This is a genomic window from Stenotrophomonas sp. Sm6012, assembly GCF_030985895.1.
GTDB classification, from domain to species: domain Bacteria; phylum Pseudomonadota; class Gammaproteobacteria; order Xanthomonadales; family Xanthomonadaceae; genus Stenotrophomonas; species Stenotrophomonas forensis.
This window is the reverse complement of record NZ_JAPTFX010000013.1, coordinates 1-50858: the sequence shown is the minus strand read 5'-3', so window position 1 is coordinate 50858 and position 50858 is coordinate 1. Positions and strand designations below refer to the sequence as shown.

The window sequence follows — 50858 nt, the reverse complement described above, 5'->3', positions numbered from 1 at the left end:
GGCCGGCAACGTCAGGTGGTGGCGGGGTTCGTGCGATTGCCGGCCAGCGGCCGGCACTACCGGGTATATCCGGTGTTCATGGGGATGCCGGCCAGCGGCCGGCACTACCGGGTGTGTCCGGGGTACATGGGGATGCCGGCCAGCGGCCGGTACTACCCGTGCCGGTGCCGCGCGTTCCACAGATGCGTTGCGGCCAGCAGCAGGCTGCCGGTGACGGTCAGGGGTGTCTCCCAGCTGTGCGAGGGCAGCGCCAGCGCACCGGCCAGCAGCAGGCCCAGCCCCATGCCAGCGGTGGCCCAGGCCAGCAGCGGCAGCGGCCGACGGCGCTCCGCCCGCCACAGCGCATAGCCGGTCAGCGGCAGGGCGATGGCCACGAACAGCAGGTGCACCCATTCTGCTTCGGCCCAGGCGCCGAACAGCGGCAGCGCGGCCGCGAGCAGGGGCAGTGCCAGGCAGTGCAGCAGGCACAAGCTGGACAGGGCGACCGCGCCGGCATCCAGCAGGGCAGCGGAGGGCGACTTCATCGGGGGAGGTTCCTTGCTTGACAAGTGTTATACAGTAACATTTCCGTTCCGCAGCCAACCCGCTCCGACATGAACACTGTTTCCCGCGCCGACCGTCGCCTTCCGGTCACCGTGCTGTCCGGCTTCCTCGGGGCCGGCAAGACCACCCTGCTCAACCAGATCCTGCGCAACCGCGAGGGCCTGCGCGTGGCGGTCATCGTCAACGACATGAGCGAGGTCAACATCGATGCGCAGCTGGTGCGCGAGGGTGGCGCCGAACTGCGCCGCACCGAAGAGACGCTGGTGGAATTCAGCAACGGCTGCATCTGCTGCACGCTGCGCGATGACCTGCTGCAGGAAGTGCGGCGCCTGGCCGATGCCGGCCGCTACGACTACCTGCTGATCGAATCAACGGGCATCGGCGAGCCGATGCCGGTGGCCGCCACCTTCGCGGTGCGCGACGAGCACGGCTTCAGCCTGAGCGACATCGCGCGGTTGGACACGATGGTGACGGTGGTCGATGGCAGCGCGTTCCTGGCTGACTTCGGCTCGACCCTGCGCCTGGCCGAGCGCGGCCAGCAGGCCGGGCCGGAGGATGACCGCGGCGTGGTCGACCTGCTGTGCGAGCAGGTGGAATTCGCCGATGTGATCGTGGTCAGCAAGGTTGACCAGGTGGACGACGAAGTACTGCAGGACACCCTGGCGGTGCTGCGCGGGCTGAACCGCGATGCCAAGCTGTTGTTGTCCAGCTTCGGTGATGTGCCGCTGAGCGAGCTGCTGGACACCGGTCGCTTCGACATGGAGCGTGCGCAACGTGCACCGGGCTGGGTGAAGGAGCTGCGCGGCGAGCACACGCCGGAAACCGAGGAGTACGGCATCGCCAGTTTCGTCTACCGTTCGCGGCGCCCGTTCCATCCCGCGCGGTTTGCACGCGCGCTGCAGTCGGGCATGCCGGGCGTGATCCGCAGCAAGGGCTGGTTCTGGCTGGCCAACCGCATGGACTGGGTGGGTGAGTTGAACACCGTGGGTGCGGCAACGCGCACGCAGGCGGCGGGTTTCTGGTACGCCGCGCGCGAGCGCGTGCGCGCCGGGCAGGAAGACACCACGCCGCTGCTGCCACCGACGCCGCTGCCCTACAGTGACCTCGGCTGGGCGCGGCAGCAGGCCGAGTGCTGGAGCGCGCCGCTGCCGGGCCTTGAGGAATTCCCGGACAGGGCCGCGCACTCGGCGATGCAGCGCCTGTGGCACCCGCTGTGGGGCGACCGCCGCCAGGAGCTGGTGGTGATCGGTGTGCACATGGATGAGCGCGCCGTGCGTGCGGAACTGGACGCGTGCCTGCTGAACGATCAGGAGCTGCGCGCCGGTCCGCTGCTGTGGCAACAGCTGCCGCAAGCCTTCCCGGTGTGGAAGCGATGAGTGCTCATTGACGGTTCGTGATGTGCCGGCCAGCGGCCGGCACTACCGCGGATCGATACGCCATGCGTGGATCTACAGATGATCGCGCCAGTGCCAGCCGTCGGTGGTCACCTGCAGCACCTGCGTGGGCCGCAAGGCCTGCAGCAGGTGCCGGTCATGGCTGACCATCATCAGGGCACCGGGCCAGGCCACCAGCAGCTCTTCCAGCGCCTGCAGCGCGCCCAGGTCCAGCGCGTTGCCGGGCTCGTCCAGCAGCAACAGCTGGGGTGCCGGATCGGCATACAGCACGCTGGCCAGCGCACCCTTTACCCGTTCGCCATCACTGAGGCTGCCGGAGGGGCGAAGGATGCGCTGTGCATCCAGCCCGAGCAGGGCCAGGCGCGTGCGCAGTTCAGCGGGATCGGCCGCCGGGTTGGCGGCCTGCACGGTATCGAGGATGCTGCGCTCGCCGGACAATCCCAGCAGCTGCTGGTCCAGCAGGGCAAGCGGCGCATGACGTTGCACGGTGCCCGCGCGTGCCGGCAGCTGTCCGGCCAGCACGCGCAGCAGCGTGGACTTGCCGCTGCCATTGTCACCGACCACCGCGATGCGCTGCCCGCGACGGATCTCCAGCTGCAACGGGGCACTGCAGCCATGCGGCAACACCAGCGATTGCGCCTGCAGCAGGCGCGCGCTGCCGCGTTCGCCTTCACCGGCAAACAGCGCCAGTTCCGGCGTGGCATGAACCGCTGAGGCCGCCGCGCGCAATTGATCGGCACTGGCCTGCAGGCGATCGGCCTGCACCTGCTGCGCGCGGCCGTGGCTGGCCTCGGCGCGCTGCTTCTGCCGGCCGAGCAGGATCGGTGCCTGGTTGGCCTGCTTCGCCTCGTGGTTGCCACGCGCCTGCCGCTGTTGCTGGCGTTCGTGCTGTTCACGCGCGCTGCGTTGCTGCTGCCGGTGCTGCGCGCGCGCATGGTCGAGCTGGGCGGCGGCGGCCTCGCGTTCAGCCGCACGCGCGTCGGCGTAGTGCTGCCACGGCCCGCCATAGCGGTGCAGCCCACGCGCATCGAGTTCGACGATCTGCTGCATCTGTTCCAGCAGCTCACGGTCGTGGCTGATTGCCAGCAGTCCGCCACGCCACTGCTGCAACTGGTGGTACAGCTGCTGGCGATGGCGTGTGTCGAGGTGGTTGCTGGGCTCGTCGAGGATCAACCAGTCGGCACCGCTGGCCCAGGCCCCGGACAGCGCGACCTGCATCGCCTGGCCACCACTGAGGCGCGCGGCGGGTTGGGCGGGCTCGAGGTCGTCGGGCAGGCCTACTGCCTGCCATTGCTGCTGCAGGCGTTCGCGCAGGTCCCAGCGGTCACCGACGCGGGTGAAGTCGGCCTCGTCCACGCTGCCGGCTTCGATGCGCGCGAGCGCGGCCAGTGCTTCGCCGACACCGGCCAGCGCGCCAACGGTGCCAGAGGGTGGATAGCCGGGTGTCGGCAACAGGAACACGCGGCCGCTGCGGCGCACCTGGCCGCTGTCTGCTGACAGGTGGCCGGCCAGCAGGCGGGCGAGCACGCTCTTGCCGGTGCCATTGGCACCGACCAGGCCGGTGGCGACCGGTTCAAAGGAAAACGACAGATCGGAAAACAGCGGACGGCCGTCGGCCAATCGATACGACACGCGATCGAGCGTGAGGGAATGCGGGGTCATGCGACCTCCATGGATGCCGGGTTCTCCCCTGCGCGCAGGGGCGGGAAGAGTCAGGCCGTCTGATGGGAAGACGGCGGCATCAATGGCGCATTGGTCGCGAGCCTCTGGGAGGAATGAGGGGACAGTATAGCGGGGCTGGCTGAATGGCCGGGATTGATCGCGCCTACGGCACGGTTTCCAGGCGTGCGCTGACGAAATCGATGAACACCCGCAGCTTCGGCAGCACGTGGCGGCCGGAGGGCCACAGCAGGTGGAAGATGCCGCAGGAATGCACGTGTTCGTCCAGCACGGTGACCAGCCGGCCGTCGGCCAGCGCATCGCGTACCGAGTGCACCGGCACGAACGCCAGGCCCACGTGGCGCAGCGCCAGCGCCACGCGTGCTTCGATGGTGTTGGCCACCATGTGTACCGGCAGTTCCTGCGGGATTTCATCTTCGGGCCAGTGGATCGGCCACAGCTCCAGCTTGCCGGTGCTGGGGAAGCGGTAGTGCAGCAGCGTGTGCTGCATCAGCTCGGCCGGCGTGCGCGGAACACCGCGCTGCTGCAGGTAGGCGGGCGAGGCGACGATGCGGCGCGGAAACACGCCCAAGCGCCGCGCGTTCATGCGCGAGTCGCTGGGCTCGCCGACCCGCAGCACGGCATCGAAACCTTCCTCGATGACATCGACCAGCCGATCGCTGAAATCGAGATCGAGGCGGATGTCCGGATAGGCGGCCATGAACTCGGCCATCAGCGGCAGGGTCAGGTCACCCACCAGCGGCAGGCCGATGCGCAGCGTGCCGCGCGGCGTGGCGTGTGGTTGCGCCAGTTCGGTGCGCGCGGCATCGCGCTCGTCGAGGATGCGCCGGCAGCGCGCCAGGAACAGCTGGCCCTCGGCGGTGAGGGTGATGCTGCGCGTACTGCGATGGAACAGCCGCACGCCCAGTGCGTGCTCCAGCCGTGCAACGCACTTGCCGGCGGCCGAGGCGGAGATGCCCTGCAGGCGCCCGGTCTCGACGAAGCTGCGGGTGTCGGCGGCGTGCACGAAGGTCTGCAGGTTGGCGAGGTTGTCCAGGACGGTCATGGGCGTGCGGGCGACGAAAGCAGCAGGGTAGAGGGGCGCGCTGGCGGCGGTCGGCGCCGCCCTCGCAACACTGTGGTGCGGGGCGGGTCGTGGGCGGTTGCGGCCTTGCAGTTCCGGCCATGATGCCGATTGCGGACTGCACGGTCCATGATGCCCGGAGCGGCGACCGGCTTTTTGCGTGGCGGCGGGCTGCCTAACGTGGCGGCCTCTCCCCCACGGATCACCGCGATGAATGCCGCTCTTTCCCTTGAACCCGTACCGACGCTGCCGTCGGTGCAGCGGTTGCTGCAGCAGGTGCATCCCCTGCGCCTGGTCGGCGCGGTGGTGCTGGTGCGCCAGCACGGGGTGCTGCGCCACGCCAGCGCCAGCGGCCTGGCGGACCGCGAATCGGCCGCGCCGATGCAGCGCGACCAGTTGTTCCGGCTGGCCTCGGTCAGCAAGCCGCTGCTGACCACGGTGATCCTGCGCCTGGTGGCCGAGGGCGTGCTCGACCTCGATGCCCCGGTGCAGCGTTGGCTGCCGGACTTCCGTCCGGCGCTGGCCGATGGCAGCACGCCGCCGATCAGCCTGCGCCAGCTGCTCAGCCACAGCAGCGGGCTGGGCTACCGTTTCCTGGAGGCCGATGCGGACGGCCCGTATGCGCGGGCGGGTGTCAGCGATGGCATGGATGCCAGCCCGGTGTCCCTGGCCGACAACGTGCGCCGCATCGCGCAGGCGCCGCTGCTGTTCGCACCCGGCAGCCAGTGGCTGTACTCGCTGGGCGTGGATGTGGCCGGTGCGGTGGCCGAAGCCGCAACCGGTGAAACCCTGCAGGCGCTGTTCGCGCGGCTGCTGGCCGTACCGCTGGGCCTGCGCGATACCGCCTTCGCCACCGCCGATGCTGCGCGGCTGGCCACGCCCTATGTGAGCGACATGCCACAGCCGCATCGCCTGCAGGAGGGCGAAAGAGTGGCGCCGTTCGAGGGCACGATCGGCATCGAGTACAGCCTTGCGCGCGCCACCAACGCCAGCCATTTCGCCTCTGCCGGTGCCGGTCTGGTGGGCACCGCCGATGAGCTGATGGCGGTGCTGGAGGCGCTGCGCGATGTGCGCGCTTCGGGCCTGTTGCCGCCCACGTTGGCGGCGCAGATGGCGACCCCGCAGGTGGGCGAGCAGGGCCCGCCGGAACCGGCCGGCTGGGGCTTCGGCCTGGGCTTTGCACTGCTGCGCGATGCCACTGCCAGCGGCACGCCGCAGTGCGAAGGCACCTGGCGCTGGGGCGGCGCCTATGGCCACAGCTGGTTTGTCGACCCGGCGCATGGGCTGAGCGTGGTGGCGCTGACCAACACCCTGTACGAGGGCATGGATGGCGCCTTCGTCGATGCGCTGCGCAATGCGGTCTATGCCGATCTGGAGGGCGCCCGATGAGCGGCCATGCCATCGATGCGAGCAGCCCGGCCGGTGAAGCCACACGCCTGCCTTGGGCTGGCCTGCTGGCACTGGCCGGTGGTGGCTTCATCACCCTGCTGACCGAGACCCTGCCGGCCGGCGTACTGCGGCCGATGGGCGACAGCCTGGGCGTGAGTGATGCGGCGGTGGGCCAGCTGGTGAGCGTGTATGCGTTGGGCTCGGTGATGGCCGCGCTGCCGATGACCGCGCTGACCCAGCGCCTGCCGCGGCGTCCGCTGCTGCTGGCGGCGATTGCCGGGTTCGTGGTGGTCAATACGCTGACCGCGTTGAGCAGCAGCTACGCGCTGATCCTTGCGGCCCGCTTCCTGGCCGGGGTAAGTGGCGGCCTGCTGTGGTCGCTGGTGGCCGGTTATGCCGCGCGCATGGTGGTGCCTTCGCTGCAGGGCCGGGCGATTGCCGTGGCGATGGTGGGTTCGCCGCTGGCGCTGTCGCTGGGGGTACCCGCCGGCACGTTGCTGGGCCAGCAGATCGGCTGGCGCTGGGCGTTCGCGTTGATGAGCCTGCTGGGCGTGGGACTGCTGGCGTACGCGCGCTGGGCGTTGCCTGCATTGCCAGCGGCGGCGGCCGGCCAGCGCATGTCGCTGCGCACGGTCTGGCGCATGCCCGGTGTTCGCAGCGCGCTGCTGGTGATGGTGCTGTACGTGCTGGCGCACAACGTGCTCTACACCTACATCGAGCCGTTGGCGGTGGAGGCCGGTGCCGGTGCCTGGCTGGATCGCCTGTTGCTGGCGTTCGGCATCGCGGCGATTGCCGGCATCGGTATTGCCGGCTGGGGCGTGGACCGTCATCTGCGCGCGCTGGTCTGGGCGGCAGTGGTCGGCTTCCTCCTGCCGGTGCTGGCGCTGCTGCTGTGGCCAGGCCAGCCGACCCCGCTGCTGCTGGCGACGATCCTGTGGGGCGTGGCCTTCGGCTCGGTGGCGACCCTGTTCCAGACCGCGCTGGCACGCCGCGCGGGTGCCGCTGCGGATCTGGCGCAGTCGATGCTGGTGACCGGCTGGAACCTGGCCATTGCCGCCGGTGGCATCGCAGGCGGTGTGCTGCTGCAGGCGCGCGGCGCAAGCCAGCTGGGATGGTTGCCGTTGCTGTTGCTGGTGGTGACGGCAGCGTGGTTGCTGGCGCGGCCGAAGGCGTGGGAATAGACGGCGATCGGTGAGGGCGCGGTGGGGGGGGGGGGGCGCCCCCCCCACTACCAGGGTCCACGCCATCCACGCATGACGTGGATCTACTGAGCGCAGCGACCCGCGTTTGCCTTTGATTTTTCTGTTGATTCCGTGGTGGGATGCCGCCGCAATCTGTCCGTGGCCGGATGGGTGGGTTGCGCAGGGGCGTGAGCCGCATGGATGCGGCGACCGAGCTTACATGGACGTACTTGCAGCGCCCCCTGCGCGACCCATCCACCCGGCCCCAACTGATGGATCCACCGGGCTCGACCCACCACGAGGGGCCCCGCCGTTCGCCGTCCTACTCCACGCCCTCACGCTCGATCGGCACGCTGCGCGGATTCTGCATGTGCTCGCGCGCCGCGCCGTAGCGCTGCTGGCGCTTGTTGTGGAACGCCACGAACTCGTCGCGCGGCAGCGGCCGCGAGAACAGCCAGCCCTGCCCGAACTCGACGTGGCGGCTGTGCAGGTAGGCCAGCTGCGCTTCGGTTTCCACGCCTTCGGCCACCACCCACAGGCCCAGTTCCTTGGCCATGTCGATGATGTGCGGCGTGACCGGGCTGGTCGCGCTTTCGGTGCCGATGGCATCGATGAACGACTTGTCGATCTTCAGCGCATCCAGTGGCAGCTGCTCCAGGTACTGCAGGCTGGAGAAGCCTACGCCGAAATCATCGATGGCCACGCTGTGGCCGGCGCGGCGCGCCTGCGCCAGCATGGTGCGGGCGCGGTCCAGGTCGAGGAAGCCTCGCTCGGTGGCCTCCATCCAGATCTGCTGCGGCAGGATGCCGCTGCCGGCCATGTGCCGGGTGATCATCTTCAATGCACGCCCACTGCTGATGTCCTCGGCGGCGAGGTTGATCGCGATGTGCGCGCTGCGGTCGGCCACCAGCAGCTCGCGCATGTCGCGCACCACGTTCTCGATCACCAGGTCGGTAATGTCGGCGATCATGCCGGCCTCTTCGGCCAGCGGAATGAACAGGTCCGGCCGCACCTGGGTTCCGTCCGGGCGCTGCCAGCGGATCAACGCTTCGGCGCCGACGCAGATGCCGGTATCCAGCTCGATGATCGGCTGGTAATGCAGGTACAGCTCGCGGCGGCGGATGGCGGTGGCCAGCTCGCCGCGCAGCGACAGCCGGCGCCGGGAGAGCCAGATCACCAGGCCGGCCCCCGCAGCTGCCAGCAGCAGCCCCAGCGGCACGAACAGCCAGGCCTGCTGGCGGAAGGTGGCGGCCAGCGCGGTGCGTGGCGTGGTGGCGATCGCCAGCCATTCCTCGTTGCGCGCGGTGGCATACAGCGTGTTCTGGTCCAGCCCCTCGCCGGGATTGCGCAGCAGGTTCTGCAGCAGGACCGGGTCCATGCCGTCCTGCTTGGCCAGCAGACGCCCATCCGGGCTGGCCAGCGCCAGGCGCACATTCGGATCGACGATGACATCGACGAAGCGGCGTGGATCGACCAGTACGTCGTAGGAGCCATACAGGATCGACAGTACCTGGCGACGGCCGCTGGCTTCGGGGCGCACGTCCACCGCAATGCCGGCACCGTCGCTGGTGACATGGTCGGCCCTGGGCTGGTTCACGTCCGAGCGAAATGGCCCCCAGGAGGTGCAGCGCAGCTTGCCCCCTTCGAAGTAGCCCATCTGGTCCGCCGACGGCGTGGTCATCACCAGCGTCTGCATGCGCCGGATGTGTTCCTCGTCGCAGCCGGAGGCGGTACCGGCTTCGGCCGACTTCAGCGCGGCCAGCGCCTCGTGGTAGGACAGATCAGAGCGGCGCAGGGTGCGCAGCGCGATGTCGTGCAGCCGCTGCTGTTCGACCGTGACCGCGCGGTCCCAGGTGGCGTAGGCCATCACCGCGATCGGTACGGCGGCGGCCAGCAGTGCCAGCGCGGTGCCGCCGATGATGACGCGCAGCCGGCTCATGGCCGGAGCTCCAGCGGGAGGGGCAGGGCAGAGGGCATGGGCGGGCCGGTCCTTGGGCAGATGCGGCTATCTGAGCATGGCGCCGGGCCGGGCGGAATGGGCGCAATCCGGTATTTCGTCACATTGTGATGAAAGCGGCCAAGATTGACGGAATCAGCTCGTCCGGTGCTGGCGCTCCTGCCCGCAGAGGACTACCGTCGGAGGCTTCGCCCGCCCCTTTCCGCGCCCATGACCGAGCCCGCAACGCCCCCCGAGCACCTGCGCCGCAGCCTGTCCAACCGCCACCTGCAACTGATCGCCATCGGCGGTGCCATCGGTACCGGCCTGTTCATGGGCTCGGGCAAGACCATCAGCCTGGCCGGCCCGTCCATCGTCTTCGTCTACCTGATCATCGGCGCGATGCTGTTCTTCGTCATGCGCGCGATGGGCGAGCTGCTGCTGTCCAACCTGCAGTACAAATCCTTCATCGATTTCTCCACCGATCTGCTGGGCCCCTGGGCCGGCTTTTTCTGCGGATGGACGTACTGGTTCTGCTGGATCGTCACCGCCATCGCCGATGTGATCGCGATCGCCGCCTATGCGCAGTTCTGGTTCCCCGGGCTGGATGCATGGATACCGGCACTGGCCTGCGTGCTGCTGTTGCTGGCACTGAACCTGGTGACGGTGAAGCTGTTCGGCGAAATGGAATTCTGGTTCGCGCTGATCAAGATCGTGGCGATCTGCGCGCTGATCATCACCGGCGCCGGCCTGGTCGCGTGGGGCTTCACCTCGCCCAGCGGCCACACCGCTGCGCTGTCGAACCTGTGGAATGACGGCGGCATGTTCCCGATGGGGCTGGTCGGCTTCTTTGCCGGTTTCCAGATTGCGGTGTTCGCCTTCGTCGGCATAGAACTGGTGGGCACCACCGCCGCCGAGACGGCCGACCCCGAGCGCAACCTGCCCAAGGCGATCAACTCGATTCCGGTGCGCATCATCATCTTCTACGTGCTGGCGCTGATCGCGATCATGGCGGTCACGCCGTGGCGCCAGGTGGTGCCGGACAAGAGCCCGTTCGTGCAGCTGTTCGTGCTGGCCGGCATTCCCGCTGCGGCCAGCCTGATCAACTTCGTGGTGCTGACCTCGGCCACGTCCTCTGCCAACAGCGGCATCTTCTCCACCAGCCGCATGCTGTACGGCCTGGCCGAAGAGGGCCACGCACCGCGCGGGCTGTCGCGGCTGTCGCGCGCAGCGGTGCCGGCGCGCGGCCTGCTGTTCTCGTGCCTGTGCCTGCTGGGCGGCACCCTGCTGATCTACCTGATTCCCAACCTGGTGACCGCCTTCACCCTGGTGACGACGCTGGCGACGGTGCTGTTCATCTTCGTCTGGTCGCTGATCCTGGTGGCCTACATGGTCTACCGCCGCCGTTATCCGGAGCGCCACGCCGCCTCGATCTTCAAGATGCCCGGCGGCGTGGCCATGTGCTGGGCCTGCCTGGTGTTCTTCGCCGGCGTGCTGGTGCTGCTGAGCCTGCAGGGCGATACCCGCCAGGCGTTGATCGCCAGCCCGGCGTGGTTCGTGCTGCTGGGGGTGGGGTATTGGGTGCGCCGCAGGACCGCGAAGTAATCCAACGTCTCCGCTCCATCGATTGATCCACTGTTTCCAGGAAGTTTCATCCACGCATGGCGTGGATCTACTGGCCACCGGGCCAAGTCTGGGGGAGAGCCCCCTGAGTCAGGGGGCGGCCGCGAAGCGGCGGGGGTCTGGGAGCTGGTAAGTGGGGCCCGCGTTTCGCGCAGCGAAGCGTGGGAGCGGCAGCGCGCATGCGATGGCGCGTTCCCAGGGCGCAGCCCTGCCGCCGCCTCCGGGAGGTAAACTACCCGGATGGCTTCCCGTCCCGCGCACGACCTGCTCCAACGCGTCTTTGGTTACGACGATTTCCGTGGTCCGCAGCAGGACATCGTGGAGCATGTGGCTGCCGGTCACGATGCCCTGGTGCTGATGCCCACCGGCGGCGGCAAGTCGCTGTGCTACCAGGTGCCGGCCCTGCTGCGTGACGGTTGCGGCATCGTCATTTCGCCGCTGATCGCGTTGATGCAGGACCAGGTCGAGGCGCTGCGCCAGCTGGGCGTGCGCGCCGAGTACCTCAATTCGACCCTGGACGCCGAAACCGCCGGTCGCGTCGAGCGCGAACTGCTGGCCGGCGAACTGGACATGCTCTATGTCGCGCCCGAGCGCCTGCTGACCGGCCGCTTCCTGTCGCTGCTGTCGCGCAGCCACATCGCCCTGTTCGCCATCGACGAAGCGCACTGCGTGTCGCAGTGGGGCCACGACTTCCGCCCGGAATACCGCCAGCTCACCGTCCTGCACGAGCGCTGGCCGGACATTCCGCGCATCGCGCTGACCGCCACTGCCGACCCGCCCACCCAGCGCGAGATCGCCGAGCGCCTGGACCTGGCCGAAGCCCGCCACTTCGTCAGCTCCTTCGACCGCCCCAACATCCGCTACACCGTTGTGCAGAAGGACAACGCCCGCAAGCAGCTGACCGATTTCCTGCGCGGCCATCGCAGCGAAGCCGGCATCGTCTACTGCATGTCGCGGCGCAAGGTCGAGGAAACCGCCGAATTCCTCTGCGGCCAAGGCTTCAATGCGCTGCCCTACCACGCCGGCCTGCCGCCGGAGGTGCGTGCCAACAACCAGCGCCGCTTCCTGCGCGAAGACGGCATCGTGATGTGCGCCACCATCGCTTTCGGCATGGGCATCGACAAGCCGGACGTGCGCTTTGTAGCGCATACCGACCTGCCCAAGTCGATGGAAGGCTATTACCAGGAAACCGGCCGCGCCGGCCGCGATGGCGAGGCCGCCGAGGCCTGGCTGTGCTATGGCCTGGGCGACGTGGTGCTGCTCAAGCAGATGATCGAGCAGTCCGAAGCGAGCGAGGAGCGCAAGCAGCTGGAGCGTTCCAAGCTCGACCACCTGCTGGGCTACTGCGAATCCATGCAGTGCCGCCGCCAGGTGCTGCTGGCCGGTTTCGGCGAGACCTATCCGCAGCCCTGCGGCAACTGCGACAACTGCCTGACCCCGCCGGCCGCCTGGGACGCCACCGTCCCCGCGCAGAAGGCATTGAGCTGCGTCTACCGCAGTGGCCAGCGCTTTGGCGTCGGCCACCTGATCGACATCCTGCGCGGCAGCGAGAACGAGAAGGTCAAGCAGCAGGGCCACGACAAGCTGAGCACCTATGCCATCGGCCGCGACCTGGATGCGCGCACCTGGCGCAGCGTGTTCCGCCAGCTGGTGGCCGCCAGCCTGCTGGAAGTGGACAGCGAGGGCCACGGCGGCCTGCGCCTGACCGATGCCAGCCGCGCCGTGCTGACTGGCCGCCGCCAGATCAGCATGCGCCGCGATGCCGCCGGCACCAGCAGCGGCCGCGAACGCAGCGCACAGCGCACCGGGCTGTCGGTGCTGCCGCAGGACCTGGCCCTGTTCAACGCCCTGCGCGGCCTGCGCGCCGAACTGGCGCGTGAACAGAACGTGCCGGCCTTCGTGATCTTCCACGACAGCACCCTGCGCAACATCGCCGAGCAGCGTCCGACAAGCCTGGACGAACTGGCCCGGGTCGGCGGCATCGGCGGCACCAAGCTCAGCCGCTACGGCCCGCGCCTGGTGGAGATCGTGCGCGAGGAAGGGTAGCGCCGGGCCAACGTGGCGATGCCCACCCTGGTGCAGCCCCAACCTTGAACCGGCTGTTCAGCTGGAAGTGCATCTGCGCCCACTTGCCGCTAAATTGACGCCCATGTCTTTGGCCTCGACCCTGCTCCGTGTCGTGCTCATGCTCAGCCTGTTGCTCAACGGGCTGAACGCGGCCATGGCCAGTGGTCACGAGGAGATGGGCCGGATGGGCCATGCCGTGGCCGCCGCCGAGGACCGCGAGGCCGACTGCCACCACCACGCCGGCATGCAGGCCGAACAGGCTCCGCGGGCCAAGGCCCCCGCCCACGACGCCCATTGCCAGATCAAGGACTGCGTGCGCAGCTGCGCGCAGCACCCGTTGCTGGTGGTGCAACCCCTGCCGTACCTGGCCGGCCCGGCATTGTCGCTGGCCCCGCAACGGACGCCGGCCAATGGCCGCCCGGCGCCGCCACTGCCGCCGATCTCGCGCCCTCCCATCGGCTGATTCCACGCGTACCGTGCGCGCTGCGCACCAGAGCCGGCTGTTTGCCGGCATCTATCCGTGTCTGGAGTCACCACCATGAATACCCGCATTCCCCCCGGTCCGGGCGCTGTGCCCATGCCGTCGCGCCGCCTGTTCGTGCAGGGCCTGGCCGCCGGTGGCGTCGTCGCCGGCATCGCCGCCGTCGGCGTGCCGCAGCGCGCGCTCGCCGCTGCCACGTCCACGCCGCGCCTGGCCGGCGCCCCCGCCGTGCTCAGCGACACCCGCGTCGAGCTGTCCATCGGCGAATCGCTGGCCAACTTCACCGGCCGCACCCGCCCGGCGATCACCGTCAACGGCTCACTGCCGGCACCGATCCTGCGCTGGCGCGAAGGCCAGAGCGTGGACCTGTTCGTGCGCAACACGCTGCAGCGCCACCCGACCTCGATCCATTGGCACGGCATCCTGCTGCCGGCCAACATGGACGGCGTGCCCGGCCTGAGCTTCAACGGCATCGGCCCCGGCGAGACCTACCACTATCACTTCGACCTCAAGCAGTCGGGCACCTACTGGTACCACAGCCACTCGATGTTCCAGGAGCAGGCCGGCCTGTACGGCGCGCTGATCATCGACCCGGCAGAGCCGGCGCCGTACCACCACGACCGCGAGCACGTGATCATGCTGTCGGACTGGACCGACATGGACCCGGGTGCGTTGTTCCGGCGCATGAAGAAGCTCGCCGAGCACGACAACTACTACAAGCGCACGCTGCCGGACTTCCTGCGCGACGTGAAGCGCGATGGCTGGTCGGCCGCGCTGTCCGACCGTGGCATGTGGGGGCGGATGCGGATGACCCCGACCGACATCTCCGACATCAACGCGCACACCTACACCTACCTGATGAACGGTACCGCGCCGGCCGGCAACTGGACCGGGCTGTTCCGCAGCGGCGAGAAGGTGCTGCTGCGCTTCATCAACGGCGCCTCGATGACCTACTTCGACGTGCGCATCCCCGGCCTGAAGATGACCGTGGTCGCCGCCGACGGCCAGTACATCCATCCGGTCAGCATCGACGAGTTCCGCATCGCACCGGCCGAGACCTACGACGTGCTGGTGGAGCCCACTGGCCAGGATGCGTTCACCCTTTTCTGCCAGGACATGGGCCGCACTGGCTTTGCCGCCGGTACGCTGGCGGTGCGCCATGGCCTGCAGGCACCGATTCCGGCGCGTGATCCGCGCCCGTTGCTGACGATGTCCGACATGGGGCACGGCATGGCAGGGCATGACATGGGCGGCCACGCTGGCCACGGCATGGCCGCGATGAAAAGCATGGAAGGCGGCTGCGGTGCCAGCATGGGCCACGGCGCACATGGCGGTGGCAGCGATACCGCCAGCAAGGCACCGAAGCACCCGGCCAGCGAGCGCAACAACCCGCTGGTGGACATGCAGAGCTCAGCCACTGAACCCAAACTGGACGACCCGGGCATCGGCCTGCGCGACAACGGCCGCCAGGTGCTGACCTACGGCGCGATGCACAGCCTGTTCGAGGACCCGGATGGGCGTGAACCGGGCCGCGAGATCGAGCTGCACCTGACCGGCCACATGGAGAAGTTCTCCTGGTCGTTCGATGGCATTCCGTTCGCCAGCGCCGAGCCGCTGCGGCTGAACTACGGCGAGCGCATGCGCATCGTGCTGGTCAACGACACCATGATGCAGCACCCGATCCACCTGCACGGGGTGTGGAGCGACCTGGAAAACGCGCAGGGCGAATTCCAGGTGCGCAAGCACACCATCGACATGCCGCCGGGCACCCGCCGCAGCTATCGCGTGCGCGCCGACGCACTCGGCCGCTGGGCCTACCACTGCCACCTGCTGTACCACATGGAAGCAGGCATGATGCGCGAAGTGAGGATCGAAGAATGAGCCGCTCACTGCTTTCCCCCAGCCTGCTGGCCCTGGGCCTGGCAGCTGCGCTGCCGGTATTCGCGCAGTCGCATGCCGGGCATGACATGGCCGCGATGGACGCGCCTGCGAAAGCCACGACAACGCCAGCCGAGCAGGTCGATCATTCGAAGATGGATCACGCCACCATGGACCATTCGAAGATGGATCATTCGAAGATGGACATGGGTGCGGCGGATCGCGCTGGCATGGACCACGGCACGCCCGCTCCCACCGAGCCACGCGAACCGATCCCGGTCCCGACCGACGCCGACCGCGCCGCCGCCTTCCCGCCGATCGCACATGGCGCGATGGAACATGCGCCGGAGATCAACAGCCTGCTGCTGATCGACCGCCTCGAACACTGGGACGGCAAGAGCAGCACCGGCCAGGCCTGGGAAGCGACCGGCTGGATTGGCGGCAACATCAACCGCCTGTGGCTGCGCACCGATGGCGAACGCAGCCGTGGCCGCACCGAGTCGTCATCGCTGGAAGCGCTGTACGGCCGCAGCGTGTCGCCGTGGTGGGATGTGCTGGTGGGCGTGCGCCAGGACTTCCGGCCGGCCGATTCGCGCACCTGGGCCGCGCTCGGCATCCAGGGCCTGGCCCCTTACAAGTTCGAAAGCTCGGCCACGCTGTACATGGGTTCCGGCGGCCAGGTACTGGCCAAGGCCGAAGTCGAGTACGACGTGCTGCTGACCAATCGCCTGATCCTGCAGCCGCTGCTGGAAGCCACCGTGGCGGCCAAGGACGAACCGGAGTACGGCATCGGCCGCGGCCTGAACAAGGTGGAAGCCGGCCTGCGCCTGCGCTACGAGTTCAACCGCCGCTTTGCGCCGTACATCGGCATCAGCCACGAACGCACGTTTGGCGACACCGCCGATTACGCCGGTGACCACGCGCGCGACACGCGCTGGGTGGCCGGCGTGCGCATGTGGTTCTGAGCAGCGGAGTGTGAGCAACCGCCAGCCCCGGCAGCCGCCGGGGCCGGCTACACTGCGCCACGTTCCAATGCAGGCCCCACCATGTCGTTGCAGATCCGCCGCGCCACCCTCGCCGATGTCGAAGCGCTGTCGGCCATCGCCATCGCCACCTACAACGAAACCTGGGGCGACTCGTATCCGCCGCAGGAACTGCACGATTTCCTGCAGGCGCACTACAGCAGCGGGCCCCAACGCGCCGAGCTGTCCGACCCGCGCAGTGCAGTCTGGCTACTGATGGACGCCGACAACGTGGTCGGCTACCTGGCCGCCGGTGCCAACACCCTGCCGCATGCGGATGCGCGCGAGGGCGACATTGAACTGAAGCGTTTCTACATCCTGGCCGCCTACCAGAACGGCGGCCATGGCGCGCGCCTGATGGACGCGTTCATGGACTGGCTGGACCACCCGCAGCGCCGCACCCTGTGGGTGGGCGTGTGGGAAGAGAACTTCGGTGCGCAGCGCTTCTACGCACGCTATGGCTGCAGCAAGGTGGGCGAGTATGAATTCATCGTCGGCGACACCCACGACCGCGAGTTCATCCTGCGTCGGCCGTGACCGCCTCCCTGTAGAGTCGAGCTTGCTCGACTGCTGTCGGACAGCCAGTCGAGCAAGCTCGACTCTACAAAGAGCGAACCACTCAGAAATCGAACAGTTCGGACAGGAAGCTGTCCTTCTTCTTTTTCTTGTAGCCGTGACCGCGGTTGTCCTCGTAGCGCTGGCCGAGATGGCGGGTGTCACGGTGCATCACCGGCGGCGGCGTGGACGCCGGCTGCTGCTGCACAGGCGCAGGCGGCGGCACCGCGGCTCCGGCACCGGCGCGCTCGATGATCTTGTCCAGCTCGCCACGGTCCAGCCATACACCACGGCACCCCGGGCAGTAATCGATCTCGATGCCATGGCGTTCGGCCATCTGCAGGGTCTGGGTCGTGCATACGGGGCACAGCATGGGCATTGCTCCTGTCGGTCTGGCATCGACTGTACCTGCCCTGCGATGACTGTGCGGCAACACATGACCGATGGCACAGGGACTTCCGGCGCGTGCCGGCGGAAGCGGTCGGCCCGACACTGCGGCCTTGTCCCGCAGGGAGTGCGCGCATGACCATGCTGTCCCGCCTGCCCAACCCGGTGCGCCTGTTGCTGGTGCTGCTGGGCGTTGGCCTTGGCCTGAACCTGCGCGATATCGCCGCGTCCATCGGTGCGCCGATTCCTGCGCTGCCCATCCCCTATGGCGGCAGCCTGCTCGACAATGCACTGGCCGTACTGCTGGCGCTGTTGCTGGCCGCGCTGCTGCGCCCCCGCGGCGTGGGCCTGCTGGCCAGTCTCGGGCTGCGCGGCATCGGCTGGAGCGGACCGTTGTGCGTGCTGCTGGCCAGCCTGCCCTGCTGGCTCGGCCTGGCCCTGCTGGGCACACCTAACACCGCGCTGACCGTCCTGGACGCAACGATGCTCGCGGTACTGTTCCCCGTGGCCGAAGAGGTGCTGTTCCGCGGCCTGGGTTTCATCCTGCTGGTGAGGATCGTGCGCGGCCCGTGGTCACTGTTCGCGCTGCCGCAGGCGTTGCTGTTCGGCTGGGTGCACTGGCTCGGCTTCGGCGGTTTCGAGGGCGGTGGCACCGCGCTGTTCATCGGTGCGGTGATCGCCTTCGGTGGCTTCATCTTCGCCTGGCTGGACCACCTCGACGGCGACACCCTGTGGTGCGGCCTGGTGCTGCACGTTTCGATGAACCTGGCCTGGAATGTGTTCAGCCTCGATGACGCCATCGCATTGGGCTGGCAGGCCACCAGCCTGCGCATCGGCACGGCCCTGCTGGCCGTGGCCGCGCTGGCCTGGCTCAGGCGTCATCGCCGCCTGACGCGCTTGTAACGCCCACTTAGCCTGCCGTGCACGCCGGGATCACTACCGGCTTGCGCATACTTGCGCGCCTTTTCACCGTTGCTGTCCGGAGTTGTCGCGTCATGTTGCTGTCCAAGCGCCACGTTGAGCCCCGCGTCCTGCTGATCGAGGACGCGGAGGAAACCCGCGAACTGAGCCGGCTGGCGCTGGAAAGCCAGGCCTGCCATGTGGTGGGCGTCAGCTCGGCCGAAGCCGCGTTGGGCCTGCTGGCCGCCGGTGAGCGCTTCGACCTGCTTTTTACCGACGTCAACCTGGGCCGGGTGAGCGGGATTGAAGCCGCCAACCAGGTGCGCGACCTCTATCCGTACCTGCCAATCCTGGTCACTTCGGGCATGGACCAGCACCGCGTGCTGCCACAACTGCGCGACGGCATCCATTTCCTGCCCAAGCCCTACAACATGAGCGAACTGCTCGATGCCATCCGCCTGTGCTTCCGGCACGCCGATGTGGGCGTGCTGACCGGACCGGACGCACAGGCAGCCTGAGGCATTCATCCACGGATGGCGTGGATCGACTGAATCCGCGTCTCATCGGCGTGGCTGGCACCTGCCATCAACCGCTGCTGTACGGCCCGGTACCCGGAAACACCTTCAGCAACGCGCGGGTGATCATGTCCGGGTACACCGTGAAGTGGTCCTCGTCATCGATCACCATGTTCTCCACCTTCAACGATCGCCCACTGTTGCGCAGCTGTTCGGCGAACTCGGCGTTGTGGCGCAGCATGTCGTTGCGGGTGAAGTAGCGCGGTTCCGGCTTGACCGTTTCGAAGCTGCCCACTGACAACACCACCGTGGTCGGCTGCGAGGGCGCCCTGGCCTCGGCCTGCAGGCGCGGCACCCGATGGTCGTCGAACCACAGCGACGGGCTGGACAGGATGTAGGTACGGAACATGTCCGGACGCGTGGTCAGCACGTAGGCGCCGAACAGGCCGCCGTAGGAATGGCCCGCGTAAGCGCGCCGTGCCGGATCGGTACGGTAGCGCGCATCGATCATCGGCAGCACGCGCTCGGCGAGGAAATCGCGGTAATGCGCGGCGCCGCCATAGCTGACGTCATCACTGTAGTCACGCGGATCGGTGCGCGCCGGATCGCTGGGCGTGTAGTCCCGCGAGCGGCTCTGCCTGGAGGTCAAGCCTTCCTGCGGCGGCAGCCCGACCAGGATGAAATCCTCCAGGTTGACACCCTTCTGCCCCACCATGTTGCGCACGCTGCGCACCAGCGGGAAGCTGTACAGCGCGTCGGTCACGTACAGCACCGGGTAGTGCTTCTCCGGATGCGCGACGTAGTCGGCCGGCAACGCCACCCAGACCGGGTAATCGCGGCCGACCGGATCGTGCACGCGCAGCGCTTCGGTATCCGGCAGCACCACACCCGGCGCAGCGGTGGCCGCGCTTTGCTTCGCTTCACTCTGCGTTGCCGGCGGTGCCACCGACATCGCACAGCCACTCACGGCCAGGCAGGCCGCCACACTCCATCCACGCACACGCTGCATCCACACGCTCCCGTTGCGGGCGGCGCACCGGATGGCGCCGCTACCGCATCCTTGCATGGCGTGCGACGCGGTGCCAGTGCGGTCAGGGCGAGGCCGGCGGCGGTGCCGGGAACAACGTGCGCAGCGCCTGCAACGCGGCCGGATGATAGATCGTGGCGTGGGTTTCCGCCGGCAGCGGCAGGTACTTCACCAGCGGCGACGGCGAGGCCTGTTCCAGCAGCGTTGCCAGCTGCGCGGCAGAGGCTGCCAGTTCCGGTTGCCCACTGCTGGCCAGGAACACGCGCGGCTGCGCACGCGTCACTGCCGGCAACTGCTTGGCTGCACCGGCCAGCATCGTGCCCCGGTTCCACCACAGGCTGGGGTCCAGCGCGATGTAGCTGTTGAACAGCGTCGGTTCCTGCAGCAGCGTCTCGACCACGAACAGGCCGGCCAGCGATTCGCCGATCAGCGCACGCTCGTCGGTGGTCGGGTAGCGCTGGCGCACCTGCGGCATCAGTTCATCGCGCAGGAACGAGCGATAGGCCGCCGAGCCACCGATGCGCGGCGCGATCTTCTGGTCCTGCGGATCCTTGCTGGGGCCGGTCATGTCACGGCGGCGTTCGGTGTTCTCGATGCCGACCAGCAGGAACGGACGCATGCTGCCGTTGCCGCTCAGTACCTGCACCAGCCCGGCCACATGCAGGAAGTCCTCGCCGATACCGCCATCGGGCATGTAGAGCACCGGCAGCGGCGCCTTTGGGTCCAGGCCCCACGGCTGCGGGCGGTAGACATTGATGCGGCGGGTTTCGCCAAGCGCCTTCGACGCGATGGTGAAGGTCTCGCCGATCACCAGTGGAGTTGCGGTGGCTGATTGTGCGGACAGCGCTGGCTCGGCCGCCATCAACGGCGCGGCAGAGACCGCGGACAACAACAGCGACAGCACGATGAAGCGCATGGGGAGAACCCATCCTAGGAAAGAGGCCGAGCATAGCGCCCAGCGGCAGGCATTGGAGGCTTCGGCACGCTCAACACCCCTGCCAGATGCGTAGATCCGCACCCTGCGTGGATGGATCACTGTAGAGCCGAGCCCACGCTCGGCTCAGCACCCCACGCGAACCGCGGCCGAGCATGGCTCGGCTCCACAGGGAGCCTGCACGGATATGTCGCGTTCGCACCGCAATTTTGCCGCGTGACGCGCTCGCGCCGCTGCTACGGATCATGAAAGTGCAGCCCGCTTTACACGCGCCGGTTCACAGCAAATGCGCCACCCGATGTGGTTCGCGCCATTCCACAACGCGATTCGCCAGGCCACCAGAACGGATGCGTCGCGTCCTGTCGCTCGCTGCATCGGAGCCCTCTGTGACAATAGTGTCGCGCTGTGGGTGGCAGAAATTTTTCCCAAATTTCAGATTGAAATCCGCGCGCGGGCGTAACCAATATGCGGCGCCACCGACAACGGGTGGCACCGGGCCTGCAAGCCCGTCATGACATTCACGCTGTTGTTTGCGCTCACCCGTCGGCACCGTCTCCGGACCGTGCCGGTGGGTGATCCGTCGGCCTTTATGGCGGGCGGTGCGTGGGGGTTTTCGGACCCGCCGGTTACTGCGTGATGTCTCCGGGCTTGCAGCCATGCACCGTCCGCCACCCGTCCTGCACGGTGGCGCTATTGCCCAGGAGCCGAGGAATCCGAGATGACCCGACGTCCGCCCCAAGCGCCCTACTGCACCTTCGACAACGTCAATGACGATGACAACCCCACACCGGATCTCAGCACATTCTGGGGATGCCTCAAGCGCATCCGTGATGGCGATGGCGCCGACAGCCTGCCCTGGCCGGAAACCGATCTGCCGCCGGGCCGTGATCAGGCAATGGCACGCGCGGAACGTGCCGCCGTCGGCATGCTGACCGTGGCGGAAATGCTGCACGCTGCCGAACGCTGCCGGTCGATGGCCACGCCCGACCGTCATCTGGATGAAGGCGTTGTCGATGGATTGTTCTTCGCCTGCCGCGGCCTGGCGGAACTGGTATGCCGGGATATCCGCCCGGCGTAGCCGCCGTTGCCCCCATAACCGGTCCATACTTGGGGTGGACTGGTCGCCAGTCCCTTCGAAACCTACAAGGAGGTTTGCATGTTGAATGCCGTGCTCATCGCCGCGCTGGCCGCCAGCCCGGCCGCGCCCGTACCGTATGCCGACTGCCTGCTCGGCAACATCCAGCCCGGGCTGTCTGATCGTGCCGTGCAACTGGTGCAGGAGGCCTGTGCTGCAAAGCATCCGGAGAGCTTCGCCGCAGCGATGGAACTGGAACGCAGAACCCGTGCACAGCGGCAGGCTGACTTCGACGCGGCTCAAGCTGAGGCGGCACGTTCTGCGAATGCGGCAGCAACGGCCGCACAGGAGGCTGCTGACGCGGCGGCGGCTAAAGCGAAGACTGGGCGGACGAAGTAGTTGCCCTGGACTAGCGCAATAGAAAAGGCACCGCATGGCGGTGCCTTTTCGAATGACCTGGGTCATTGATGCAATTGGTGGGCCGTGAAGGATTCGAACCTTCGACCAAAAGATTAAAAGTCTTCTGCTCTACCGACTGAGCTAACGGCCCATTGCACTGCCCCTGCCTTTCGGCGGGGTGGGCATTCTACCCTACTTTGGCAGGTCGCGCGAAACCCCGGTGTGTCGGGGTTGCCGGCCAGCGGCCGGCACTACCAGCGGGCTTAAACCTTTGGGGCCACCGTCGCATCCCATCTGTGACCCTTCCCCGGAGCCATGGATGCGCCTGATCGTCAGCCTGCTTGCCGCCCTGCTGCTGCCCTGCGCGGCCCTGGCCGCCCCGCCCCAGGTCGTCACCGATGATATCGCCCGCTTCTGGGCCACCTTCGACGCGGTGCGCGCCGAGCCCGACGCCGAACGCCAGGTCGCGCTGGTCCAGCAGCGCTACATCGATCCGGGCAGCCCTGGCCTGCATGCGCTGATGCAGGTGCGCCACTACACCGCCCGCGAGTATGCCGAGGCCATGCAGGCGTGGCCGCGCTTCTGGGCATCGGTACGTCCGCTGACCGCCAACGCGCAACAGGCCAGTGCCACGCTGGAGCGCGATCTGGGCGCGTTCCGGGCGCTCTACCCGGCGCTGCGCCCGGCCACCATCACCTACGCAGTGGGCGTGCTTCGCACCGGTGGCACCACACTGGGCAACAAGGTGCTGATCGGAGCGGAGATGGCGCTGGGCGACGAGCGCGTGGACGTGAGCGAGCTGCCGGAGCCGATGCGCAGCCGCCTGCGGATCTTCTACGACAGCCGTCCGGGGGCGAACAACGCGCAGAACAACCTGCACGAGTACGTGCATACCCAGCAGCGCGAAACCACGGGCAGCCTGGCCCAGTACGTGGTGCGCGAAGGCGTGGCGGAGTATGTGGCCGAGCGGCTGAGCGGGCGTCGGCCGGCATTGCCGCTGTACCGCTACGGACCCGCGCATGAGGCTGAAATCCGCACGCGCTTCATCCGAGATGGACGGCGAAGACCTGGACAACTGGCTGTACAACAGCGCCCGCAACCCGTTCGGGGTAGGTGATGTGGGCTACTACGCCGGCTACCGCATCGCGCAGGAATACATGCGACAGCAGGCCGATGAGAAGGCCGGTATCGCGCGGATGATCGAGCTGGACTATGCCGATGCGGGGGCGGTCCGGGCGTTCATCGAGGCATCGGGGTGGTTGCGGCAGCGGTAGCGCCGGGTTGTGCCCTGCGAGTCAGGGAGTGCGAACCAAGGTTCGCACCCACCGAGGAGCCGTTCGCACCCACCATCTTGGAATTCACACCCATCGGGGAAGCCGGCCAGCGGCCGGCACTACCAGAGGCGGTCAGGCGTACAGCGTCGGGTCGGCCACGCCGGCTTCGGCGAAGCCCTGCGCGCGCAGGCGGCAGGCGTCGCAGTGGCCGCAGGCGGCGCCGTTGGCGTCGGCGTTGTAGCAGGACACGGTCAAACCGAAGTCCACGCCCAGGCGCACGCCTTCGCTGACGATCTGGCCCTTGCTGAGGAACTGCAGCGGTGCGTGCACCTGGATGCCCGCGCCTTCCACGCCCGATTTGGTGGCCAGGTTGGCCAGTGCCTGGAACGCGGCCACGAACTCGGGGCGACAGTCCGGGTAGCCGGAGTAGTCCACGGCGTTGACGCCGCAGAAGATGTCGTTGGCGCCGAGCACTTCGGCCCAGCCCAGGGCCAGCGACAGCATGATGGTGTTGCGCGCCGGCACGTAGGTGACCGGGATGCCGGCACCGCCGGCCTCGGGCACGTCGATGTCGTCGGTCAAGGCCGAGCCGCCGATGCTGCGCAGGTCCACGTCCACGGTCTTGTGCGCGACCACGCCCTGCGCCTTGGCCACGCGCGCGGCGGCATCCAGTTCGGAGGTGTGGCGCTGGCCATAGCGCACGCTCAGGGCATGCACGGCGAAGCCCTGTTCCTGGGCCATGGCGATGACGGCGGCTGAATCCATGCCGCCGGAGAGAAGCACGACTGCCTTCTTCATGGGTAAAACATCCGGTTGGGAGGGGAAAGCCAGCACGCTGTCCCGCGCCGGAGCTACATCAGGGGACGCCGCCCAGGCTCATCGGCCGGGCTCGTCGTTCCACAGGATTTTATGCAACTGCATCTGGAAGCGCACCGGCAGCCGGTCTTCGACGATCCAGTCGGCCAGCTGGCGCGCGGTGATCTCGCCCTTGCTGGGCGAGAAGAACACCGTGCAGCGCTTCACCAGGTCGTGCTCGGCCAGCAGGGCCTTGGCCCAGTCGTAGTCTTCGCGGCTGCAGATGACGAACTTGATCTGGTCGCGCGCGGTCAGCAGCGGCAGGTTTTCCCAGCGGTTGCGCGCCACTTCGGCCGAACCCGGGGTCTTGATGTCGACCACGCGCGATACGCGCGGGTCCACAGCACTGACGTCCAGCGCGCCGGAGGTTTCCAGCGAGACGTCCATGCCGGCGTCACACAGCTTCTGCAGCAGCACCAGGCAACGCTTCTGCGCCAGCGGCTCGCCACCGGTCACGCAGACATGGCGCACGCCCTGCGCCAGCACCTCGGCCACGATGTCGTCGATGTCCCACCAGGTGCCGCCGTGGAAGGCATAGGCGGTGTCGCAGTACTGGCAGCGCAGTGGGCAGCCGGTCAGGCGTACGAACACGGTCGGCCAGCCGGCGGTATCGGCTTCGCCCTGCAGCGAGGTGAAGATCTCGGTGATCTTCAGGCGTGGCAGCGGCGACTGCACGATGTCGCTGGGGGTGGCGACGGCATTGGACGGGATAACGGCGGTCATGGCGGGTACGTCTTGGTGGGGCACGTGGCGGGTGGGCTACCGTGGCCGGTAACGAAAGCAGCCGAACATGGCCCGGCTCTACAGCAGCGACCGGGCGGCATGGCCTGGCCGGCGTTTACGGAAACCGGAAACGCAAACAGCCGAGCGGGGGCTCGGCTCTACAGGAAACGTATTGTACGCCGGATCAGCGGATCTGCTTGCCCAGCCGGATCGACTGCAGGCGGTCCTGCGCGGTGCGCGCGGCGTCCGAGCCGGGGTACTGCGCCACGACGGTCTCCAGCGTCTGCTGGGCCTGGTCGACCTTGCCCTCGCCATACTGCGAGAGGCCGACCTTGAGCAGGCCGCCAGCGGCCTTGTCGTGGGTCGGATAGCGCGAGAGCAGTTCACGGAACTGGGTCTCGGCCATCGGGAAATTGCGGGTGGCGTAATAGCTCTCGCCCAGCCAGTACAGCGCGTTCGGCGCGTAGACGCCGTTCGGGTACAGCTGCAGGAAGCTCAGGAACAGCTGCGCCGAATCGTCGTACTTGCCGGCCTTCAGCGATTCGAAGGCCACGTTGTACGAGGTGCGCTCGTCACCGGTGGCGGCCAGGCTGCCGGCATCGCCATGGACCGAAGGCGGCCGCTCGGAAGTGGCCGCCGCTGCGGGGGGTGCCGGGGCCGGGGCGGCCTTCGGTGCAGTCGCCGGAACGGGCGGCAGGGCCGGGGCGGCGTTGCCCCCTTCCAACCGGTTCAGGCGGCTGTCCAGATCCAGGTACTGGTCCTGGGCGGACTGCTTGAGCTGGGCGTTGTCGTGCTGCAACTGCTCGATCGAGGCCTGCAGGCTGGTGACCTGCTGCCGCAGCTGATTGATCTGGTTCAACAGGTCCTGGTTGGCACTGTTGTTGTACATCTGCTGCTCGAGCGCGCCGACACGGTCGGCCAGGCTCTGTCGCTGTGCATGCGCCGGTGCGGCAGCCACGAGGGCTGCCGCAACGACCAGCATCAGTTTGATGCCAATGCGCATGGATTACTGCGCGGTGTAGACGATTTCGACGCGACGGTTCTGCGACCAGCAGGACTCGTTCGACTCGGTGCAGACCGGACGCTCTTCACCGTAGGACACGACGGTCAGCTGCGAAGCCGAGCCACCGTTGGCCTGCAGGGCCGAGTTGACGCCGTTGCCACGACGCTCGCCCAGGGCCTGGTTGTACGCGCGCGAACCGCGCTCGTCGGTGTGGCCCTGCAGGGTGATGCGCGAGGACGGACGGTCACGCAGGTACTTGGCGTGGCACGCCATGATGGCCTGGAATTCCGGCTTCACGTCTTCCTTGTCCAGGTCGAAGTAGACAACGCGCTGGCGCAGGCAAGCGTCGGTGTCCAGGTCGCCCGGGCCGTACAGGCCGGAAGTCGACGGGCCGGTCGGGGTGGTGGTCGAGGTGCCGGTGTCAACCGGGGCTGCCGGCTCTTCCTTCACCTTCTTCGAGCAACCGGCCAGGACGGCCACAGACAGCAGGGAAACAAGCAGAACGCGGGTGGACTTGTTCATGGCGATACCTTTGTGGCTCCTAGGCCGATGAGGGGTTCAAGACAGCAAAATGTTAACACTCTTTTAGCGCTGGGTACGGTATGGGGACCATGCCGGTTCGCGCACATCACCATCGGCCAGGACCAGGCGCTGGCGAACCCGCGCATCGGCCGAAACGGCATACAACACACCACGGCCACCTTCGCGGGCGGCGTACAACACCATGCTTGCGTTGGGCGCGAAGCTCGGCGATTCATCCAGCGAACCCGGGGACAGCGTGCTCCAGCGGGGCGAACCCAGCGAGCTGTCCATCATCGCGATCTTGTAGCTGTTGCCCGAGCCCTGGGCGACGGCGATCTTCTTGCCATCGTAGGACACGGTGGGCTTGGCGTTGTAGTTGCCCTGGAAGGTCACGCGCTCGGCACTGCCGCCGCCCGCACCGACCTTGTAGACCTGCGGACGGCCGCCGCGGTCGGAGGTGAAGTACACCGCGCTGCCGTCCGGTGCCCAGGTCGGCTCGGTGTCGATGGCGAAGTGGTTGGTCAGCTGGGTCAGCTGCTTGCTACCCAGGTCCATCACGTAGATTTCCGGATTACCCGAACGCGACAGGGTCAGGGCCAGCTTGCGGCCGTCCGGCGAGAACGCCGGGGCGCTGTTGATGCCGCGGAAGCTGGTGACCAGCTCGCGTGCGCCGGTAGCGATGTTCTGGATGTAGATCGCCGAGTTGCCACGCTCGAAGCTGACGTAGGCCAGCTTGCCGCCATCCGGGCTCCACGACGGCGACAGCAGCGGCTCGGCCGAACGCACGATGGTCTGCGGGTTGTAGCCATCGGAGTCGGCCACCATCAGCGCATAGCGCATGGCGTCGCCCTTGCCGCTGGCGGTCACGTAGGCGATGCGGGTCCAGAAGGCGCCGCGCACACCGGTGATCTTCTCGTAGATGGCATCGGCCATCTGGTGCGCGACGTCGCGCATGGCATTGCCGCGCGCGGTCATCGCCAGGCCCAGCAGGCGCTCGCCCTTGGGCACGTCGAACAGTTCGTACTCGACGCGGTAGGCGCCGGCACCGGCGTCGAGCACGCGGCCGACCACGATGTAGTTCTGCTTCAGCGCGCGCCAGGTGGCGAACTGGATGTCACCGCCGCGGACCGGCTTTTCGACGATCTGCGCTTCCGGCAGCGTGCGGAACTGGCCGGAGCGCTCGAGGTCGGCGCGGACCACGCCGGCGACGTCGGTCTGCGGCGCAGCCGCCGAACCCTGGTAGGGCATCGGCACGATGGTGATCGGCAGCGCGGAGGCATTGCCGCCGATGATGTCGATATCCAGCCCCTTCTGCTGCGCGACGGCAGCGAAAGGCAGCAACAGGGCCGCAAACACGGCAAGCCAGCGAGGCATCTTTTTCATGGAGCGCTCAATAGGGGGAAACCGGAACGAGGGATAGCAAAGCGGAAGTGAACCGCTTCGCAATCATGAACCAAGGGTACGTGAATTCCGGGTCAGTTCCAGCCCGTGCTCTCACGCACCGTTAACGTCGCGGCCACCTTGATGGTGGCCGGGGCCAGGGGCGACCGGACGGCCGCCCTGCCCCGCCCACTCAATCCTGCGCAGTGAAGGTCAGGTTGAGCGTGCGGTTGAACACCGACTCGAAGCCGCGGTACGGCAGCGGCTGCGCATTGAGCACCGCCGCCTCGATCGAGCGCTTGCCGGCCTCGTCATAGGGACAGTTGGCGCCAACCTTGGCCTGCAGCACCTGGCCACCCGGAATCTGGGTGATCGTCACCTGGCACTTCTGCCCCAGGGGCACGCTGTCCGGACGCGTCCAGGTGTCGCGCACCTTGGCCTGGATGGCCGCAGCGTACTTGGCGGTCAGGTCATCACTGTTGCCGCCGCCACCGGCCGCCGGCTGCGCGGCACCACTGGCGCCGGCAGCGGCCGTACCAGCGGCATTGCGCGCGGCAGCCACCTGGCGCAGCTTCTGCTCAGCCAGCTTGGCTTCCTTCTCGGCCTGCTCACGCTTGGCACGGATCTCGGCGATCTTCTTCTGCTTCTCGGCCTCGGCCTTGTCCGCAGCCTGACGCGCCTGGTCGGCCAGCTTCTTCTTGGCATCTTCTTCCTGCTGCTTGGCCAGGCGCAGCTTCTGCTCCGCTTCTTCCTGGCGCTTGCGTTCGGTCAGGTCGATCTGCTCCTGGCGGCGCTTGGCTTCCTGTTCCTGCTTGGCCTTCTCCTGCGAGATGGCCAGCGCGTTGGCTGCTTCCTGGTCCTTGGTATCAGGCTGCGCGACTCGCTCCTGCGCCTGTTGCTGCTGGGGCGTCGGGGCGTCCTGCGGGCGCGGTTCGGGAATGGGCTGCGGCGGCGGCACGGTGTCTTCCGGCACCGGGATCGGCTCAGCGACCGGCGGCGGCAGGTCTTCCAGCTTCTCGGACTGGCGCAGGGCCTGGCGCGCGGCAGATGCTTCGGACGCGGACAGCGCCAGGCTGGCCTCGACCGACGGGTCGCCGGCAGCGGCATCGGTGTTGCGCTCGGGCGACCACAGCCAGGCGCCGATGAAGACCAGCGCGACCAGCAGATGCACCAGCACCGCCAGCGCCAGGGGCAGGCCCCAGCCGGGTTCGCGCTGATGCGAAGGTGGCAGGGCGTCAGCGTGCATCGGTGGCCAGGCCTACCTTGTCTACCTTGGCGCGCTTGATCACATCCATCGCGGCGATGACCTTTTCATAGGCCACGGCACGGTCGGCGGCGACGATCACGCGCACGCCCTTGTCCTGGGCGGCGATGCCGGCCAGGCGCCCTTCCAGTTCCTCGGCCGACACCGCGGCCGGTTCCTTGGCGTCGGGCAGCTTCAGGCTGAGCTGGCCGTCCTGGCGCACCGAGACGATCACCGGGTCCTGCTTGCTTTCCAGCGCCTTGGCGTTGGACTGCGGCAGGTCGACGTCGAAGCTCAGGGTGAGCAGCGGCGCGGTGACCATGAAGATGATCAGCAGCACCAGCATGACGTCGATGTAGGGAACGACGTTGATTTCCGATTTCAGCTTGCGGCGCTTGCGGCGACCGATGGCAGCGGACATGGCTTGGACTCCCGGGTCAGGCGCTTACTCGTCGCCAGCGCTCTGGCGCTGCAGGATGGAGCTGAACTCTTCGGCGAAGGTCTCGAACCGCACCGACATGCGCTCGACGCGGGTGGTGAAGCGGTTGTAGGCCCACACCGCCGGAATCGCCACGAACAGGCCGATGGCGGTCGCAAAGAGTGCTTCGGAAATACCCGGCGCAACGGCGGCAATGCCGGCCTGCGCGCCGCTGCTGATCATGTCGTGCATGGTCACCATGATGCCGAACACGGTACCGACCAGGCCCACGTACGGGGCGGTCGAACCGATGTTGGCCAGCAGTTCCAGGTTGCGCTCGAGCTGGTCCACTTCGCGGGTGTAGGTGGTGCGCATGGCACGCTGCGCGCCTTCCAGCTGCGCACGGCCATCCAGCCGGCGCTTGTCGCGCAGGCGGGTGTACTCGCGGAAGCCGGCTTCGAAGATCGCCTCCAGGCCGCCGACGTTGCGGCTGCGGTCGGTGGCCGAGCTGTACAGCTTGCCGAGGTCGGCACCGGACCAGAAACGGTTCTCGAACTCGTCGGCTTCGCGGGTGGCCTGCTTGAACACGCGGGCCTTGCGGAAAATGATCACCCAGCTGACGAACGAGCCGACCAGCAGCAGCAGCACGATGATCTTCACCGGCAGGCTGGCCTTGGCCATCAGTTCGAGGTAGTTGATGCCGCCGCCGGTGGTGGCCTGGGCAAGGGTCTGTGTCGCGGCGTTGCTGACGTCGGCCGGCAATGCCTCGGTGACCGTGGCCTGCAGGGCCAGGAGCGTTGCGATCATCCGTTGTTCCTCAGTGTTCGGATTCGGGGTGGAGGTGGGGTTGCAGCACCGCAAGGACGGATTCGTCCATGCCGCGCGGGCGGAAACTGGCCGCTTCCAGTGCGGCGATGCGAACCTGGGCCGACAGCAGCAGCTCGCCGTCGCGCAGGATCTGCTGGTCGAAGACCATGCTGGCCTTCTTCAGCTGGACCAGCGTGGCGCTCACCTGCAGGGTGTCATCCAGCCGTGCCGGCCTGATGAAATCCATCTGCATCGAGCGCACCGCGAAGACCATGCCGTGCTCGGCGCGCATGCGCTCCTGGCCGTAGCCCAGCGCACGCATCCATTCGGTCCGGGCCCGTTCCATGAAGGCCACGTAGCGGGCGTGGTAGACCACCCCGCCAGCGTCCGTATCTTCCCAGTAAATGCGTGTCGGCCAACTGAATCGCGGCTCAACCGACATCGGGAACCTCCGCGAACAGGTCCTGCGGCGGGTTCTTCGGCTTCAGGCCCATGTGCCGGTAGGCCTTGTGGGTGGCCATGCGGCCGCGCGCGGTGCGCACCAGGAAGCCCTGCTGGATCAGGTAGGGTTCGACCACGTCTTCCAGCGTGCCGCGCTCTTCGGACAGCGCCGCGGCCAGCGATTCGATACCGACCGGGCCGCCATCGAAGTAATCGACCATGGTCTTCAGCAGGCGCCGATCCAGCTCGTCGAAGCCCTCCGGGTCAACCTTCAGCATCTGCATCGCGGCCTGCGCAACAGCTTCGTCGATGTGGCCACCGGCCTTGACCTGGGCATAGTCGCGCACGCGGCGCAGCAGGCGGTTGGCGATACGCGGCGTGCCACGCGCGCGACGCGCGATCTCGCCGGCACCATCGGCGGTGCAGTCGATGCCGAGGATGCTGGCCGAGCGGCGCACGATCCGGGTCAGCTCTTCGACACTGTAGAACTCCAGGCGCTGGACGATGCCGAAGCGGTCGCGCAGCGGCGCGGTCAGCAGGCCGGCGCGGGTGGTGGCGCCGATCAGGGTGAACGGCGGCAGGTCGATCTTGATCGAACGGGCCGCGGGGCCCTCGCCGATCATGATGTCGATCTGGAAATCTTCCATCGCCGGGTACAGCACTTCTTCGACCACCGGCGACAGGCGATGGATCTCGTCGATGAACAGCACATCGTGTGGCTGCAGGTTGGTCAGCAGCGCGGCCAGGTCGCCGGCCTTCTCGATCACCGGGCCGGAGGTCACCCGCAGCGCCACGCCCAGCTCGTTGGCGATGACGTGGCTGAGGGTGGTCTTGCCCAGGCCGGGCGGCCCGAAGATCAGCACGTGGTCCAGCGCGTCGCCACGACCCTTGGCCGCCTGGATGTAGATTTCCATCTGCTCGCGCACCGGCACCTGGCCGAGGTAGTCGGCTAGCCGCTTGGGGCGGATGCTGGCGTCGGCGGCGTCATCCTCGCGGGTGGCGCCGGCGCCGATGATGCGGTCGTCGGTCATGTGCTGATTATGCGGCAAAAGTACGGGTTTCGGCCGGGCTGCGCCCGGCACCCGCTAACGGCAACGTCAACTTCAGAAGCCGGTTTCCTGGGGAATGGCGGGGTGGGTCCGGTTGCGGGGACGCCGTAAACCCGTCCATGGGGGCTCAGCCGCGCCATCCATGGCGCGGATGCCCCGCAACCGGACCCACCCCGCCTTCGACAGTTTCCTGCGATCTGCGGAAACGGCGTCCTGCTCTGGTGGGTGTCGACCTTGGTCGACACGGTAGATCCACGCCATGCGTGGATGGAAGCATGGCGGTATCGAGGAAGGAAGAGGCCCTAGATCTCCACCTGGGCGCCCAGTTCCACCAATCTGTTGCCCGGAATCCGGAAGAAGCCCGTCGCCGGCGCGGCGTTGCGATGCATCAGCGCGAACAGCTTGTCGCGCCAGATCGGCATGCCGCGGTTGGCGGTGGCGACGATGGTCTCGCGGCTGGCGAAGAAGGTGGTGTCCATCGGGTCGAAGTAGATGCCACCGTGGTCGCACGAGCGCATCAGCGCCAGTGGCACGTCTGGGGTCTCCATGAAGCCGAAGCGCACGTAGACCCGGTAGAACTCGTCGCCCACCGATTCGATCTTCAGCCGCTGCCCTTCCATCGCATACGGGATCGGCAGGGTTTCCACGTGCAGGAACACGTTGCGCTCGTGCAGCACCTTGTTGTGCTTGAGGTTGTGCATCAGCGCGTGCGGGGCCACGGTCGGGTCGGCGGTGAGGAACACCGCGGTGCCCGGCACGCGCACCGGCGGCGCCAGCATCAGGCCCGGCAGGAAGGTATCCAGGCGGATGCCGTCCTTGCGGATCTCATCGCGCAGCAGCTCGCGGCCACGGCGCCAGGTGCGCATCATGGTGAACAGGAAGATGCCCAGCACCACCGGGAACCAGGCGCCCTGCAGCAGCTTGGCGCCGTTGGCGATGACGAAGCCGAGGTCGATGATGAAGAACACCACGCACAGCGGCAGGATCCAGTTGCGCGCCTTCGGCCACAGCGAACGCGCCACCAGCGCCAGCAGCAGGGTATCGATCAGCATGGTGGCCGATACCGAGATGCCGTAGGCCACGGCCAGGTTCGACGAGCTGCGGAACGCCAGCACCAGGCCGATCACCATCACCGCGATGCCCCAGTTGATGCCCGGGATGTAGATCTGGCCAATGGTGTCGTGCGAGGTGTGCTTGATGCGCATGCGCGGGATGTAACCCAGCTGCATGGCCTGGCGCGAGACCGAGAACGCACCGGTGATGACCGACTGCGAGGCGATCACCGCCGCCATCGTGGCCAGGATGATCATCGGGTACAGCGCCCACGGCGGCACCGCCTCGAAGAACGGGTTCTTCAGCGCCTCGGGGTGGTTGAGCACCAGTGCGCCCTGCCCCAGGTAGTTCAGCACCAGGCACGGCAGCACGAAGAAGTACCAGGCATGGCGAATGGGCTTGGCGCCGAAGTGGCCCATGTCGGCATACAGCGCCTCGCCACCGGTCACCGCCAGCACCACCGCACCCAGGATGAAGATGCCATGCCAGCTGTGCTCCATGAAGAAGCGGATCGCCCACCACGGGTTGAAGGCCTTGAGCACTTCCGGCGCGTCTACGATGTTGTAGATGCCGATCGCGGCCAGCGAAATGAACCAGACCGAGGTGATCGGGCCGAACGCCTTGCCGATCTTCTCGGTGCCGAAGCGCTGCGCGGCGAACACCATCAGCAGCACCACCACCGTGATCGGCACGATGAAGGCATGCAGTCCGGGCGCGGCCACCTCCAGGCCTTCAACCGCACCCAGCACCGAGATCGCCGGGGTGATCACACCGTCGCCGAAGAACAGCGAGGCGCCGAAAATGCCGAGGATGCCGACCACATAGGCCGAGCGCGACCCGTTGCGCAATGTGCGCTGGGTCAACGCCATCAGCGCCATGATGCCGCCTTCGCCGTCGTTGTCGGCGCGCATGATGATGGTCACGTACTTCAACGTGACCACGATGTTCAGCGCCCAGAACGCCAGCGACAGCACGCCCAGCACGGTGTCATGGTCGCTGTTGAGCCCGTAGTGCGGCGAGAACGCCTCCTTCAGGGTGTACAGCGGGCTGGTACCGATATCGCCGAAGACCACGCCGATCGCACCGATGATCAGCGCCATGCCTCCCGCGGGAGGGGCGTGACCGTGGCCACCGGGGGCGGCTGCGTGCGGGGTTTGACTGCTGGACATGGGACTCCTGGCGGGGCTCAGGCGGTTCGTTGGGGGAAAGGAAGGCGGCTCAGCGCAGCGCCGACTGCAGCGCCTTGCGGATCACGGTCGCCACTTCGTCGCCTTCATTGAAGGCATCACGGGCCATGCGCGCCGCTTCGGCCGGTTTGTAGCCCAGCTGCTGCAGGGCCACGGTGGCGTCGGACAACGGATCGGCCGGGGCCGGGCCACTGCCGGTGGGCAACGCGCCGCCTGCGCCGAACTGGGCCGCGCGGTCGCGCAGTTCCAGCACCATGCGCTCGGCGGTCTTCTTGCCGATGCCCGGAATGCGGGTCAGCGCGGTGATGTCACCGGCCTGGACCATGCGCGCGAACTCCTCGACGGTCACCCCGGACAGCACGGCCAGCGCGATCTTCGCGCCGATGCCACTGACCTTCTGCACGTCGCGGAACAGGCGCCGCTCGCCCTCGCGCAGGAAGCCGTACAGCGAGACGCTGTCTTCCTTCTGCGAATAATGGGTATACAGGGTGACCTCGCGGCCGAGCTCGGGCAGGTCGTAGAAGGTGCTCATCGGCGCCTCCAGCTCGTAGCCCACCCCGTTCACGTCCACCACCAGCCACGGCGGCGCCTTGTAGGCGACGATGCCGCGCAGTCGACCGATCATTGCGTGCAGCTCCTCATTTGCGGCCCCACGCCTGGCGGGCGCTGAGCCCCAGGCGGTTGGCCGTTGCCCTTACGTGGGCATGGGTGATCGCCACCGCCAACGCGTCGGCCGCGTCGGCCTGCAGCTTGGTTTTCAGGTTGAGCATGAGCCCGACCATGTGTTGAACCTGTTGCTTTTCGGCGCCACCGCGACCGACCACCGCCAGCTTGATCTCGCTGGCAGCATATTCGTGCACCGGCAGGTCACGCAGTACCACGGCGGAAATCGCCGCGCCACGGGCCTGGCCCAGCTTCAGCGCCGAATCGGGGTTGCGGGCCATGAAGACCTTTTCGATGGCCACTTCGTTGGGCTGGTATTCCCGGCACAGGTCGGCCAGGCCCAGCACCAGCAGTTTCATGCGCTGCGGGAAGTCGTCGGCGCCCAGCAGCACCAGCGGCTGGTGGTGCACATGGCTGACGCGGCCGGCGGCGTCGACATCGATGATGCCGACCCCGGTCCGCTGCGAACCGGGGTCGATGCCGAGGATGCGGGTCATGCCGCACTCCTGGCGGGACGGAACGGGAAGCGCTGGCAGGCGTATGGGCTCATGTCTGTCCGCGGTGACCGTTCAACGGCCCGCGCCCAGGCCGTCAGGACGGCTCAGGCGTAGGCGTCGGCGCCGAGTTCGGCGTTGGAGTACACGTCCTGCACGTCGTCCAGGTCTTCGAGCATGTCCAGCAGCTTCTTGACCTGCAGGGCGACTTCGCCCTCGACCTTGATGTCGTTGTCCGCGCGGAAGGTGATCTCGGCGTGGCCGGCGACATGACCGGCGGCGGCCATCGCGTCCTTGACCGCGTTGAACGCGTCAGGACTGGTGACCACGTCGATCGAGCCGTCGTCCGGGTAGACCACGATGTCATCGGCGCCGGCCTCGATGGCGGCTTCGGTGATGGCGTCCTCGTCGGCACCCGGGGCGAAGCTGATGACGCCCAGGCGCTTGAACATGAACGCCACCGAGCCTTCGGTACCCATGTTGCCGCCGCACTTGCTGAACGCATGGCGGACATCGGCCACAGTGCGCACGCGGTTGTCGGTCAGGCAGTCGACGATGACGGCCACGCCGCCCGGGGCATAGCCCTCATAGCGGATTTCCTCGTAGTCGACGCCTTCCAGCTCACCGGTGGCCTTCTTGATGGCGCGTTCGATCACGTCCTTGGACATGTTCACGGCCAGGCCCTTGTCCATCGCCACGCGCAGGCGCGGGTTGTTGTTGGGGTCGCCTCCACCGCCGCGCGCGGCCACGCCGATCTCGCGGATGATCTTGGTGAAAATCTTGCCACGCTTCGCGTCGGACGCGTTCTTGCGGGCTTCGATGGAGGGGCCTCTACCCATGGGTGCTACCGTCTGGCTGCTTCAGGATCAAGGCGCGGATTCTACCTGATCGGGGGCTGCAACCGTGTCTAGGGCGGAGGGATGCCGCCAGGCGTGGCCCGGCGAAGAGCGTGCGAACCAAGGTTCGCACCCACCAAGGCAGGACGGTTAGCACCCACCAAGGTAGGACGGTTAGCACCCACCTAGGCAGGACGGTTAGCACCCACCCCCTTATGCGGCAGCGGCGTCGCGGCTGTGGTCGAACTGGCCGTGGCGCAGGAAATACGCGGTCTGCCGTGCGGCATCGGGCGATACCACCAGGCCGCTGTGGCTGGTGCGCACCACGCAATGGTCGGCCAGGCCCGGCAGTCGGGTCTCGGCCAGCGCCACCGTGCCATCGGAGGCGTCGTCCATCGCGCCCAGCAGGCTGCCCAGCCCATGCGGCACCGAGCCGGCGATCAGCCCGACCTCGGCCTTGCCCTGCCAGTCCGGCAGGCCATCCAGCAGCAGCTCGCTGCTGCGACCCAGCGCCAGGCCCCAGCCATGGTCGGACAGCGACCGCGCCGTGCCGCTGCCACGCAGCGGCGAGCCCAGGCAGACCACGCGCTGCACATCCAGCTGCGGCTGGCGGCGCAGGGCCTCCAGCGCCAGCAATCCGCCCAGGCTGTGGCCGACCAGCGACAACGGCCCGGCGTCGGCCAGGCGCTCCAACAGTTGCGGCACGGCCACGTCGGGGCCACCGAACACCGAGGAATAACCGAAGGCGTGCACCTGGAAACCACGCGCGCGCAGGCGCCAGGCCAGCGGCCCGACCCAGGCACGGGCATTCCAGATGCCATGCAGCAGCAATACGGGGGGAGTCATGCAAACAGCCTGGCGGTCAGCGGGGCAGGAACGTACGGTGATTGAACACGCGCGCGCAGCAAGCGGCGGTGAACGTCAGGCCACGCGCGGTGCGCGGCGCAGGATGAATTCAAGGTCGTGGGTGTCACCGACCGGGAACAGATACTCGCCGGCCTTCTCGAACCCGTAGCGGGCGTAGAAGCGCTGCGCGCCGAAATTCTCCGACCACACGCCCAGCCACAGCGTGCGCGGGCCTTCGTGCTCCAGCCAGGCCAGCGCGGTTTCCAGCAGGCGGCTACCCCAGCCACAACTCTGCTGGGTCTTGATGAGATACAGGCGCTTGAGTTCGCCGTCACCGGGCTTCACCTCCGGATGCGGCAGGCCACAGGGGCCGGCGGCGGCATGGCCGACCGCCTCCCCGTCCAGCTCCAGCAGCCACACCGCGTAATCCGGGTGGGCCAGGATCACGCGCTGGCGCTCGACCGTGTAGGCCTCGTCGAGGAAGGCCTGCAGGTCCTGCGGCGGGTACAGATGGCCGAAGGTCTCGGTGAACGTGCGGGCGGCCAGCGCCGACAGGGTCGGCGCGTCGTCCACGGTGGCGCGGCGGATGGAATACATGCAGGAAGTTGACGTCAGGGTGAAGCGCGGGTCAAGCCTTTTCCGGCGCTTCGGCGGCTTCGTCTTCCTCGTCCTCTTCCTCGTATTCCTCTTCGTCCTCGTCCTCTTCTTCCTCGCCTTCCTCGTCCTCGTCGTACTCTTCCTCTTCGTCGTCCTCGTAATCCTCAACGCCGAAGTCTTCACCATCCCAACGGCCTTCGCCGTCGGCGACGAAGGTCAGGGCCATCGCCGCCGGGTTGGTACCGACACGGACCAGCCAACCCCCGAACACGCGCGCACGCTCGGTGACCAGGTTGGCCTCGGAGCCTTCATTGCCCAGCTTTTCCCACTCCAGCGAAAACGCAAACTCGGTCATTGCCTGGATCTCCTGATCAGTTGGTCTTGGGGCGAACCTGGATGTGCACTTCGGCCAGCTGCGCGTCGACGATCGGCGACGGCGCGTCGGTCATCAGATCCTGTGCACCGGTGGTCTTCGGGAACGGGATGACGTCGCGGATCGATTCGGTGCCGGCCACCAGCGCGGCGATGCGATCGATGCCGAAGGCGATGCCACCGTGCGGCGGCGCGCCGTAGTTCAGCGCGTCGAGCAGGAAGCCGAACTTGGCGCGGGCCTCTTCGGCGCCGATGCCGAGCAGTTCGAACACCGCGCTCTGCATGTCCGGACGGTGGATACGGATCGAACCGCCGCCGATTTCATTGCCGTTGAGCACCATGTCGTAACCACGCGAGACGGCGGTACGGGCGTTGGCGCGCAGGTCGGCGATGTCGTCCACGGCCGGTGCGGTGAAGGGGTGATGCAGGGCGACGTAACGCTGTTCTTCCTCGTCCCACTCGAACATCGGGAAGTCGGTGACCCACAGCGGTGCCCAGCCGTCGGCGACCAGGCCGAAGTCCTTGCCGGCCTTCAGGCGCAGCGCGCCCATGAAGTCGGAGACCTTGTTGTAGCCACCGGCGCCGAAGAACACGATGTCGCCGTTGCCGGCGCCGACGTGGGCGACCAGGGCGGCGAAGGATGCCTCGCTGAAGAACTTCTGGATCGGCGAGCTGACTTCGCCGTTGTCGGCGATCTTGATGTAGGCCAGGCCCTTGGCGCCGTACTTGGCGGCGTGCGCGGCGTACTCGTCGATCTGCTTGCGCGACAGCGAGGCGCCGCCCGGGATGCGCAGCGCGGCGACGCGGCCCTCGGCATCATTGGCCGGGCTGGTGAATACCGGGAACTCGCTGTCCTTGACCAGGTCGGCCACATCGACCAGTTCCAGCGCGATGCGCAGGTCCGGCTTGTCCGAGCCGTAGCGGCGCATGGCTTCAGCCCAGGTCATGCGCGGGAAGCTGGCATCCAGTTCGACGTCGACCACTTCCTTGAAGATGGCGCGGATCATGTTCTCGACGAAATCCTGCACGTCGCGTTCGCGGACGAAGGCGAACTCCATGTCCAGCTGGGTGAATTCCAGCTGGCGGTCGGCACGCAGGGCTTCGTCGCGGAAGCAGCGCGCGATCTGGTAGTAGCGGTCGAAGCCGGCCACCATCAGGATCTGCTTGAACAGCTGCGGGCTCTGCGGCAGGGCGTAGAACTCGCCCGGGTGCATGCGCGCCGGCACCAGGAAGTCGCGCGCGCCTTCCGGGGTGGCCTTGGTCAGGATCGGGGTCTCGATGTCCTGGAAGCCCTTTTCGTCCAGGTGGCGGCGCAGTGCCTGCACCAGCTTGATGCGGGTGCGCTGCATGCGCTGCATTTCCGGACGGCGCAGGTCCAGGTAGCGGTACTTCAGGCGGGTTTCCTCGCCCGGGTTCTCGTGGGCGTGGAACGGCAGCGGCGCGGCCTTGTTCAGCACGGTGATGGCAGTGGCGATCACTTCCACCTTGCCGGTGCGCATCTTGTCATTCACTGCATGGCGGGCACGCACCACGCCTTCCACCTGCAGCACGTCCTCGTAGCCCAGCGACGCAGCCACGGCGAACACTTCGGCGTTGTCCACCTCCACCGTCACCTGCACGATGCCTTCATGATCTCGAAGATCGATGAAGCAGACGCCGCCCTGGTTACGGGCCACGTCGGTCCAGCCGGCGAGGGTGACAGTCTGGCCAATCAGGGTCTCGTCGACCAGGCCGCAGAAGTGGGTACGCATGGGGGGAAGCTCCGCTGGAGAACGCCGGCACCGGATGGGGGCCGGAAAGCCTCGTATTCTGCGGCCGAGGCCCCGGCCGGGGCAAATCCGGCCAGTCACACCGGCTTGATCGCCCCCCTCCCTATAGTCGGGCACCTGCCACCGTATGGGATGCCGCCATGAAACCGCTGTCCCTGGCCAGCCTGGCCGTGACCCTCAGCCTGGGTGCGCTGGGCACCCTCGCCTTGCCCGTCCCTTCCGCCACTGCGCAGAACGGGGTGATCCGCTGCGAAAGCCAGAGCAACCGCGAACGGGTCTGCAACACCGGCTGGCGCAACGCGCAGCTGGTCCGCCAGTTGTCCGGCAGCCCGTGCGAGGAAGGCCGCACCTGGGGCAGCCGCAACGGCAGCATCTGGGTCACCAGCGGCTGCCGCGCCGAATTCGTCGAGTCCCGTGGCGGCTGGGGCGGCGGCAACGGCGGTGGCTGGGGCGGCAACAACGGCCGCCCGGGCGACACCATCCGCTGCGAAAGCCAGAACAACCGCGAGCGCAGCTGCCCGGTCGGCTGGCGCAATGCCCGCCTGGTGCGCCAGCTGTCCGGCAGCCCCTGCGACGAGGGCCGCAGCTGGGGCGTGCGCAATGGCGCGGTCTGGGTCAGCAACGGCTGCCGCGCCGAATTCGCCGAAGCCCGCGGCTGGGGCGGCGGCGGCTGGGGCGGTGGCAACAGCAACTACTCGGTCACCTGCAGCAGCAACAACAACCGCTCGCAGACCTGCGACTGGGATGACCGCCAGGGCCGGCCGGTGCTGCAGCAGCAGCTGTCCGGCAGTGCCTGCCAGGAAGGCCGCAGCTGGGGCTATGCGCGCGGGCAGGTGTGGGTGAGCAACGGCTGCCGCGCGCGCTTTGGTACGCGCTGAGCATGGGGTCGGATCCCTGGCCGATGGCCAGGGCTCTGACCCCGGCCCGGCATCCCGCATCCGCGCATGGCGCGGATCTACCCGGGATCTTTCAGGAATCCGCCCCCGGGATCACGGCGCGGGCAGTTTGTCGTCACCCCAGGGCGCTGGCGGCAGGTCGACCGGCTTGCTCAGGTCGAACTGCACGCGGAAACGGCGCCCGTCGGGACGGGTCAGTTCGTAGACGAACGCCTGGTCGGGGTCGATCTCCATCGCCCAGGTATTGAACGTCGAGGCCAGCATGTCGGCCCGACGGAACATCGCCACTGAATCGGCATCGGCCGGGAACTGCTGGCGCTCGGCGGTTCCCGGCGGCGTGCTGTCGCCGCCGTACAGGGTGATCGCATCCGGGCTGCCGTCCTGGTGGCGATGATCGTGCTTCAGGCGCAGGCCGTTCGGCGTACGGGTCAGCACCCAGGTGCGCGAATGGTCATCGCCGACATGGAACGGGATGCGCAGCTCGTGTGCCGGGTCGGCACAGCCACGCACGTGCATGACCAGGCGCTGGCCCGCGAACGGGTCCTTGCCGGTAGGTGCCGGCGTGTCCTCCACCACCTTGCCGGCGTAAGCCTGGCCGCAGTGCGCGGCAATGGCCGCCATAAAGGCATCGGCCGGTGCGGTCGCCAGATCATGGGCGACCGTATCGGAGCGCTGCGAACAGGCCGCGAGGCCGAGCAGGAGGGCGGAAGCGGTGACAATGGCAGGCAGTTTCATGCCCCAACCCTAACGGCCTGCGCCGATGGGCGCAAACCGCGCGGAAAGACCGTGGCACCTCAGCGGTGAAGCCAGACCTCGCAGCCGCCCACGTCCTGCTTCTGGCCACCGGCAGCATAGCGACGGGTGATTTCGGCCAGCCATTGCGCACGTTCGGGGCTGCTCGCAATCGTGTTGGGGCAGCTGACCAGTGCGGTCAGCGGCAGCCCACCCAGTGCCGCGTCATCTGCGGCCAGCGATGCCAGCACGGCGTCCGATGCCCAGTCCGGAATCATCACGGCACGGCGGCCGGAGAAGTACGGCAGTTCGGAGGACCAATCCTGCCCGAACGCGACCACCACGCCCTGCTCGGTCGTGCCGGTACGGATGGCCTCTGCGATCTGCGATACCGGTGTGGGCTCGCGCGCTTGCTTGATGTCCTTCAGGGACTTCACCAGGCCAAAGCCCACCGAAAGAACGCACAGGAAGATCGCCAGCGCGACACCACGGCGCGGCTTGCCCGCCGCTTCGGCCGCCCGCACCGTCGACCACAGCACCAGGCCGATGATCGATGTGGCGAACACGATATTGGCCGCCTGGTAGTAAGGATGGGCGATGTGCAGGTTGGTGAAGACCAGGAACGGCGCCAGGTAGGCCAGCAGCAGGATCCCTACCGCCGCGCGCGTGCGCTTCTGCCACAGCCCGGCGATGATGAAGATGAGGAAGATCCAGTTGGAGCCGATCGCACCGGAGAAGCGCTTCTTGAACACCGTGCCCCACCAGGTGGCCGGGTCCAGGCGCTGCTGCAGGGTGCCGTAATTCCAGGTGGACAGTGCGTCAGACGTGATCTGCCGGCCCAGCGCGGACTGCGCCTTCAGCGCGTCGGCATGCTGCAGCCACAGGCTGAGTGTGGCCAGCACGGCAAGCGCGGACAGCGCCCCCCAGAACATCAGGCGCCAATGCTGCTGCAGCCACTGCGGGCGCCAGCCATGTTCACGCACGGCCAGCCACAGGAAGACCAGCGCGACAAACGCGGCAAAACCGAAGAATGAGGTGACCTTGATGGCCGCCGACAGCACTGCCGCGCAGATGGCAACCAGCCCCACCCAGAGCCGCGGCTGGTTGCGCAGCTGTGCCATCGCCCAGACGAAGAGCAGGCCAAAGAACACGGCACTGGATTCCATCATCACCGAACGCCCCCAGAACTGGGCATACGGCGAGACAGCGAACGCGCCCGTCACGCAAAGCGCCAGCGTGCGGTCAGGGCGCCAGGCGAGCAGCGTACGGTAAACCAGCCAGATGCTGCCGACGTGGAAGACGGTGGACACCAATCGCCCGCTGTTGTCGGCACTCATGCCGGTGATGCTGGACAACAGGGCTGCCAGCCACTGGTAAAGCGGGAACTCGAAGGGAATCGACCAGGGCGCCCCCAGCACCGGGGTCAGGTAGTCCAGCCAGGGACCGCCGCGCAGCAACCAGTCGATCGACAGCACGGTCTGCGTCTGCCGGAAACCGGAGGCATCGACCGGTGGCATCGACCAGCTGCAGGCCAGCAGGATCAGCAGCGTGATCGCCGAAAACCACAACAGGATCTTGCCTGGCAGGAGGCTGCGGTCTGGGTTGCTTTCCTGGGTCACGCCTGTTGCTCCTGTCGGTGGCCGCCCACGGCAGGGCACGCTTCACGGGCGCGCAGTGTCTGCGCTGGCGCACGCGAGTGCAAGCCATTGCGCGTGGCTGCGGCTCAGCCCTGCGGTGGCAGCGGCGCTTTCAGGGGCTCGGCGTGGATGACTTCGGTGGCCGCTACCGGTGCGGACTCGCCCTCGCCTGTCGGCTCCTGTTCCACCGGATCGACATCGAACGGCGTGCGGAACACCAGCGACGGCAGCAGCGTGGTCAGTGCCGCGTACAGCAGCAGCGCGCCGAACAGCACCGCCGGAATCTGGAAGCGTTCGCGCATGATCGCCGCCAGCACCAGGGTGAAGATCAGGGTCGGCGCCAGCGCCAGCGAGACCCGCAGGCTGCTGCGGAAACTCTCGCCGAACATCACCCGCCGCTGCAGCCAGACCACGCCGATGCGCAGCGGCAGCACCACCAGGGTGATCACGATGCCCAGCCCCAGCGCCTCAAAGCTGAGCGCTTCGCTGGGCACCTTGGTGCCGGCGTTGAAGAAATAGAACGGCACGAAGAACGAGGCGAACAGGCGCAGCGCGTGCAGGTTCTCGTGCGAGGCCAGCAGCGGCATCCGCTGGTGCAGCAGGCGTGCGACCAGGCCGGCGATGAACGCGCCCACCAGGTAGTACACGCCCAGCAGATAGGTGATGTAGGCCGCGACCATGCCGACCATCACCAGCAGCGAGAATTCCGAGCCGGGCGCGTGCGGTGCCACCCAGCGGCCCAACGCGATGAACAGCAGCGGCAGGCCGATCATCATCGCCAGCAGGGCCAGGCTGGACAACGCCATATGGCCCGGGTCACCGGCCTGCAGCACGATGAACAACGCCGCCAGCGCCAGCAGTTCGCCGGCAATGGCCTTGCTGGTCACCCAGAACCGTTCGTCTTCGCTCAGGCCCAGCCGCGACAGCGAATCCATGATGAAGCCGGTGGAGGGCGTCAGCAGCGCCAGCGCCAGCAGGCCCGCGGCCTGCCACGGCAGCCCCGCGTAGCGCCAGGCCAGCCAGCCCACGCCGAACAGCGTGCCGGTGCGGATCACCAGGTGCGCCAGCAGCGGCCACATGCCACGACGCAGCGCCCGCAGATCCACTTCCAGGCCGGCGAACAGGAACAGCGAGGAAATGCCCAGCGTGGCCAGCAGGCCGATCACCGCGTCGTGCGCCTGGTCACCCAGCCACAGCATGCCGATGATGCCGAACAGCAGGCAGGTCAGCGGCGCCGGCAGGCTGAAGCGCTGCAGCGCGCGTGGGATCACCAGCAACGCGAAGATCAGCAGCAGGTAGATCAACTCATGGCTCATCAGGGGCTTCCGTGGGGTTCGAACGCGCGCAGGATGCGCGTGCCGGACCGATCCGGCAAGCCATTTTCGAATGACCCCGGTTACCTCATCCGATCATCGCATCGGCCAGCGCACCCACCCGTGCGAGCACGGCTGCACGCTGGTCGTCATCGACCGACGCGCCCTGCAGATAGGCGGTGACCACCCACGCCGGGCCGCCCGCATGTGGCCACAGCACGGCGATGTCGTTGCGCGTGTCATCACCGTTGCTGCCGGTCTTGTCGCCCACCCGCCAGCGCTTGCCCAGCCCGGCGCGCAGGCAGGCATCGCCGGTCTGGTTGTCGATGAGCCAATCGGCCAACTGCTGGCGCGATGCCGGCTGCAGGCCATTGCCCACCGCGAAGCGGGCCAGGCTGGTGGCCATCGCGGCCGGGCTGGTGGTATCGCGCGGGTCTCCCTTCGCGAACAGATTCACGTCCGGCTCGTTGCGGTCATTGCGGGTAACGCTGTCGCCCTGCCCACGCAGGAATGCCGTCAGCGCCGGCGGCCCGCCCACCACGTCCAGCAGCAGGTTGGCCGCGGTGTTGTCGCTGGTGGTCAGCGTGCCCCTGCACAGGTCGCGCACCGTCAGGTCCTTGCCCACATGGCGACGTGCCACCGGGGCGTAGGACAGCAGATCCTTCCCGGCGATGGGTACGCGGGTATCGAGTGAAACGCGGCCTGCATCCGCCAGGCTCAGCACGTGGGCCACCAGCATCGACTTGAACGTGCTGCACATCGGGAAGCGTTCGTCCTGCCGATGCCCGCCGATGCGACGGCCACTACCGGTGTCCAGCACGGTCACGCCCAGGCGGCCACCACTGGCTTTCTCCAGCGCGGCGAAATCGGCGGCGCCGGCAATGGCGGCGTTCGCGGCGGATGTGCCGGACGCAGGGACAACGGCCCGCGCCAGCGCAGGGGCAAGCAGCGAGGAAGCAACGGCAGCACCACTGAACTGCAGGAATCGGCGACGGGCGAGCATAGGGGTTCTCCTGGTGACCGCTCGATTATTGAAGCCGCCTGCGGGGGCGACCAGCGCAAAAAATCAGCATCTGACATGAGATTTATTCATGCATGCCGCCTTCAACCCCCTAATTTCAGAAACCGGCCAGTGAAGCGCTAGGATCAGCCATCACTCCAGCTCACGGCTTCGCCATGCTGCACCCTACCCTGCCGCTGAACGCGCTGCGCGCCTTCGAAGCCGCCGCCCGCCACCAGAACTTCACCCGTGCCGCGCTGGAGCTGTGTGTCAGCCAGGCCGCGCTGAGCCATCAGATCCGTGGCCTGGAGGATCGGCTCGGCATCCGTCTGTTCCATCGCCTGCCGCGTGGTGTCGCGCTGACCGACGAGGGCGCGGCGCTGTATCCGGTACTCAACGAATCCTTCGAACGCATCTCGGCCAGCATTGCGCGCTACACCGGCGGACCGGCGCGCGAAGTACTGACGCTGGGCGTGGTCGGCACCTTCGCCACCGGCTGGCTGCTGCCACGGCTGGCCGCATTCGAGGCCGCGCACCCGGACATCGAGCTGCGCCTGCAGACCCACAACAACCGCATCGACCTGGCCGGCGAAGGGCTGGACCTGGCGATCCGCTTCGGTGATGGCGACTGGCAGGGCCAGGCGTGCACCGCGATCCTGGAGGCGCCGTTCGCGCCACTGTGCGCACCGGCACTGGCACGACGGCTGAAGCAACCGCGCGACCTCGCCACGCTGCCGTTGCTGCGCTCCTACCGCAGCGACGAGTGGCCGCGCTGGCTGCAGGCGGCCGGGGTCAATTGCGTGGAAGCGCGCGGGCCGGTGTTCGATTCTTCGTTGACGGTAGCGATGGCCGCCGCCGGCGGTGCTGGTGTCGCGCTGCTGCCGCTGCGCATGTTCGAGCAGGAACTGGCCGAAGGACGGCTGTTGCAGCCGTTCAGCACCACGCTGGAGCTGGGCCGCTACTGGCTGACCCGGCTGCGCTCGCGTGCCGAGCGTGAGCCCGCCAGGCGCTTCCGCGAATGGCTGCAGGCGCAGGGCACTACCGGTCAGGACTCCAGCAGCTCCATCCACGCCGCTTCGGCCTTTTCCAGCTGCGCGGCCGCGGTTTCGCGGTCACGACCGATCACCGCCATGCGCGTGGCATCGGCGTAGTTGGCCGGGTCGGCCAGCTGGCGGTCCAGTTCGGCCAGCGCACCTTCCAGTTCGGCCACCTTGGCTTCGGCGGCGGCCAGCTTGTGCGGGTTCACCGGCTTCTTCTGCACCACCTGCGCCACCGGTGCGGTCTTGACCACCACCGGCTCTTCCACCTGCTCCATGCGTGCCTTGGTGCCCTGCGCCTGCGGGCGGGTACGCAGCCACGCGGCGTAGGCATCGAGGTCGCCGTCGAACGGCTCGACCACGCCATCGGCCACGCGCCAGTAGGTATCGCAGACCAGGCCGATCAGGTGGCGGTCATGCGAGACCATCACGATCGCGCCCTCGAAGGTCGCCAGTGCTTCGGCCAGCGCTTCGCGCATTTCCAGGTCGAGGTGGTTGGTCGGTTCGTCCAGCAGCAGCACGTTCGGCTGCTGCCAGGCGATCAGTGCCAGTGCCAGGCGCGCGCGCTCGCCGCCGGAGAAGCCATCGACCGGCTCGAACGCGCGGTCGCCGGGGAAGTTCCACTTGCCGAGGAAATCGCGGAACGACTGGTTCGGTGCATCCGGCGCGATCTCGCGGAAGTGCTCCATCGGCGACTGGCCTTCGTGCAGCGACTCCACCGTGTGCTGGGCGAAGTAGCCGATCTTCAGGTCCGGGTGGGCCATGCGCTCGCCGACGATCGGCGCCAGTTCGCCCACCAGGGTCTTCACCAGCGTGGTCTTGCCGGCGCCGTTCGGGCCGAGCAGGCCGATGCGCTGGCCCGCTTCCAGGCCGAAGCCGACGTTGTGCAGGATCACCGCGTCCTTGCCGTAGCCGGCCTCGACGTGATTCAGGCGGATCAGCGAGAACGGCAGCTTGGCCGGCGGCGCGAACTCGATGCGGAACTCGCGCTCGGCACGCACCGCTTCGGTACCGGCCAGCTTGGCCAGGCGCTTCATGCGGCTCTGTGCCTGCGCGGCCTTGCTGGCCTGCGCCTTGAACCGGTCGATGAAGCTCTGCAGGTGGGCGCGTTCGGCCTGTTCCTTCTCGTGCGCGATCTGCTGCTGGCGCAGCTGTTCGGCGCGCTGGCGCTCGAAATCGGTGTAGCCGCCCGGGTAGAGCTTGGCGCCGCCACCGTGCAGGTGGAGGGTATGGGTGGCCACGTTGTCGAGGAACTCGCGGTCATGCGAGATCAGCAGCAGGGTGCCCGGGTACTTCAGCAGCCACTGTTCCAGCCAGTACACCGCGTCCAGATCCAGATGGTTGGTCGGTTCGTCCAGCAGCAGCAGGTCGCTGGGCATCATCAGCGCCCGGGCCAGGTTCAGGCGCACGCGCCAGCCGCCGGAGAACGAGGACACCGCGCGGTGGTGGGTCTCGGCCGGGAAGCCGAGGCCGTGCAGCAGCTTGCCGGCGCGCGCTTCGGCGTCGTAGGCGTTGAGCTCGGCCATCTTCGTATGCGCCTCAGCGACCGCTTCCCAGTCCTCGCGGGCGGTGGCGTCGGCCTCGGCAGCCAGCACCGCGGCCACCTCGATGTCACCGCCCAGCACGAAGCTCAGCGCCGGATCGGGCAGTGACGGCGTTTCCTGGGCCACGCTGGCGATGCGCACCTTGCCGGGCAGGTCGACGTCGCCCTTGTCCGCCTCCAGCTCGCCCTTCACCGCCGCGAACAGGCTGGACTTGCCAGCACCGTTGCGGCCGACCACACCCACCCGGTAACCGGCGTGCAGGGTCAGGTCGACATTGGACAACAGCAGCCGCTCGCCGCGGCGCAAGGCGAAATTACGAAGGGAAATCATCGGGGGAGGGGTCCATATAACCGGATGGAATGTGCTGGTGAGCACTGTTCCTGCGACGCAATTCTAGCGTTAACGAATACTTGACGCGTCCCGGGATGCGCGGCGGCCGACGTTCCTCTCTCCCACGTCCTCGCCGCGCGCCTCCCGGGCTCCCCTCCCCGCCTGTGCCTGTGAGAGCTAAATGGTTGCTGCTGCAACGTTTTTCTCGATGACCGGCATTTGACAGCCACTGAATATCCCGTTAATTCCTGCCTTGCGCACCGCAACAACCGCCGTCCGCCTCACCCCCGTGATGTCGATTCCGGTGCCACCCCCGCCAACCGGAGCCCCATCCCGATGACCCGCAAGACCCGCCTGATCGCCGCCGCCGTCGCTGTCGCACTCGGTGGCTCTCCGTTCGTCGCCGCTGCCCAGCAGGCCGGCACCGCCGCCAACACCCTGGACACGGTGATCGTCACCGGCACCCGCGTGGCCGACCGCACGGTCGCCGAATCACAGTCGCCGATCGACATCATCACCCCGGAAATCCTGCAGTCCACCGGCACCGGTGAACTGGCCACCGCGCTGTCGCGCGCCCTGCCCTCGCTGAACTTCCCGCGCCCGGCCCTGACCGACGGCACCAGCGGCGTGCGCCCCGCGCAGCTGCGCGGCCTGTCGCCGGACCAGGTGCTGGTGCTGGTCAACGGCAAGCGCCGCCATACCTCGGCGATGATCAACGTCAACGGCAGCATCGGCCGTGGTTCGTCGGCGGTGGACATCAACGCGATCCCGATCGCCGCCATCGAACGGGTGGAAGTGCTGCGTGACGGCGCTTCGGCGCAGTACGGCTCGGACGCCATCGCCGGCGTCATCAACATCGTGCTCAAGGGCAGCGGCCGCGGCGGCAGCCTGGCGGTGGACTACGGCCAGTACTCGGCCGGTGACGGCAACAAGTACCAGCTGTCCGGCGACACTGGCGTCGAGTTCGGCAACGGCCGTGGCCGCGTGCACGTGGCCGGCCAGATCAGCCAGCAGGACGAGAGCAACCGCGCCGGCCCGTACCGCGGCACCACTCCCAACACCGGCAATTTCCCCAGCATCGGCCAGACCACCTTCATCGTCGGCGACCCGCGCGTGGATGCCACCGCCGCCTCGGCCAACGCCAGCTTCGACTTCAGCGATCACGTGACCGGCTACGCCAGCGCGCTGCTGAGCAACCGCGACATCACCTCGTTCGCGTTCTACCGCTCGCGCAACCACAACGGGCAGAGCGCGCTGCTGGCGCAGACCTACCCGGACGGCTTCGTGCCGGAGATCAACCAGTACTCCAAGGACCGCTCGCTGGTGGCCGGGGTCAAGGGCAACACCGACAACGGCTGGACCTGGGACCTGAGCCTGAACCATGGCGAGAACACCCTGGACTTCCACACCCGCAACAGCATCAACTACAGCCTGGGTGCGACCAGCCCGCGCTCGTTCTACGACGGTACGCTGAAGTACCAGCAGGACATCTTCAACGCCGACCTGACCAAGTCGCTGGACTGGGGCCTGGCCTATCCGGTCACGCTGTCCTTCGGCGGTGAGTACCGCAAGGAGAAGTGGGACCAGAACCCCGGTGAGCTGAGCTCGTACACCGGCAGTGGCGCGCAGGGCTTCGGCGGCTTCACCCCGACCAATGAAGTGCATGCCGACCGCCACAACTACGCGGTCTACGCCGGCCTGGAAGCGGACCTGACCGAGAAGTTCTCGGCCGGCATCACCGGCCGCTACGAGGACTACTCGGACTTCGGCGACCGTTTCTCCGGCAAGCTGTCGGCGCGCTATGCGTTCACCGACAAGGTCGCGCTGCGGGCAACCGCCTCCAGCGGCTTCCGTGCACCGTCGCTGGCGCAGCAGGGCTACCAGGCAGTCACCAGCCAGTTCACCAACGGCGTGTTCGTCGAACGCGGCACGTTCCCGACCACCAGCGCGGCTGCGCAGGCACTGGGCGCCTCACCGCTGAAGGCCGAGACCTCCACCTCCTACAGCCTGGGCCTGGTGCTGCAGCCGGTCGACCGCCTGTACATCACCGTCGACGCGTACCAGATCGACATCGATGACCGCATCGCGCTGTCGTCCAGCATCACCACCAACGCCGCCAGCAGCGCCCTGCTGACCAGCCTGGGCCTGCCGCAGGTGACCGCGTTCTCGTACTTCACCAACGGCCTGGATACGCGCACCCGGGGTGTCGACTTCGTGTCCAGCTACACCGTCCCGTTCGCGGCAAGCAGCCTGGAACTGACCGCGGCCTACAGCTACAACGACACCGAAGTGCGTCGCGTCGGCGGCACCCCGGCGGTGTTCGGTACGCTGGGGCTGACCCAGTCGCTGATCGGCCGCGATGAAATCGGCCGCATCGAGGACAGCTACCCGCGCGACAAGGCGATCCTGAGCGGCACCTGGCGTTCGGACCACTGGGAACTGGGCCTGGCCGCAACCCGCTACGGCAAATTCACCGTGCGCAACTCGGCCACCGCGCTGCGTGACCAGACCTACGGCGACGCCTGGGTGGTGGATGCCTCGGCCAGCTACAAGCCGAGCAGCAACTGGACCCTGACCGTGGGCGCGGACAACCTGCTGGACAAGTACCCGGACCGCACCGAAGACCTGCAGAACTCCACCTTCGGCATGCTGCCCTACAGCAACTACTCGCCGTTCGGCTTCAACGGCGCGTATGTCTACGGCCGCATCAAGTACACCTGGTAAGCGGTAGTGCCGGCCGCTGGCCGGCAACCCCTCGCCGCATCTGGAGGAAAGCCCCTTCGTGTTG

The 50858-nt window shown here is 67.7% G+C and carries 45 protein-coding genes, 1 tRNA gene and 2 pseudogenes; 17 read left to right on the top strand and 31 right to left on the bottom strand.

Features of this window, described 5'->3' with window-relative positions:
• Positions 1 to 152: 152 nt before the first annotated feature.
• A complete protein-coding gene (locus O0J73_RS04505; RefSeq protein WP_197564701.1) occupies positions 153 to 524 on the bottom strand; it encodes a MerC family mercury resistance protein in 372 nt (123 codons plus the stop codon).
• 69 nt (positions 525 to 593) lie between these two features.
• Here O0J73_RS04505 and O0J73_RS04500 point away from each other — a divergent pair, with 69 nt between their 5' ends.
• Positions 594 to 1919 (top strand): GTP-binding protein, encoded by a 1326-nt coding sequence (locus tag O0J73_RS04500; RefSeq protein ID WP_053511349.1) that lies wholly within the window; start codon positions 594 to 596, stop codon positions 1917 to 1919.
• A gap of 72 nt (positions 1920 to 1991) precedes the next feature.
• On the opposite strand, the gene O0J73_RS04495 is transcribed toward O0J73_RS04500, so the two are convergent.
• Positions 1992 to 3599 (bottom strand): ATP-binding cassette domain-containing protein, encoded by a 1608-nt coding sequence (locus tag O0J73_RS04495; protein ID WP_308308103.1) that lies wholly within the window; start codon positions 3597 to 3599, stop codon positions 1992 to 1994.
• A gap of 163 nt (positions 3600 to 3762) precedes the next feature.
• Entirely contained in the window at positions 3763 to 4662 is a 900-nt protein-coding gene (locus O0J73_RS04490) for a LysR family transcriptional regulator (RefSeq protein ID WP_308308102.1), read from the bottom strand.
• A 228-nt stretch (positions 4663 to 4890) separates the two neighbouring features.
• Here O0J73_RS04490 and O0J73_RS04485 point away from each other — a divergent pair, with 228 nt between their 5' ends.
• Together O0J73_RS04485 and O0J73_RS04480 are read left to right on the top strand one after the other, a co-directional pair.
• On the top strand, positions 4891 to 6069 hold the full coding sequence (locus O0J73_RS04485; protein WP_308308101.1) for a serine hydrolase domain-containing protein: 1179 nt from the start codon (positions 4891 to 4893) through the stop codon (positions 6067 to 6069).
• Entirely contained in the window at positions 6066 to 7250 is a 1185-nt protein-coding gene (locus O0J73_RS04480) for an MFS transporter (protein ID WP_308308100.1), read from the top strand. Before O0J73_RS04485 ends, O0J73_RS04480 begins: the two co-directional genes overlap by 4 nt.
• Before the next feature lie 322 nt (positions 7251 to 7572).
• Here the strand turns inward: O0J73_RS04480 and O0J73_RS04475 are convergent, their stop codons facing one another.
• Entirely contained in the window at positions 7573 to 9189 is a 1617-nt protein-coding gene (locus O0J73_RS04475) for an EAL domain-containing protein (protein ID WP_197565116.1), read from the bottom strand.
• A gap of 228 nt (positions 9190 to 9417) precedes the next feature.
• Between O0J73_RS04475 and cycA the strand changes: the two genes are divergently transcribed.
• From cycA to O0J73_RS04445, 6 genes are all read left to right on the top strand, one after another.
• Entirely contained in the window at positions 9418 to 10791 is a 1374-nt protein-coding gene (gene cycA / locus O0J73_RS04470; RefSeq protein ID WP_053511991.1) for a D-serine/D-alanine/glycine transporter, read from the top strand.
• A gap of 258 nt (positions 10792 to 11049) precedes the next feature.
• A complete protein-coding gene (gene recQ / locus O0J73_RS04465; RefSeq protein WP_006439030.1) occupies positions 11050 to 12855 on the top strand; it encodes a DNA helicase RecQ in 1806 nt (601 codons plus the stop codon).
• A gap of 103 nt (positions 12856 to 12958) precedes the next feature.
• Positions 12959 to 13339: a CopL family metal-binding regulatory protein gene (locus O0J73_RS04460; RefSeq protein ID WP_308308099.1), complete on the top strand. Its 381-nt coding sequence runs from the start codon at positions 12959 to 12961 to the stop codon at positions 13337 to 13339.
• A gap of 75 nt (positions 13340 to 13414) precedes the next feature.
• The gene (locus tag O0J73_RS04455) at positions 13415 to 15238 is read left to right on the top strand and encodes a copper resistance system multicopper oxidase (protein ID WP_308308098.1); all 1824 of its coding nucleotides are present in this window, start codon (positions 13415 to 13417) and stop codon (positions 15236 to 15238) included.
• On the top strand, positions 15235 to 16200 hold the full coding sequence (locus tag O0J73_RS04450) for a copper resistance protein B (RefSeq protein WP_308308097.1): 966 nt from the start codon (positions 15235 to 15237) through the stop codon (positions 16198 to 16200). The genes O0J73_RS04455 and O0J73_RS04450 overlap by 4 nt, the downstream gene beginning before the upstream one ends.
• Positions 16201 to 16281: 81 nt before the next feature.
• Positions 16282 to 16794, top strand: coding sequence for a GNAT family N-acetyltransferase (locus tag O0J73_RS04445; protein WP_308308096.1), 513 nt, complete (start codon positions 16282 to 16284; stop codon positions 16792 to 16794).
• 82 nt (positions 16795 to 16876) lie between these two features.
• Here O0J73_RS04445 and O0J73_RS04440 read toward each other — a convergent pair whose 3' ends face one another.
• Positions 16877 to 17185, bottom strand: a complete 309-nt coding sequence (locus O0J73_RS04440) for a zf-TFIIB domain-containing protein (protein ID WP_197606187.1) — start codon at positions 17183 to 17185, stop codon at positions 16877 to 16879.
• Positions 17186 to 17334: 149 nt separating this feature from the next.
• On the opposite strand from O0J73_RS04440, the gene O0J73_RS04435 reads away from it, so the two are divergent.
• Positions 17335 to 18102 carry a CPBP family glutamic-type intramembrane protease gene (locus O0J73_RS04435; protein WP_308308095.1) on the top strand — a complete coding sequence of 256 codons (768 nt, stop codon included), beginning with the start codon at positions 17335 to 17337 and terminating at the stop codon, positions 18100 to 18102.
• 92 nt (positions 18103 to 18194) lie between these two features.
• The gene (locus tag O0J73_RS04430) at positions 18195 to 18617 is read left to right on the top strand and encodes a response regulator (protein ID WP_006438906.1); all 423 of its coding nucleotides are present in this window, start codon (positions 18195 to 18197) and stop codon (positions 18615 to 18617) included.
• 67 nt (positions 18618 to 18684) lie between these two features.
• Here the strand turns inward: O0J73_RS04430 and O0J73_RS04425 are convergent, their stop codons facing one another.
• Together O0J73_RS04425 and O0J73_RS04420 are read right to left on the bottom strand one after the other, a co-directional pair.
• A complete protein-coding gene (locus tag O0J73_RS04425; RefSeq protein WP_308308094.1) occupies positions 18685 to 19623 on the bottom strand; it encodes an alpha/beta hydrolase-fold protein in 939 nt (312 codons plus the stop codon).
• An 82-nt stretch (positions 19624 to 19705) separates the two neighbouring features.
• A complete protein-coding gene (locus tag O0J73_RS04420; protein ID WP_308308093.1) occupies positions 19706 to 20557 on the bottom strand; it encodes an alpha/beta hydrolase-fold protein in 852 nt (283 codons plus the stop codon).
• 736 nt (positions 20558 to 21293) lie between these two features.
• On the opposite strand from O0J73_RS04420, the gene O0J73_RS04415 reads away from it, so the two are divergent.
• Positions 21294 to 21653, top strand: coding sequence for a hypothetical protein (locus O0J73_RS04415; RefSeq protein WP_197564936.1), 360 nt, complete (start codon positions 21294 to 21296; stop codon positions 21651 to 21653).
• 78 nt (positions 21654 to 21731) lie between these two features.
• A complete protein-coding gene (locus O0J73_RS04410; protein WP_197564937.1) occupies positions 21732 to 22049 on the top strand; it encodes a hypothetical protein in 318 nt (105 codons plus the stop codon).
• Positions 22050 to 22124: 75 nt separating this feature from the next.
• Here the strand turns inward: O0J73_RS04410 and O0J73_RS04405 are convergent.
• Positions 22125 to 22200, bottom strand: a tRNA-Lys gene (locus O0J73_RS04405).
• 168 nt (positions 22201 to 22368) lie between these two features.
• On the opposite strand from O0J73_RS04405, the pseudogene O0J73_RS04400 reads away from it, so the two are divergent.
• Positions 22369 to 23323: pseudogene (locus O0J73_RS04400) on the top strand (DUF2268 domain-containing putative Zn-dependent protease).
• A 132-nt stretch (positions 23324 to 23455) separates the two neighbouring features.
• On the opposite strand, the gene queC reads toward O0J73_RS04400, so the two are convergent.
• From queC to aspS, 18 genes are all read right to left on the bottom strand, one after another.
• Positions 23456 to 24121 carry a 7-cyano-7-deazaguanine synthase QueC gene (gene queC / locus O0J73_RS04395; protein WP_197606199.1) on the bottom strand — a complete coding sequence of 222 codons (666 nt, stop codon included), beginning with the start codon at positions 24119 to 24121 and terminating at the stop codon, positions 23456 to 23458.
• Positions 24122 to 24199: 78 nt separating this feature from the next.
• Complete coding sequence (gene queE / locus O0J73_RS04390) at positions 24200 to 24901, bottom strand: 7-carboxy-7-deazaguanine synthase QueE (RefSeq protein WP_308308092.1); 702 nt, start codon at positions 24899 to 24901, stop codon at positions 24200 to 24202.
• Between the two features lie 184 nt (positions 24902 to 25085).
• A complete protein-coding gene (gene ybgF / locus O0J73_RS04385) occupies positions 25086 to 25904 on the bottom strand; it encodes a tol-pal system protein YbgF (RefSeq protein ID WP_308308091.1) in 819 nt (272 codons plus the stop codon).
• A 3-nt stretch (positions 25905 to 25907) separates the two neighbouring features.
• Positions 25908 to 26426 (bottom strand): peptidoglycan-associated lipoprotein Pal, encoded by a 519-nt coding sequence (gene pal / locus O0J73_RS04380; protein ID WP_005410748.1) that lies wholly within the window; start codon positions 26424 to 26426, stop codon positions 25908 to 25910.
• 63 nt (positions 26427 to 26489) lie between these two features.
• Complete coding sequence (tolB, locus tag O0J73_RS04375) at positions 26490 to 27809, bottom strand: Tol-Pal system beta propeller repeat protein TolB (RefSeq protein WP_006438808.1); 1320 nt, start codon at positions 27807 to 27809, stop codon at positions 26490 to 26492.
• A gap of 190 nt (positions 27810 to 27999) precedes the next feature.
• Entirely contained in the window at positions 28000 to 29052 is a 1053-nt protein-coding gene (gene tolA / locus O0J73_RS04370) for a cell envelope integrity protein TolA (RefSeq protein ID WP_197564766.1), read from the bottom strand.
• Positions 29042 to 29470 carry a protein TolR gene (gene tolR, locus O0J73_RS04365; protein WP_006438804.1) on the bottom strand — a complete coding sequence of 143 codons (429 nt, stop codon included), beginning with the start codon at positions 29468 to 29470 and terminating at the stop codon, positions 29042 to 29044. The genes tolA and tolR overlap by 11 nt, the downstream gene beginning before the upstream one ends.
• 24 nt (positions 29471 to 29494) lie before the next feature.
• Complete coding sequence (tolQ, locus tag O0J73_RS04360) at positions 29495 to 30274, bottom strand: protein TolQ (protein WP_006438802.1); 780 nt, start codon at positions 30272 to 30274, stop codon at positions 29495 to 29497.
• Between the two features lie 10 nt (positions 30275 to 30284).
• Positions 30285 to 30716 (bottom strand): tol-pal system-associated acyl-CoA thioesterase, encoded by a 432-nt coding sequence (gene ybgC, locus O0J73_RS04355; protein ID WP_006438800.1) that lies wholly within the window; start codon positions 30714 to 30716, stop codon positions 30285 to 30287.
• Positions 30706 to 31746, bottom strand: coding sequence for a Holliday junction branch migration DNA helicase RuvB (gene ruvB / locus O0J73_RS04350; protein ID WP_008264609.1), 1041 nt, complete (start codon positions 31744 to 31746; stop codon positions 30706 to 30708). Before ruvB ends, ybgC begins: the two co-directional genes overlap by 11 nt.
• Positions 31747 to 32066: 320 nt before the next feature.
• On the bottom strand, positions 32067 to 33917 hold the full coding sequence (locus O0J73_RS04345; protein WP_168356094.1) for a potassium transporter Kup: 1851 nt from the start codon (positions 33915 to 33917) through the stop codon (positions 32067 to 32069).
• A 118-nt stretch (positions 33918 to 34035) separates the two neighbouring features.
• Entirely contained in the window at positions 34036 to 34629 is a 594-nt protein-coding gene (gene ruvA, locus O0J73_RS04340) for a Holliday junction branch migration protein RuvA (RefSeq protein ID WP_005410756.1), read from the bottom strand.
• Positions 34630 to 34642: 13 nt separating this feature from the next.
• On the bottom strand, positions 34643 to 35164 hold the full coding sequence (gene ruvC / locus O0J73_RS04335; protein ID WP_008268142.1) for a crossover junction endodeoxyribonuclease RuvC: 522 nt from the start codon (positions 35162 to 35164) through the stop codon (positions 34643 to 34645).
• A gap of 104 nt (positions 35165 to 35268) precedes the next feature.
• Positions 35269 to 36000, bottom strand: coding sequence for a YebC/PmpR family DNA-binding transcriptional regulator (locus tag O0J73_RS04330; RefSeq protein ID WP_008268284.1), 732 nt, complete (start codon positions 35998 to 36000; stop codon positions 35269 to 35271).
• A 210-nt stretch (positions 36001 to 36210) separates the two neighbouring features.
• Complete coding sequence (locus O0J73_RS04325; RefSeq protein WP_006438579.1) at positions 36211 to 36843, bottom strand: alpha/beta fold hydrolase; 633 nt, start codon at positions 36841 to 36843, stop codon at positions 36211 to 36213.
• Between the two features lie 75 nt (positions 36844 to 36918).
• Positions 36919 to 37440, bottom strand: a complete 522-nt coding sequence (locus O0J73_RS04320; protein WP_197564941.1) for a GNAT family N-acetyltransferase — start codon at positions 37438 to 37440, stop codon at positions 36919 to 36921.
• 31 nt (positions 37441 to 37471) lie between these two features.
• On the bottom strand, positions 37472 to 37795 hold the full coding sequence (locus tag O0J73_RS04315; RefSeq protein WP_006438575.1) for a hypothetical protein: 324 nt from the start codon (positions 37793 to 37795) through the stop codon (positions 37472 to 37474).
• A gap of 16 nt (positions 37796 to 37811) precedes the next feature.
• Positions 37812 to 39563: an aspartate--tRNA ligase gene (gene aspS, locus O0J73_RS04310; protein ID WP_308308090.1), complete on the bottom strand. Its 1752-nt coding sequence runs from the start codon at positions 39561 to 39563 to the stop codon at positions 37812 to 37814.
• Positions 39564 to 39721: 158 nt separating this feature from the next.
• Between aspS and O0J73_RS04305 the strand changes: the two genes are divergently transcribed.
• Positions 39722 to 40459 (top strand): DUF3011 domain-containing protein, encoded by a 738-nt coding sequence (locus O0J73_RS04305; protein WP_308308089.1) that lies wholly within the window; start codon positions 39722 to 39724, stop codon positions 40457 to 40459.
• Positions 40460 to 40570: 111 nt separating this feature from the next.
• Here the strand turns inward: O0J73_RS04305 and O0J73_RS04300 are convergent, their stop codons facing one another.
• The 4 genes from O0J73_RS04300 to blaL2 all read right to left on the bottom strand — a co-directional run bounded on the left by O0J73_RS04300 (position 40571) and on the right by blaL2 (position 45162).
• A complete protein-coding gene (locus O0J73_RS04300) occupies positions 40571 to 41212 on the bottom strand; it encodes a hypothetical protein (RefSeq protein ID WP_308308088.1) in 642 nt (213 codons plus the stop codon).
• A gap of 59 nt (positions 41213 to 41271) precedes the next feature.
• Positions 41272 to 42828: a hypothetical protein gene (locus O0J73_RS04295; protein WP_308308087.1), complete on the bottom strand. Its 1557-nt coding sequence runs from the start codon at positions 42826 to 42828 to the stop codon at positions 41272 to 41274.
• Positions 42829 to 42932: 104 nt separating this feature from the next.
• Positions 42933 to 44162, bottom strand: coding sequence for a cation:proton antiporter (locus O0J73_RS04290; RefSeq protein ID WP_197564946.1), 1230 nt, complete (start codon positions 44160 to 44162; stop codon positions 42933 to 42935).
• Between the two features lie 85 nt (positions 44163 to 44247).
• Positions 44248 to 45162, bottom strand: a complete 915-nt coding sequence (blaL2, locus tag O0J73_RS04285; RefSeq protein ID WP_006438473.1) for a L2 family extended-spectrum class A beta-lactamase — start codon at positions 45160 to 45162, stop codon at positions 44248 to 44250.
• A gap of 173 nt (positions 45163 to 45335) precedes the next feature.
• Between blaL2 and ampR the strand changes: the two are divergent.
• Positions 45336 to 46196: pseudogene (gene ampR, locus O0J73_RS04280) on the top strand (LysR family transcriptional regulator AmpR); the annotation flags it as partial.
• Positions 46197 to 46204: 8 nt separating this feature from the next.
• Here ampR and O0J73_RS04275 read toward each other — a convergent pair.
• Positions 46205 to 48070: an ABC-F family ATP-binding cassette domain-containing protein gene (locus tag O0J73_RS04275; protein WP_006438468.1), complete on the bottom strand. Its 1866-nt coding sequence runs from the start codon at positions 48068 to 48070 to the stop codon at positions 46205 to 46207.
• Positions 48071 to 48406: 336 nt separating this feature from the next.
• Here O0J73_RS04275 and O0J73_RS04270 point away from each other — a divergent pair, with 336 nt between their 5' ends.
• Positions 48407 to 50794 carry a TonB-dependent receptor gene (locus O0J73_RS04270; protein ID WP_006438466.1) on the top strand — a complete coding sequence of 796 codons (2388 nt, stop codon included), beginning with the start codon at positions 48407 to 48409 and terminating at the stop codon, positions 50792 to 50794.
• The last annotated feature ends 64 nt before the right edge of the window (positions 50795 to 50858 follow it).

Excerpts from the sequence above, each read along its gene's own strand:
- O0J73_RS04505 (WP_197564701.1), bottom strand. The coding sequence starts at position 524 with ATGAAGTCGCCCTCCGCTGCCCTGCTGGATGCCGGCGCGGTCGCCCTG.
- O0J73_RS04500 (WP_053511349.1), top strand. The coding sequence starts at position 594 with ATGAACACTGTTTCCCGCGCCGACCGTCGCCTTCCGGTCACCGTGCTG.
- O0J73_RS04495 (WP_308308103.1), bottom strand. The coding sequence starts at position 3,599 with ATGACCCCGCATTCCCTCACGCTCGATCGCGTGTCGTATCGATTGGCC.
- O0J73_RS04490 (WP_308308102.1), bottom strand. The coding sequence starts at position 4,662 with ATGACCGTCCTGGACAACCTCGCCAACCTGCAGACCTTCGTGCACGCC.
- O0J73_RS04485 (WP_308308101.1), top strand. The coding sequence starts at position 4,891 with ATGAATGCCGCTCTTTCCCTTGAACCCGTACCGACGCTGCCGTCGGTG.
- O0J73_RS04480 (WP_308308100.1), top strand. The coding sequence starts at position 6,066 with ATGAGCGGCCATGCCATCGATGCGAGCAGCCCGGCCGGTGAAGCCACA.
- O0J73_RS04475 (WP_197565116.1), bottom strand. The coding sequence starts at position 9,189 with ATGAGCCGGCTGCGCGTCATCATCGGCGGCACCGCGCTGGCACTGCTG.
- cycA (WP_053511991.1), top strand. The coding sequence starts at position 9,418 with ATGACCGAGCCCGCAACGCCCCCCGAGCACCTGCGCCGCAGCCTGTCC.
- recQ (WP_006439030.1), top strand. The coding sequence starts at position 11,050 with ATGGCTTCCCGTCCCGCGCACGACCTGCTCCAACGCGTCTTTGGTTAC.
- O0J73_RS04460 (WP_308308099.1), top strand. The coding sequence starts at position 12,959 with ATGTCTTTGGCCTCGACCCTGCTCCGTGTCGTGCTCATGCTCAGCCTG.
- O0J73_RS04455 (WP_308308098.1), top strand. The coding sequence starts at position 13,415 with ATGAATACCCGCATTCCCCCCGGTCCGGGCGCTGTGCCCATGCCGTCG.
- O0J73_RS04450 (WP_308308097.1), top strand. The coding sequence starts at position 15,235 with ATGAGCCGCTCACTGCTTTCCCCCAGCCTGCTGGCCCTGGGCCTGGCA.
- O0J73_RS04445 (WP_308308096.1), top strand. The coding sequence starts at position 16,282 with ATGTCGTTGCAGATCCGCCGCGCCACCCTCGCCGATGTCGAAGCGCTG.
- O0J73_RS04440 (WP_197606187.1), bottom strand. The coding sequence starts at position 17,185 with ATGCTGTGCCCCGTATGCACGACCCAGACCCTGCAGATGGCCGAACGC.
- O0J73_RS04435 (WP_308308095.1), top strand. The coding sequence starts at position 17,335 with ATGACCATGCTGTCCCGCCTGCCCAACCCGGTGCGCCTGTTGCTGGTG.
- O0J73_RS04430 (WP_006438906.1), top strand. The coding sequence starts at position 18,195 with ATGTTGCTGTCCAAGCGCCACGTTGAGCCCCGCGTCCTGCTGATCGAG.
- O0J73_RS04425 (WP_308308094.1), bottom strand. The coding sequence starts at position 19,623 with ATGCAGCGTGTGCGTGGATGGAGTGTGGCGGCCTGCCTGGCCGTGAGT.
- O0J73_RS04420 (WP_308308093.1), bottom strand. The coding sequence starts at position 20,557 with ATGCGCTTCATCGTGCTGTCGCTGTTGTTGTCCGCGGTCTCTGCCGCG.
- O0J73_RS04415 (WP_197564936.1), top strand. The coding sequence starts at position 21,294 with ATGACCCGACGTCCGCCCCAAGCGCCCTACTGCACCTTCGACAACGTC.
- O0J73_RS04410 (WP_197564937.1), top strand. The coding sequence starts at position 21,732 with ATGTTGAATGCCGTGCTCATCGCCGCGCTGGCCGCCAGCCCGGCCGCG.
- queC (WP_197606199.1), bottom strand. The coding sequence starts at position 24,121 with ATGAAGAAGGCAGTCGTGCTTCTCTCCGGCGGCATGGATTCAGCCGCC.
- queE (WP_308308092.1), bottom strand. The coding sequence starts at position 24,901 with ATGACCGCCGTTATCCCGTCCAATGCCGTCGCCACCCCCAGCGACATC.
- ybgF (WP_308308091.1), bottom strand. The coding sequence starts at position 25,904 with ATGCGCATTGGCATCAAACTGATGCTGGTCGTTGCGGCAGCCCTCGTG.
- pal (WP_005410748.1), bottom strand. The coding sequence starts at position 26,426 with ATGAACAAGTCCACCCGCGTTCTGCTTGTTTCCCTGCTGTCTGTGGCC.
- tolB (WP_006438808.1), bottom strand. The coding sequence starts at position 27,809 with ATGAAAAAGATGCCTCGCTGGCTTGCCGTGTTTGCGGCCCTGTTGCTG.
- tolA (WP_197564766.1), bottom strand. The coding sequence starts at position 29,052 with ATGCACGCTGACGCCCTGCCACCTTCGCATCAGCGCGAACCCGGCTGG.
- tolR (WP_006438804.1), bottom strand. The coding sequence starts at position 29,470 with ATGTCCGCTGCCATCGGTCGCCGCAAGCGCCGCAAGCTGAAATCGGAA.
- tolQ (WP_006438802.1), bottom strand. The coding sequence starts at position 30,274 with ATGATCGCAACGCTCCTGGCCCTGCAGGCCACGGTCACCGAGGCATTG.
- ybgC (WP_006438800.1), bottom strand. The coding sequence starts at position 30,716 with ATGTCGGTTGAGCCGCGATTCAGTTGGCCGACACGCATTTACTGGGAA.
- ruvB (WP_008264609.1), bottom strand. The coding sequence starts at position 31,746 with ATGACCGACGACCGCATCATCGGCGCCGGCGCCACCCGCGAGGATGAC.
- O0J73_RS04345 (WP_168356094.1), bottom strand. The coding sequence starts at position 33,917 with ATGGCGCTGATCATCGGTGCGATCGGCGTGGTCTTCGGCGATATCGGT.
- ruvA (WP_005410756.1), bottom strand. The coding sequence starts at position 34,629 with ATGATCGGTCGACTGCGCGGCATCGTCGCCTACAAGGCGCCGCCGTGG.
- ruvC (WP_008268142.1), bottom strand. The coding sequence starts at position 35,164 with ATGACCCGCATCCTCGGCATCGACCCCGGTTCGCAGCGGACCGGGGTC.
- O0J73_RS04330 (WP_008268284.1), bottom strand. The coding sequence starts at position 36,000 with ATGGGTAGAGGCCCCTCCATCGAAGCCCGCAAGAACGCGTCCGACGCG.
- O0J73_RS04325 (WP_006438579.1), bottom strand. The coding sequence starts at position 36,843 with ATGACTCCCCCCGTATTGCTGCTGCATGGCATCTGGAATGCCCGTGCC.
- O0J73_RS04320 (WP_197564941.1), bottom strand. The coding sequence starts at position 37,440 with ATGTATTCCATCCGCCGCGCCACCGTGGACGACGCGCCGACCCTGTCG.
- O0J73_RS04315 (WP_006438575.1), bottom strand. The coding sequence starts at position 37,795 with ATGACCGAGTTTGCGTTTTCGCTGGAGTGGGAAAAGCTGGGCAATGAA.
- aspS (WP_308308090.1), bottom strand. The coding sequence starts at position 39,563 with ATGCGTACCCACTTCTGCGGCCTGGTCGACGAGACCCTGATTGGCCAG.
- O0J73_RS04305 (WP_308308089.1), top strand. The coding sequence starts at position 39,722 with ATGAAACCGCTGTCCCTGGCCAGCCTGGCCGTGACCCTCAGCCTGGGT.
- O0J73_RS04300 (WP_308308088.1), bottom strand. The coding sequence starts at position 41,212 with ATGAAACTGCCTGCCATTGTCACCGCTTCCGCCCTCCTGCTCGGCCTC.
- O0J73_RS04290 (WP_197564946.1), bottom strand. The coding sequence starts at position 44,162 with ATGAGCCATGAGTTGATCTACCTGCTGCTGATCTTCGCGTTGCTGGTG.
- blaL2 (WP_006438473.1), bottom strand. The coding sequence starts at position 45,162 with ATGCTCGCCCGTCGCCGATTCCTGCAGTTCAGTGGTGCTGCCGTTGCT.
- O0J73_RS04275 (WP_006438468.1), bottom strand. The coding sequence starts at position 48,070 with ATGATTTCCCTTCGTAATTTCGCCTTGCGCCGCGGCGAGCGGCTGCTG.
- O0J73_RS04270 (WP_006438466.1), top strand. The coding sequence starts at position 48,407 with ATGACCCGCAAGACCCGCCTGATCGCCGCCGCCGTCGCTGTCGCACTC.